Here is a 55,029-nt window from a genome sequence, read left to right as displayed (position 1 = left end):
GATGGTGAGGCGCCGGCCGGTTGACGGCGTGAATCCTGCTGCGCCGGCGCGTGAAGAAATTTCAGCCGCCGTGGCCGACACAGGGTTGGCCCGGAGGGTCCCCGTCAGGTCGACGTCAGGCGAGGGCCCGGGTCAACCACTCGACGAAGGCCGCACATTCCCAGCGCTCCAGCGTGCCCGGCTTCCAGCACAGGTAATGGTGGAAGCTCGAACCCACCGTGCGCGGCGACAGGCGCAGCAGCCGCCCCGCGTCCAGCCAGGAGGCGCCCAGCTTCATGCGCATCAGCGCGACGCCGAAGCCTGCCGCCGCGGCGTCCAGCACCAGGCCCAGGTCGTTGAACTGCGCGCCGACGCGCGGCTCGTCCAGCTGCAGGCCATGGGCCTCGAACCAGCTGCTCCAGGGCGCCAGCGGGCTGCGGATCAGGTGGGCGCGGCGGATGTCGGCCACGTTGTCGAAGCCTTCGAAGGGGCCGTGCTCGTGCAGGTAGTCGGGGCTGCAGACGGGCGTCAGCTCATCGGTCAGCACGCGCCGGCTCTCAAGTCCTGCGTATTCGCCGGTGCCGAAGCGGATTTCCAGATCGGCGTCCTCGGACTTCATGTCGGCCAGCGGGATGGCCACCTGCATGATCAACTCGACCTCCGGGTTGGCATGGCGGAACAGCGCCAGCCGCGGCAGCAGGATCTGGCGCGAGAAGGTCGGCGTGACGGCCAGGCGCAGGCGCACGCCCTGCGGCCGCACGCCGGCGGCGCCCGGGATCTTCTGCAGCGCGGCCAGGCCCTGGCGCACCGAAGGCAGGTAGGCCTGGCCCTGCTCGGCGAGCATGAAGTCGCGCCCGAACAGCTTGAAGCCCAGCTGCGACTCCAGCTGGCGGATGCGGTGGCTGACGGCGCTGGGCGTGACCGCCAGCTCCTCGGCCGCGGCGCTGACGCTGCGCAGCCGCGCGACGGCCTCGAAGGCCTGCAGGCATTGAATGGGCGGGATGCGCGGTGCGGCCATGCTCGATGCGCCTCAGCCGTCCACCAGCAGCCAGTAGCCGGCCTTGTGCAGCGGCGTCTGCGGCGGCAGCAATGGGTTGTTCAGCAGGATACGGGTGCGCTGCAGCAGGCGATGGCGGCTGATCAGGTCGCCGAAGTGCTGCTGGAACAGGCGTGCGAAGCTGCCGTCGGCCACCATGGCATCGAGGCCGCGCTGCAGGTCGGCGGCCAGCTCGGGGCGGTCGCGCCGCACGAACAGATAGGACGCCGCCGGATAGCGCAGCAGCACGTGGGGCTCGACGACCAGGCCCGCCGCCATGCCGCTGGCGATCTCGCCGTCGATCTCGAAGGCCGCGCGCGGGAAATAGTCGACGCGGCCCAGGCGCAGCATGTCGAACAGCGCCGTGTAGCGGGAGGCACCGCGCACGGTCAGGCCGTTGGCGCGCAGGATCTCGGTGTCGGGCCAGTCCAGGCCCTGGCCGGCCACATAGGGGCGCAAGTCCTCCAGCGAGCGCACGGACTGCCAGCGGTCGACATGCTCGGGCCTGACGAAGGCCAGCCGGAAGCCGATCAGCCCGCGGTCCACGGGCACGCGCACCGGCTGCAGCAAGGCCTCGCGCTCGATGCTGGTCATGGTCCAGGCCAGGTCCAGGCTGCCGGTCGCGTCGGCCAGCTCGCGCAGCACGCGGGACTGGGTCATGGGTTGCGCGGACTCGGCGATCTGATAGCTGGCGCCGCTGCGCTGCAGCGCCTGACGGATCAGGGCCTCGTGGTAGCGCCACAGCAAGACGCGGCTCTCATCATGCAGCGGATAGAGCAGCGTTGTGGGCGCCCCGCCGGCATGCCCGGCCACGGCCTCGGCCATCAGCAGCGAGAGCAAGGTGCGCCGCCTCATGACCCGGCCCGGACGGGGCGGTCAGGCCTTGCGCTTGGCGGCGGGGGCGCGCTTGCGGGCCGGGGCCGGTGGCCTGGCGCTGCCGGGCGCAACGCCGGCAAGCCCCTTGGCCACGCTGCCGACGACGGCGCCGGGCATGGTCGCGGCCTTGCGCAGCGTGTCGCTGGCGGCGTCGAAGCTCTGCTTGACCAGGCTGCCGGCGAGGTTCTTGGCGGCGTCGGTGGCGGTGTCCTTCATCGCCGACGTGGCCAGCTGCGTGAACTGCTGGCTCAGCGCCGTCCACCACTGCGTGGGGTCGATGGCGGCGGCCGGGTTGGCCGCGGCGGCCTTGGCGGCGTCACCGGCCGTCTTCACGGTCCTGGCGGCGGTCTTGGCCGCCGTCTTGGCCACGGTCTTGGCGGCGGCCTGGGCCGCGGGCGCCGCAGCGGCCAGCACCTCGGGCGGCACGCCGGGCCAGGCCGGGGCCTCGGGCAGCTTCAGGCTGTCGCGCAGCTCGGCCAGCGGCACGTTCATGGATTTCAGCGTGGACAGCGTCATGCGCTGCACCTCCAGCGCCTGGATGGTGGCGGCCAGCATGCGGGCGTTCTGCTCCAGCCAGAACTGCACGGTGCGCAGCTCCTCGATGCGCTTGGCCAGCTCCTCGGGGTTGAGCGTGGGCGCGACCCACTGGCCGATGCCGGGCAGGGCCGAGCCGGCGTTCTTGACGAGGCCCTGCAGGAATTCGAAACCGGGCACGAACTTGGTGAAGCTGTTGTCGGTCATAGCGTCTCCTTGGGGCCTGTTGTGGACGTGATGCTACTTGCTGGGCAGCAGGGCCTGCACCTCGAAACCCCGCGCCGCCAGCAGACCGGGCAGGGCCTCGGGTCCGCTCATGTGCAGCGCGCCCACGGCCACCAGCAGGCGCTGACCGGCACCATGCAGCGCATCGATGCGCGCGGCAAGCTGCGTGTTGCGATCATCGTTGACGCGCTTGAGCCAGGCCCGCTCGGCCGGGCTGTCGGCGCAGGCGCACCAGCGCGGGTAGTCGGCCAGCGCCTTGAGGTCGCCACGCGCCCAGGTCGCGGCCAGCTTGCGCAGCGGTGCGCGCAGCTCGCCGCGCTGCAGTTGGCGCAGCGTGCCGTCGATGAGTTCCGGCAGCTCGGCGGCCTCGGGCTCCAGCGCCGTCAGTTGCTCGTCCACGCTCTCCAGCGACTGCACCGGCCGGTGCTCGGCCTTGGCCCAGGCCAGCAGCATCAGGTCTTGGCCATAGGCGGCGTCGAAGCCGTCGCGGCGCGCCTCCATCAGCGTCAGCGTGCTGAGCTGCAGCATGGCCGGCAGCGCGGCCAGCGCGGTGGGCGGCAGGCAGGCCGCGCGGGCTTGCGCCTCGACGCGCCGCGCCTGGGCCGGCGGCAGCGGCCCGGCCTGCGGCGCCGCAGCCAGCGCGGGGCCGACATCGGCCGGGTCCAGCTCCACGGCCAGCACCTCGGTCTCATCCCAGGCCTTGCGCAGCGCCGGGCCGGGGTAGGCCCATTCGGCCTTGCCGACATGCAGGCTGCCGTAGAGATAGCTGCTGTGCCCGCCGCGGCTAATGCGCCACAGCAGGCCGCGGTCCGGCGCCGCGGCGGCCCAGCGCACGGCCTGCTCGGCCGTGGGCTGCACCGGCACCGGCGGGCAGGCGGCATGGGCGCCGACGGCGAACAGCGCAAGAAGAAGGGCACGGATCATGGCTGGGGTTCGATGCGGAGCTCGCCCGGTTTTTGCGTGAAGTGCAGGCGGCCGAGAACGTCCATGCCGAGCAGGGGCGCGCCCAGCGTCGGCAGCACGGTGACCGTCAGGCGCTCGGCCCGCACGCCGCCGTCCAGGCTCACGTCGGCCCGGGCGACGAAGCCCTGCACGGCGCCGGCCGCCGTCTGCGTGCGCACGGCCCCCAGCGGCTTCAGGCCGGCGCGCTCGGCCAGACTCTGCGGCAGGGCCGTGGCCGTGGCGCCGGTGTCGACGAGGAAGTCCACCTCGACGTCGCCGACGCGGCCGGGCCAGTGGAAATGGCCGTCGTCGGCGCGCGTCAGCACGACGGTCTCGCCGGCGAGCTGGAAGCGGCTGGCGACGCGCTCGCGCTCCCAGGCCTTGAAGCCGAGGAAGACGACGAGGCCGACGAGGCCGACGAGCAGCCAGATCGTCAGCAGCTTGAAGGTGTGGGGCAGTTCCTGTTGGGACACGGCGGTTGGCAACCCGGGTTTGCTGGGTGAGCAACGATAACCGCGCGGCCCAGAATCGGCGCCATGAAGCTGTGGATGGCCTTGCTGCTGGCCGGTGGCGTCGACGACGCGCAGTTGCTGAACCGCTTCGGCGACCCCTTCGAGCCGCTGTCGGCCGACATCGCCGGCTGCGCGGAGCCGGTCGGCCCGCGCATTTCGGCCGCCGAGGCGCGCGTGCAGGCCCACCACCGGGCCGAGCGCGGCACCACCTGCTGGCTCAGCGGCGAATGCAGCGAGCCCAATGCCTACCGCTACGACGCGCGCATCGCCGCCGCGCTGCGCGAGCGCCTCGCCGCCCTGCCCGTGCTGCACCCGAGCAGCCTGTGGCTGACCGTGCAGGGGCGCGTCGTCTACCTGGAGGGCTGCGTCGCGGGCGCCGACCAGGGCGCGGCGCTGGAGGCCGCGGCGCGCGCCCTGCCCGATGTGCAGCAGGCCCTGGCCGTCGTCGCCATCGGCGCCGCAGCCCGGCCGCCCTATCGCGTGATGCCGCCCCGCCCTGCTGACAAGGACTGACATCGCCGCCGCCCAGACTGCGCGGCATGGACACCACCCCCTACACCCACCTCTGGCTCTACGCCGTGCTCGTCTTCGGCATCATCGTGCTGCCCGGCATGGACATGGCCTTCGTGCTCGCCAGCGCGCTGGCCGACGGCGCCCGCGCCGGCTTCGCGGCCGTGGCCGGCATGGTCGTCGGCGGCTTCGTGCATGTGCTGGCGAGCGCGCTGGGCATCAGCCTGCTGCTGCAGGCCTGGCCCACGCTGTTCGATGTGCTGCTGACCGCCGGCGGCCTCTATGTGGCCTGGATGGGCTGGCAGCTGTGGCGCGGCGCCGGCGCGCTGGGCGCCGTGCAGGCCGGCACATCGCGGCCGCTGCCGGCCACCTTCGGCCGCGCGGTGCTGACCTGCCTGATGAACCCCAAGGCCTATCTGTTCTGCCTGGCCGTCGTGCCGCAGTTCATCCGCCCCGAGCTGGGCCGCGTCGCGCTGCAGGGCTTCGTGCTCTTCCTGATCGGCGCGGCGGCCCAGGTGCTGATCTATGGCGGCATGGCGCTGGCGGCCGGCCGCGTGCGCATCTGGCTGGCCGGCAGCGCGGCCACGCAGGTGACGGCTGGGCGTGCCGTGGGCGCCCTGCTGCTCGCCACCGCCGCCTGGACGCTGGCGAGCGGCTGGCGCTAGCCTGGGCTAACGGTTGCCAGCGTCCTTGGCCGGCAGCGTCTTCAGGAAGGCGTGCAGGCCGCGCAGGTCGACCTCGTTGAGCTGCGACAGCGACGGGAAGGGCATCACGGGGATGGCCTCTCCGCTCGGGCGTCTGCCGCTCTTCATCATTGCCATGAAGGCGTCGACGCTGGCATAGCGTTCCATCATCACGCTGTCGCTGCCGGGCGTCAGGTTGGCCGCGGCCGGCCAGTCCGGCGGACCGCCGGGGATCTTGCCGCCGGAATAGCCGGGGCCGTGGCAGCCCATGCACATCTGCGCGACGTAGCGGCCGTGCTCGGCGGTCGGCCCCTCGGGCACGGGCGCGGCGGGTGGCAGGCTGTGGTCGATCTTGGCGGCGGCGTCCTGGATCAGGCCGAGGCCGTAGAGCACGCGCACCGGCGGCGGGAACCGGATGAGGGCCGTCTCGCCGTGCGACATGGCGGGCAGCTGCTTCGCGTAGGCGACCAGCGCGCCGACGTCGGCATCGGTGAGGCGGTTGTAGTCCTCGCTGGGCATGATGAGCAGCGGCCGGCCGTCGGGCTTGACGCCGTGGCGGATGGCGCGCACCCAGTCCTCGACGCGGTAGTTGGCCGTCACCGCGCCCGGCCCCGGGCCGATGTGGGGCGCGATGACGAGCATGCCGCCGCCATCGATGACCTTGCGGCCGGCGCCGTCGGCACCATGGCATTCGGCGCAGCCGCGCGAACTGAACAGGTAGCGGCCGCGCTCCAGGGCCGCGGCCTCGGTGGGCAGGGCAATGGCTTCGGCGCGCACGTCGATGCGGCGCTCCTGCTTGCGCCCGGCCTGCAGCCAGCCCGTGAGCAGGATGGCGGCGACGATCAGCAGCAGCGCGCCGAGCGCGATCAGCAGCCGCTTGAGCAGCTTGGATTTCATGGCCCCTCCTTTTCCGGGGGCTCGCCCCGGTTCGCTCCGGTGCAGCTCCTTCAGCTGCGCAGCGCCGCCACCGGCGACAGCCGTGCGGCGCGCCGGGCCGGCACCCAGACGGCGACCTGGCCCAGCAGCCACAACGATAGGGCACCGGTGGGCAGATACACCCAGGGCAAACGCTCAAGCTCGTAGCTCTGCATCAGCAGATGGCTCAGGCCCAACGCACCGGCCAGGCCGATGGCGATGCCGGTCGTCGTCAGCAGCAGGTTCTCGAGCTGGAAGTAGCGCAGGATCTGGCCCTCCGTCGCGCCCAGCGCCCGGTGCGTGCCGATCATGCGTGTGCGCTGCTGCACCCAGAAGCTGGCCAGGCCGACGATGCCCATGGCCGTGACGAGCAGCAGCGCGACGCAGACGCCGCTCATCAGCCAGGCCATCGCGCGGTCCTGGGCGTAGAACTCCGCGCGCATGTCGAGCAGCGCCCGCGACTTCGTGACGACGCGGTTCGGATCGACGGCTTCGAGCGCCGCCGCGGCGGCCTTGATCTGCGCGTCCAGCCGCCCGGCCTCGGTGCGCACGACATAGCTGCCGCCGCCACGCAGCGGGAAGAGCATCGCGTAGCCGCCACTGTCGCGGGCCCGGTGCAGGTAGGGGTGGGTCAGTGTCTCGACGACGCCGACGACGGTGGACGGCGAGGCGCCGAACACGTAGATCACGCGGCCCAGTGCCGAGCGGCCGGGAAAGAGCTTGTCGGCCATCGCCTTGTTGATGATGACCTGGCCGACATGGGCCTCGGGCTCGCTGAAGACCTTGTTGCTGTCCAGCACCTCGTCGGCCGTGAAGTTGCGGCCCTCGACGAGCCTGAGGCCGAAGGCGGGCAGCAGTTGCTCGTCGCCCTCGTACTGGGCGGCGGCAACGCGAGGCCCCTTGCTGTCGGGCTCCAGCGCCACGCCGCTGTTGTTGCTGTTGTTGCCGTAGACGATCTGGTTGACCGACGTGGCCGCCTTCACACCGGGCAGGGCGCGCAGCCGCGCCACGTCCTCGGCGACGATGCCGGCCGAGCGCTCGGGCGGCACGGGCTTGCTGCCGCGCACCTCCAGCACCGCCATCTCGGGCTCGGCCAGGCCGCTGTCGGCGTTGAGGAAGTCGACGCGGGTCTGGATCAGGTGCAGCGCGTTCGTGACGATGGTGCAGGTCAGCGCCACCTCCAGCACGATGAGGCCGGCCGCGATGCGATGGCGGCGCAGCGTCGACAGGATGGGCCGCAGGTCCAGCAGCAGCCCATGCAGGGCCGCGGCCAGGCCGGCGGAGCGCCCCGGCGCGGCGGGGTCGAGGGGCAGCGTCGAGGAAGAAGAGGAGGCGGACATCACTGCACCTTCAGTTGGACGGCGGGGGTGACGAGGGCCGCGCGCCAGGCCGGCAGCAGGCCGGCGCACAGGCTGGCGACGAGGGACAGGCCCAGCGTCAGCGCGAGCATGGGGGCGTCGAGTTCGGCGAGGCGGGCGTAGTCGTTGGGGCTGTGGCGCACCAGCCAGAGCCCGCCCTGCGCGAACGCGAGGCCCAGCAGAGCACCGACGACGCCGAGCAGCCCGGCCTCGACGACGAACTGCGCGAAGACCGCGCGCCGCGTCGCACCCAGCGCCCGGCGCACGCCGATCTCGCCGGCGCGGCGCAGCGTCTTGGCCAGCAGCAGGCCCACCATGTTGACGATGCAGACGAGCAGGAAGCCGAAGGCCAGCCAGGTCTGCAGGCGCACGTCGGCGGGCAGCACCTTCTGCGCGCCCAGCCATTCCATGACGTTGCGCAGCCTCACGTTCGTCGGGCGCTGGAAGCGGCCGGCGGCGCGCTGGGCCTCGGAGTAGTGCACGAGGTAGTCGCGGTAGGCCTTGGCGTCGTCGGGGCTGTCGAGCTCGACCCAGTACTGGATGAAGGAACAGCTCGCGGCCGGGTCCATGGGCGAACCGCCATTGGCGCCCTTGCCCCAGCAATCCATATTCCCCCAGTGGCCGACCTTGAGCAGCATGGCCGTCGAGAAGGGCAGGAAGAAGTCCTCCGACTCGGCGAAGCCGCCCAGCGTCAGGTCGTAGAAGTGCGGCTGGAACCTCCAGGGCTTGAGCACGCCGACGACGCGCAGCGTCTGGCCGCGCACGATGAGTTCGCGGCCGACGCTGTCGGCGCCGCCGAAGAGCTTGTCGTTCAGCGCCGCCGAGATGACGGCCACGCGCGCCTCGCCTGCGTCGTCGGCCGCGCTCCAGCCGCTGCCGTACTGCCAGGGCGCGTCGAACATCGCGAAGAAGTCGCTCGTCGTGTAGCGGGTGCTGGAGAAGATCGGCTTGATGCGGCCATCGCCGACGCCGACGGCCACATTGGTCGCACTCATCATGGCCTGGCGGCGGGCCTTGCCGTCGCGCAGCAGCGCGGTCGCGTCGAAGCGGCTGAGGTCGAAGGTGGGCTCCTTGCCGGCCTCCCAGCCGATGATCTCGCCCGCGTCCAGCTGCACGTTGAAGAGCCGCGCGCTCTTGGCCGGGATGGGGTCGCCGGACAGCACGTGGTAGACGGTCAGCGTCGTCATGCAGGCGCCGATGCCGAGAGCCAGGGCCAGCACCATCAGCGCCGACAGGCCCTTGGAGGCGCGGGCGCTGCGGGCGGCGAGTTCGAGGTAGTGCAGGAACATCAGCGTGTCTCCAACAAGGCGTTGACGGCGGCGAGCTCGGCGTCGCCGAGCGAGCCGGCGGCCTGGTGCAAGGCCAGCAGGGCCAGCACATGGCGGTGGCGGACCTGGGTCTGGGCGTTCTGCGCCGCGGTCAGGGTCTGGATGGCGAGCAGCAGGTCGGTCGTGCTGCGCGTGCCCAAGGCGAGGCCGGTGCGCGTGGCGCCGAGCGCGCGCTCGGCGGCCTCGACGGCGGCCTGCGCGGCACTCAGCTGGGCCGCGCCCTGCCCCACCGCCAGATGCTCGGCGCGCACCTCGCGCAGCACTGCGCGGCGGCCGGCCTCGAGCTGCTCGCGCGCGGCATCGCGCTGGAAGCCGGCGCGGTCGGCCGCCGCGCCGGTCGCGCCACCGGCGAACAGCGGCACGGTCAGGCGCAGCGCGACCTGGGTGGGCGTGCGGCCCGCGTCGAGCAGCGGCACGCCGTCGCCGCGCTGGCGCGTCGTGTCGACGCCGAGGCTGAGCGTCGGCAGGTGACCGGCGCGGGCCGACGCGATGCGCTGCTCGCTGGCCCGCAAGTCCAGCTGCAGCGCGCGCAGCCCGGGGTTGGCGGCTTCGGCGCGCCGCGCCCAGGCCTCGGCGTCGTCGGGCAGCGGCTGGGCGACGAGGTCGCCGCGCAGCGGCTGCAGCGCGGGCGGCGCAGCGCCGGTCAGCTGGGCCAGGGCCTCGCGGGCATCGGCCAGCGCGAGCTCGGCGGCCAGCGTGTTCGAGCGCGCCAGCTCGCGGTAGGCGCGCGACTGGTCGGCCTCGACCTGGGCCGACAGGCCGGCCTTGAAGCGGCTCTCGGCCTCGTTGACCTGGCGGTCGAAGGCCTCCTCGTTGGCGCGCGCGGTGGCGAGCTGGGCTTGGGCCGACAGCAGGCCGAAATAGGCGTCGGCGACGCGGGCGCGCGCGGCCTGCTCGGCGGCAACGAGGCGCTCAGCCTGGGCCGAGGCCTGACTGCGGCTGGCATCCCATTCGCGCAGCGCGGCGAGGTCGATCAGCGGCTGGCTGAGGCTGCTCGTCGTCGTGTTCCAGCGGTTGCCGCCGCTATCGCGCAGCTCGTCGCGCTCCAGCTTCCACTGCGGCAGCAGTGCCGCGCGGGCCTCGCGCGCCGTGGCCTCCTGCGCGCCGCTGAGGGCCGCGGCCTGGCGCAGCAGCGGGTCGGCCGCGCGCGCCTGGGCCCAGACCTGCAGCAGGTCGTCGGCATGTGCCGCCGTGGCGGCCAGCAGCACGAGGGCGAGGGGCAGTCGACGCATCGCGTTCAAGCCGTCAACTCGGCGGCAAGGTCGACGACCTGGCCGTCGATGACGTGCACATTGCGCTGTGCGCGCGCGGCCAGTTGCGGGTCGTGCGTGACCATCACGATGGTGGCGCCGTCGCGGTGCAGTTCCTCCAGCAGCTCCATCACGCTGCGCGCCATCGCGCTGTCGAGGTTGCCGGTGGGCTCGTCGGCGAGCAGCAGGCGCGGCTCGCCGGCCAGGGCCCGCGCGATGGCCACACGCTGCTGCTGGCCGCCCGACAGCTCGGCCGGGTAGTGCCGGCCGCGGGCCGACAGGCCGACGCGGGCCAGCGCATCGGCGGCGCGCTTCCTGCGCTCGGCGCTGCCGTAGCCGCGGTAGCGCAGCGGCACCTCGATGTTGTCGAGCACATTGAGGTCGGGGATCAGGTTGAAGGCCTGGAAGATGAAGCCGATCTTGCGGTTGCGCACCGCCGAGCGCTCGCCATCGCCCATGCGGCTGACGTCGATGCCGTCGAGCCTGTAGCTGCCGCCGCTGAAGGCCTCGAGCAGGCCGGCGATGGTCAGGAAGGTCGTCTTGCCCGAGCCCGAAGGGCCGGTCACCGCGACGAACTCGCCCTCGTTCACCGTCAGGTTGAAGTCGCGCAGTGCATAGGTTTCGACCATCTCGGTGCGGTAGACCTTCTGCAGTTTTTCCATCTTGAGCATGGCTTGTCCCTTCCTCTTCAATCCGCGATCAGAACGCGCTCCGCGCCCTTGAAGTTGTCCGAACCCGAGATGACGACCCGGTCCCCGGCCGACAGCCCCGACAGCACCTCGACCCGCTCCAGCGAGCGCGCACCGAGCTTGATGGCGACCTTCTCGGCATAGCCGCCGCGCACCACATAGGCATAGCTGCCGCCGCCCTCGTCGACGAAGCTTCCGCGGGCCAGGCCCAGCACCTTGTCGCGGCGGTCCAGCAGCACGCGCACCGACAGGCGCTGGTTCTGGCGCAGCTGCTCGGGCTGGGCGCCGGCAAAGCGCAGCCGCGCGGCCACCTCGCCGTTGACGACCTCGGGCGACACCGAGCTGACCTGGCCGGCCCAGCGCCGGCCCTCGGCCGATCCACCGCTGATCTCCCCGGGCATGCCGGGCTGCAGCTCGCGGGCGAAGCTCTCGGCCACCTGCATCTGCACCTCCAGCGCCGACAGGTCGATGACCGACAGCAGCTTGGCGTCGCGCGCGACGTTGCTGTGATCGGCGATGAAGAGCTGGCCGACCTGGCCGTCCACCGGCGATCGCACCTGCAGTTCGGCCACCTGGCGCTCCAGGTCGGCCACCAGCAGCTGTTGGCGGGCCAGCGCGCTCTGCTTGGCCTGCACGTCGAGCTTGAGACTATCGGTCTTCAGGCCGCGCAGGTCGCGCGCCTGGTCCAGCGCCAGCCTGGCCTTGGCCAGCGCGTCCTGGGCGCGCTCGACCTGCATGCGCGCCGTCGCGCCGGCCTCGAAGGCCTGGGTCTGGCGCGCCAGGTCGTTCTGCGCGGTCTGCTGGTCGATGCGTGCGTTCTCGTAGGCGCTCTGCAGGGCGGCCGTCTGCTGCCGGGCCTCGACCTCGGCACGGGCCAGCTCGGCGCGCAGCGCGTCGACATTGCTGCGCTCCTGGGCCAGGCGGTTGGTCAGCTCGGGCGACTCCAGCTGCGCCAGCGGCTGACCCTTCTTGACCGCATCGCCGGCCTGCACGCGCAGCGTCGCGGCGCCGGCCGTCGGGGCGTAGAGGGTCGGGCTCTGCGCGGCGACGACGCGGCCCTCGCCGGCGACATCGCGGGTCAGCGGCGCGACGTCGACCGTGGCCAGCGTCAGCCGCGCGGCGCTGACGGCGGCCTGGGCCGACAGGTGCAGGCGCGGCAGGCCCCACCAGGCCAGCAGCGCCGCGGCGACCAGGCCACCGGCCAGCCATTGCGGCCAGCGGCGCCGGGAGGGGGGCAGCAGGCGGTCCTGCTCGGAGGTGTCGCGGAAACGGGTGTCCATGCCCCGTGATTCGCAAACGGCGTGCCAGGCCGGCACATCAATGGAATCAATCGGTTGCGCCGCTCCTGCCTGTCCGCGGACAGTCTGCGGACAGTCCGGGCAGCGCCCGGTCGTCCATCATTTCCCGAGCGCATTGCTCAGTTATTGCATTTATGAGACGCCAATGAGCACTCGCGACCCATTTCCTGTGCCCAAATTCGCGCTCCCCGGCCTTCGCGACGGCGTGTCATTGAGATCGATTGCCCCACTTCCTAGACTGGTCCTTTTCCTTGACCTCGCCAGGATCGCCGATGCCCCCTGCCACCACCGTCAGCCTCGCCCCGCCCGTACGAGCGGCCTACGCTGACAACGGCTTCTTCGCCCACCACGGGCTGTGGGCCCCCGGGGTGCGCCTGTTCCGCAACCTGCAGTTCACGAGCAAGGCGCTGCTGATCTCCGGGGCGCTGCTGCTGCCCCTCGTCGCGCTGCTGGCCTGGCTGATCACCAGCCAGGCAGGCGATCTACAGGGCGCGCGCAAGGCCGCGGTCCGCCAGCACGTCGAGATCGCCCACGGCATGCTGGCCTGGGCGCAGCGCCAGGAGGCCGAGGGCATGCCGCGCGAGCAGGCCCAGGCGCTGGCAAAAAGGGCCATCGCCCAGCTGCGCTACGAGGGCAAGGAATATTTCTTCATCAGCGACATGCAGGCCGGCGTGGTCATGCACCCGATCAAGCCCGAGCTGGACGGCAAGGACGGCAGCGGCATCAAGGACCCCAACGGCTTCGCGCTGTTCAAGGCCTTCGCCGACGAGGTCAGGCAGCATGGCCAGGGCTTCGTCGCCTACCAGTGGCCCAAGCCCGGCCAGGACAAGCCCGTCGACAAGATCTCCTTCGTGAAGGGCTTCGAGCCCTGGGGCTGGGTCATCGGCTCGGGCATCTATATCGACGACCTGCACGCGATGCTGCTGTCCGACATCGAGCACACCGCCGCCGTGCTGGTGCTGGTGCTGGTGATCGCCGGCTATCTGTTCCTGTGCTTCTACAAGGTCATGGACGGCGGCCTCAACGAGACGCGCCGCCACCTGCACGCGATCACCGACGGCGACCTGACCAGCTCGCCCTCGCCCTGGGGCCGCGACGAGGCCGCCGCGCTGATGCGCGACCTGGCGCAGATGCAGGACTCGCTGCGCCACATGGTGCTGCGCGTGCGCGTCACCAGCGACCAGATCGTGCACTCCAGCGACGAGATCGCCAGCGGCGCGCTGGACCTGTCGGCCCGCACCGAACAGGCCGCCGCCAACCTGGAGGAGTCCGCCGCGTCGATGGAGGAGATTTCCTCCACCGTCTCCAGCAGCGCCGAGCACACCGCCGAGGCCTCGCAGCTGGCGCGCCAGAACGCGCAGACCGCGGCCGATGGCGGCCGCGTGATGCAGGAAGTGGCGCGGACGATGGAAGGCATCCGCACCTCGTCGGCGCGCATCGCCGACATCATCGGCACCATCGACGGCATCGCCTTCCAGACCAATATCCTGGCGCTGAACGCGGCCGTCGAGGCGGCCCGCGCCGGCGAGCAGGGCCGCGGCTTCGCGGTGGTGGCCGGCGAGGTGCGCATGCTGGCCCAGCGCAGCGCCGAGGCGGCCAAGGAGATCAAGACCCTGATCTCCGGCAGCGTCGAGCAGGTCGAGACCGGCACCGCAACCGTCAACCGCGCCGGCGAGACCATCGGGCAGATCGTCACCGGCTCGCAGCGCGTCGACCAGCTGCTGGGCGAGGTCGCCACCGGCGCCCGCGAGCAGAGCCTGGGCATCGCGCAGATCGGCCAGGCCGTGCAGGAGCTGGACCGTGCGACGCAGCAGAACGCCGCCCTCGTCGAGGAGACGGCCGCGGCCTCCGCCACGATGAAGCAGCAGGCCGACAGCCTCGCCGGCGAGGTGGCGCGCTTCCGGCTGCCGGCGGACCTGCGGCTGGAGCAGGACAGCCCCGTCGTCACGGCCGGCGAATTCGACTTCGACAGCGCCATCTCCGCCCACCGCGATTGGAAGGTCAAGCTGCGCCAGGCCATCGCTGAGCATGCCCAGCTCGACGCCGACAGGATCTGCCTCGACGACCAGTGCCCGCTGGGCCGCTGGCTGCATGGCGACGGCGGGCGCCGCTGGGGCGGCCGGCCGACCTTCGTCGCGCTGGTGGCCAAGCACGCCCAGTTCCACCAGACGGCGGGCGACGTGGCCCGGCGCATCAACGGCGGCCAGTACGACCTGGCCGAGCGCCTGATCGGCTCGGGCTCCGACTTCGCCCGGGTCTCGACCGAGGTCAGCACGCTGCTGACCCAGGCCCGGCGCGGCCTCTGAGGCCGCCCGGGAACCCGCTCAGGGTTCTCAGGCGCCGGCCGCGACGAGGAAGCAGTAGGCCAGCACCGACGCGCCGAGGCACAGGCCGAACAACGGGAACGCGCTGCGGATCATGTCGCTCTCCCTCGCGGGTGATGGTTGAAGGCGTCAGCCGGCGCGCAGCAGCTCGCCGGCCTGGCGCCAACCGTGGGGGCCCTGCGGAAACACCGCGGCCAGTGCGGTCTCGTCCAGGCCCAGATGGCGCTGCAGCAGGCTGCCCAGCACCTGGCGGAAATCGGTGCTCACGGCCAGGTCGCGGCCATCGGCCAGCGCGGCCCGGTCCAGGCCCGGCCATTCGCCCAGCACCCGGCCGCCGGCCACGGGGCCGCCCAGCAGCCACATCACATTGCCGCGGCCGTGGTCGGTGCCGCCATTGCCGTTCTGGCGCAGCGTGCGGCCGAACTCGCTGGCGACGACGACGACGGTGTCCTTCAGCGCATCGCCCAGGCCCGTGGCCAGCGCATCCAGGCCCTCGCCCAGGCTGGCCAGGCGGTTGGCGAGCTGGCCCCGCGCGGCGCCCTGGTTGACGTGGGTGTCCCAGCCGCCCACGGCGGTGAAGGCGAGCTGGGTGTGAGGGTCCTTGCGGATCAGCGTGCCCAGCCGGCGCGCGTCGGCGGCGAAGCTGCGCGCCGATGGCGCCCCGGCATCGGCGCTCGGGTCCATCGCGTGGCCCGCGTCGGCGGCCATGCTGCGCGCCATTTCGCCGCGGCCCTGCGCGGTGTCGCGCAGCGTGCTGCTGAGCTGAGGATCGTTGGCATAGAGCCTGGCCAGGCCGGCCTGCAGCTGCGGGTTGTCGATGGCGCGGCGCTGCATCGCGCCCGGCCCCAGGCCCAGGCTGGCCACGCTGGCCGCGCCGGCAAAGATGCGCGGCGGCGTGCTGCCCTGGCTGATCGCGCGCGTCGGGCTGGGCTCGCCGGGCAGGGCCGTCAGCAGCCGGTTCATCCAGCCATCGGGCGTGGACTTGCGGCCCGGCGTGCCGGACTCGAAATAGTCCTGGGCGTCGAAGTGGGAGCGGGTCGGGTCCGGCGAGCCGCTGGCGTGCACGAAGGCAAGCTGGCCGCCGTCCCAGTGGCGCTTCAGCGGCGTGAGCGAGGGATGCAGGCCGAACAGGCTGTCAAGCCTGATGAGGCCGTCGTCCGCGCCCGGCGGCGCCAGCGCGATCTGCGGGCGGCTGGCGGCGTACTCGCGCTCGCCATAGGGCGCGACGACCGAGAGCCCGTCCACCGCGCCGCGCAGCAGGACGACGACGAGCTTTTTCTGTGCGCCACCCTGGGCGTGGACAAGGGACACAGGCAGGCCGCCCAGCGTGAACGCGCCGAAATGCAGGAGTTGACGACGGAGCATGGTGTTCAGCGTTTCATGAAGTCGGGGCTGGCCAGCAGCAGCGCGACCTGCTGGCCGGCAGGTTCGGTGGCCAGCGTGCGGCGCGTCGGCTCGCTGAGCGATGCGCCCAGCGTCGTGCTGAGCTGGCCGGCGCTGACGCCGCTGCGCTGGCCCAGCGTCGTCGCCAGCTGCACGCGCTGGGTCAGGGCCTCGGGGTTGCGCCAGGCGGCGGCGGTGTTCTTGTAGCCGTCGGGCGTCTGCGCGCCGTACAGCGGCTGGCCGGCCTGGGCCAGCGCGGCCAGCAGCGGGCGCGGCTCTCCGAGCGGCAGGTCCAGTGCCCGCAGGCTGGACAGCAGGTACTGGTAGGGCGTCTTGAACTTGGCCTGGTAGGTCTCGCGGCCCCAGAATTCGTCGGACCCGAGCAGGCTGCGGGGCAGCTCGCGCAGGTCGCCGCCGCTGGCCCTGAAGCTGTCGGCCAGGCGCGCCACCAGGGCGGGCGGCGGCTCATCGGCGACGAAGGCCTGGGCGAACTGCGTGGCCAGGTGGCGTGCCGTGGCCGGGTGGGCGGCCAGCACGTCGAGGGCATGCTCGCCCTCGGCCTGGCCGGCGCCACGCACGGCCTGGCCGAGCCAGGTCTTGTCGCCGCCGTCGTGCTTGTGCGGGTCGAAGGCGAACAGCTCGCCCGTGCCGCCGACCAGGGCCTTGCGGGAGTCGACGCCCCAGCCGGTCAGCATGCGCGCCAGCTCGGTCACGTCGCGCTGCGTGTAGCCGCCGTCCACGCCCAGCGTGTGCAGCTCCATCAGCTCGCGGGCGTAGTTCTCGTTCAGGCCGGTGGGCACGCGCGCCTTCAGCTCGGGCCGCTCGGCCAGGAAGCGGCGCGCCCGGCGCGGCGGCTGGTAGCCGGCGACGACGCTCTGCGCGTTGTCGAGGTAGGTCAGCATCGCCGGGTGCTTCGCGGTGGCGCCCAGCATGTCGCGGAAGCGCCCGAGCACGAAGGGACGGATGGCGCGCTGTTCGTAGTCGGCCACCAGCACGCTGACCGGCCCCTTGCCGGCGAACACATTGAAATGGTTGAACCAGAACTCGACGAGCACCTCCTCGAGCTGGGCCGGGCTCTGCAGCGCGCGCGCCAGCCGCGCGGTGGCGGCCTCGGCCACCAGCGGCCGCACCTGCTCGCGCATCGCGTTCAGCGCATCGGCCTCGGGCTTCATGCCCTTGGCCTGCTCGCGCCGGGCCTCGCGGGTGGCCTTGAGCGCGTCGCGGTAGCGGCCGACCAATTCGGCCTGGCCCAGGCTGAGCACCTGCATCCCGCTCAGTCGTTGCGTCAGCGCCTCGGGCTGCGGCAGGCGGCGCGGCTCCAGCTGCTCGGCGAGGAAGCGCTCCAGCCAGCGCTCGGCGCCCTGGCCCGCAATGGCCGCGGCATCGGCCGGCCGCGGGCCATAGCCCAGGCGGTTCAGCGCATGCAGCGCGCGCTCGTCGGCGCTCAGCGGTGCGCCCGGGGGCAATGCGGAAGGCAGGGCCGGCACGCGGCGGGCCAGCATCATGGCCCCGGCGAGCGCGGCGCCCGTGCTGAGCACGAAGCGGCGGTTCTTCATCGGCGGTCTCCGGTGTCTTGGGCCGGAGAATCGCCCGGGCGGCGCAAGGCCTTGTGGCCGAGGCGCAAAGATTTGTGTCAGCGCCCCGCCAGCCAGCGCTCCAGGCTGTCCAGCGTCGCCGCGACGTCCAGCGGCTTGGTCCAGCAGCCGTCGAAGCCGCCGCGCCGCGCGAACTCGGCGGCCTCGGCCTCGGACTCCGCCGTGACGAGCAGCGCCGGCACGCGGGCCGGCAGGCCGGTGGCACGCAGCTGGGCCAGCAGCTCGTCGCCGGCGGCGTCGGGCAGGTGCAGGTCGCACAGCAGCAGGTCCACGCCGCCGGCGGCGACGGCAGCGCGGGCCTCGGCCCCGCTGCGCGCGACCTGCAGCCGGCAGCCCGGGCGCAGCTCGACGATGCCCTGCATCAGCATCGCGTTGACGGGGTCGTCCTCGACATAGAGCACCGTCCTCAACGTCATGCCGCGGCCCCCGAGGGCTGGGTGGGCTGGCGGTGGCGGCGTGGGCGTGGCATGGCGGTGGAAGGGCGGCTGGTTGCGGCGATTATCAAATTATTGATAAACATGGGCCTGCGATTCGACCCCGGAACGGGTGGGGTCCGCGCCGGACCTGCCAAATATTGCAGCTCAGCGCAGCGCCGCGAGGCCGGCGGCGAGCGCCGGCCAGCCCTCGGGCAGCGGCGCGCCAGGGGCCCAGGCCGCGGCCGCATCCTCGAGGGTGCGGGCCTGGGCCGACAGCGCGGGCTGGCCGATCAGCTCCAGCACCGCCTTCAGGCCATGGGCCACGCGGCGCAGCCCGGCCACGTCGGCAGCGGCCAGCGCGGCCTGGCCCTGGGCGATGTCGTCGGCGAAGCGCTCCAGGCAGCCGGCGCGAAAGCTCTCGAAGAGCAGGCGGTCGCCGCCGAAATGCTGCTGCACGGGGTCGGCCGCTGCCGGGGTCGCGACCACCGGCGCCGGCGCCGGCGCCACGCCGGGCCGCAGCAGGCCGGCCACGGTGTCGAGCAGTTCCAGCAGCGACACCGGCTTGCGCAGCGTCTGCGCGACGCCGGCCGCCAGCAGCGCCTGCCGGCGCTCGGCCTGCAGGCCGGCGCTGAAGATGAGCCAGGGCGGCGCGCCGGGGCTCCGGGCATGCCCCTCGGCCAGCAGGTCCTCGGCCGAGCCGTCGGGCAGCATCAGGTCGCTGATGACGAGCTGCCAGCCGCCGCCGGCCAGCGCGGCGCGGGCGGCGGCCAGGTCGGGCACGACGTGCAGCTCGACGGCCGCCACGGCCGCGTCGTGGTGGGGCAGTTCCTCGAGCGCGAGCTCGACGAAGCGGGCGATCGAGGGATCGTCCTCGATCAGCAGCAGCCGCGCGGCCATGGCCGGGCTCAGGCCGGAGTGGCGAGGTTGGCCGTCGCCCGCGCCAGCAGTGCCGGCAGCTCGGCGACCAGGGCCGTCTTGTGCACGACGGGCACGCCCTCCAGCGCGAAGGCATAGGGTGCGCGCTGGGCCTCGTCGAGGGCCGTGACGACGATGAGCTGGCTGCGTGCGAACTGCGGGTGTGAGCGCAGGCTGGTGATCAGCGCGGCGCCGTCGATGCCGGGCAGCAGGATGTCGATGAGCAGCACGTCGGGCTCGAGCCGGCCGGCCATCGCGAGGCCGGCGATGCCGTCGGAGGCGACGTGCAGCTCGGCGCCCGGCAGCTCGCGCTTGACGACGAGGCTGATCAGGTTCTGGAAATGCACCGAGTCCTCGATCAGCAGCAGCGTCAGCGGGCGGCGGGTGGGCACCGGCGCGGGCGGCTCGGCGTCGCCGGCGTTCGCGGCCAACCAGGCCTCGAGCGAGCTGAGCAGGATGCGGCGGTGGCCGCCGGGAGTCTTCCAGGCCTGCAGCTCGCCACGGTCGACCATGAGCTGGACGGAACGGACGGCCATGCCAAGGCGGCCGGCGGCCTCGGTCGTCGAGCAGGTTTCCGGCATTGATGCGTTGCGGTTCACACGCGACATTTTGCCGAATTCATCAGCCCCCGCGAAGAGCTTTCATTTGATCAAATTGATATTGATTTGATAATGCATCCGTACTGCAGCAGGAGTCGCCATGCATCTCGCCACCGCAACCCGTCCCCCGGACGCCGATCTCGCCTTCGAATCCAGCGCCTCGGCCCAGATGGAGCGCCTGCTCTCCGACCTCGGCCGCATGTACCGCGAGCGCAATGTCGCGCTGCAGGCGCTGGAGAACGCCCACCACGAGGCGCTGATCCGCCTGGCCGTCGCCGCCGAGATGCGCGACGACGACACCGGTGCCCACATCGTGCGCCTGGGCTATCTGGCCGAGGCGCTGGCGCGGCTGATGGGCGTGGCCCCCGAGCGCGCCCAGATGCTGCGCCTGGCCGCGCCGATGCACGACATCGGCAAGATCGGCATCCCCGACCATGTGCTGAAGAAGCCGGGCCTGCTGACGAGCGAGGAGCGCTCGCTGATGCAGACCCATCCGCGCCTGGGCGCCGAGATCCTCGGTAGCTCGCGCATCCCGCTGTTCTCGCTGGCCGCCGAGGTGGCCATGCACCACCACGAGCGCTGGGACGGCACGGGTTATCCACGGGGGCTGGCCGGCGACGACATCCCGCTGTCGGGGCGTATCGTTGCCGTCGTGGACTATTTCGACGCATTGACCATGGACCGCTGCTACCGCCCGGCGTTCGCGGACGACCGCGCACTGGCGATGCTGACCGACCAGTCGGGCATCGCCTTCGACCCGGCCGTCGTCGCGGCCTTCCTGACCCACGCGCCCGAGCTGATCAAGCTGCGCGAGTGGGTCAACACCACGCGGCCCGGCTTTGGCGGGCTGGGCGTGAAGCAGACCTCCGAGCTGGATCGATCGCCGGGTTCGACCGACCTGCTGCTGGCCTCCGAGGAGGCCTGGGCATGAAGCGCCTGGGCCTGGGCCTGGCCGCGCTGCTGCTGGCCGTCCCGGCCCTGGCCGCGCCCTCCGTCGGCCAGCGCGTGCGCGACAGCGGCGAGCTGCGCGTGTGCATCTGGCCCGACTACTACGGCATCTCGCTGCGCAACCCGCGCACCGGCCAGCTGTCGGGCATCGACATCGACCTGTCCGCCGCGTTCGCGGCCGACCTGAAGGTCACGCCGCGCTATGTCGACTCGTCCTTCGCGACGCTGATCGACGACCTGCTGCAGGAGCGCTGCGACGTGGCGATGTTCGCCGTCGGCATGACGGCCCAGCGCCAGCAGGCCCTGCGCTTCAGCCGCCCCTATCTGCAGAGCGACATCTACGCGGTGACGACGCGCAGCAGCCGCGTCGTGCAGCGCTGGGAGGACCTGGACAAGCCGGGCGTGCGCATCGCCGTGCAGGCGGGCACCTTCATGGAGCCCGTGATGGCCGCCGCGTTGAAACAGGCGACGATGGTGGTCGTGCGCCCGCCCGACACCCGCGAACGCGAGCTGGAGGCCGGCCGCGTCGACGCCTTCATGACCGACTACCCCTACAGCCGCCGCCTGCTGGACAACGCCGACTGGGCCCGCCTTGTCGCGCCGCCGCAGCCCTTCTCGGTGCTGCCCTATGCCTATGCCGTCAAGCCCGGCGACGCGGCCTGGCTGGCCCGCGTCGACGATTTCGTCGCCCGCATCCAGCGCGATGGCCGGCTGGCCGCCGCGGCCAAGCGCCATGGCCTGAGCGCCATCCTGCGTACGCCCTGAGGGCCGGCGCGCCCTGCCCATGCCGCATAGCAGCCGCTGGCGCCCCAGCATCATCACGGCCGGCGCCGGCGTGCTGCTCGCCGCCCTGCTGCTGGCGGCCACCGGCTACAGCCTGTGGCGCGACCGCCGCGACCTGAACGCCGAAGCCGCCGACCGCCAGGCCCTGCTCGCCCGCGTGCTCGAGGACCACGCCAGCCGCAGCCTCGATGCGGCGCAGATCGCGCTGACCGGCCTGGCCGACGTGGCAAGCCGGGGCAGCCCGCCCGAAGTGCTGCAGGCCCTGCTCGGCCAGACCCAGGCCAGCCTGGGCTTCCTGCGCGGCGTCGCGCTGCTGGACGCCGGCGGCCATGTGCTCGCCGCGGCGGACCCGGCCGACCGCGGCGTGCAGATCGCGCCGGCCGCGCTGGGCCCCTGGCCGGCGCCGGGGCACGACGCGATCGGCGGCTTCGTCGCCGGGCGCAGCCTCGCCACGCTGAGCCGCCGGGCCGGCGCCGCCGTCGTGCCGCCCGGCGTCGGCTTCATCCCGGTGACGCGGGCGCTGCAGCTGCCCGACGGCCGCGTGCTGCTGCTCGCGGCGCTGGTCAATCCCGACGCGCTGGCCAACTTCCAGCAACTCACGCTCAACGACGAGCACAGCGCCGCGGCCCTGGTGGCGCTGAACGGCCAGCTGCTCGCGGCGACGGACCGCGCCGAGCACCTCGCTGGCGAGCGCGTCGCGGCGCTGCTCGGCGCAAGCGCGCCGCTCGCGCGCGTGCAGGCCGGCGACGAGCACGGCCGCTGGGATGGCCCCGGCCTGCGGCCCGAGCCTCAGCTGGGCAGCTTCCGTGCGCTGCGCACGCGTCCGCTCGTCGTCCTCGTCGAGCTGCCCCAGGCCGAGCTGCGCAGCCAGTGGCTGACCAATGTGCGCGACATGAGCCTGCCCGCGCTGGCCCTGGCGGCGGCCCTGCTGGTGCTGTCCAACGTGGGCGCGGCGGCGCTGCGCGGGCGCGAACGCTCGCTGCTCGCGTTGAGCCGCGCCCAGCGCAAGGCCGCCGACCGCGAAAGCGAGCTCAGCGCCATCTTCGGCAGCGTGCAGGACCTGCTCTTTCGCACCGACGCGGGCGGCCACGTCACCTTCATCAACGAGCGCTATGCCCAGCTCAGCGGCTTCGCCGTCAGCCACGCCCTCGGCCGGCCGCTGCAGGAGTTCTTCGGCGGCTCACGGGCCGTGGCCGCGGCGTTCGAGCAGGCGCCCAGCCTCGACGACCAGCTGCCGCGCCATGCGCGCGCGAACTGGACCGCGCCCAACGGCGAGGCGCGCAGCTTCGAGATCACGCTGGTGCCGCTGCGCCGGGGCCCCGATGCGCTCGAATGGGTCGGCAGCGCCACCGACGTGAGTGGCCTGATGCGCGCGCAGTCGGAGCTGCGTGCCCAGCTCGGCCTCGCGCGCTCGCTGCTGGCCAGCAGCCCGCTGCCGATCTCCGTGCAGGACCGCGACGGCCGCTACCTCGACGTCAACCGCGCCTGGGAGCAGCTCACCGGCCGCAAGCGTGCCGACCTGCTCGGCCGCCGCGCGCTGAGCGACGTGGACCCCGGCGAGGCCCAGCAGCTGCTGGCCAGCGACGCTGAGCTGCTCGCCCGCGGCGGCGAGACCAGCCTCGAGACCGTCTGGACCGACCCCAACGGCCGGCGCCGCGACCTCTTCATCAGCAAGTCCACCTTTCCCGGCACCGACGGCCGGCCGATGGGCCTGGTCGTCTGCCTGATGGACATCAGCGAGTTCCGCGATGCCGAACGGGCCACGCGCGCCGCGCGCGACGCCGCGCTGGAGGCGTCGAACGCCAAGTCCGAATTCATCGCCAACGTCAGCCACGAACTGCGCACGCCGCTGCAGTCCATCCTCGGCTTCTCCGAGCTCGGCGAGATGCGCGCCCGCCAGGACCCGCGCCTGGCCGGCATGTTCGCCGACGTGCACCGCGCCGGCCAGCGCATGCTGGCGCTGGTGAACGACCTGCTCGACCTGAGCAAGATCGAGCAGTCCAACGAACCGCTGAACCTGCAGCGCCACGACCTGCGCCCCCTCGTGAACGAGGTTGCCGCCGAGCTGCAGCCCCTGCTGCAGGGGCGCCGCCTCGCGCTGGGCTGCACGCTGGGCAGCCTGCCGCTGGTGGCCATGGTCGACGCGCCGCGCTTCCAGCAGGTCGTGCGCAATGTGCTGGCCAACGCGATCAAGTTCTCGCCCGAAGGCGCGCGCATCGACGTGCAGGGCCGCCGCTCGCCCGACGACCAGGTGCTGATCGACGTCGCAGACCGCGGCCCCGGCATCCCGCCGGCCGAGCTGGAGAGCGTGTTCGAGGCCTTCGTGCAGTCCAGCGCCACCAAGGACGGCGCCGGCGGCACGGGCCTGGGCCTGGCCATCTGCCGCCGCATCATGCAGGCCCACGACGGCCGCATCTGGGCCGCCAACCGCGACGGCGGCGGCACCGTGCTGCACCTGAGCCTGCCCGGCGCTCGCTTCGGCGACACCTCTCCCGCGACGCTCTGATCGCCTTCCGCAGGCTGTCTCCCGGCGCCAAGTGTGACACTTGCCACAGCCGATAAAATTGATTATCGATATCATTTTTATCAAAGGAGACAGTCATGCACAGCACCCTCGCTGAAATCCTGGAGAACCAGAAGACGGGCCTGCTCTGGGTCAGCCAGGACGGCGTGGTCCGTTACGCCAATGGCGACGCCTGCAGCCGCACGGGCCTGGCCCCCGGCGGCAAGCTCTACGACCCCGACCTCGCCCGCGCCGTGATGCAGGCCGTGCTGCACCGGGCCAGCGCCGCGGTGACCGCCGCCGGCCGGCCGGCCCAGCCCGGCGAGCCCATTCCCGAGCTGAGCTGCCGCGTCGTGCCGGGCCTGTCCAAGGACGACGCCTTCGTCTTCATCCGCGACGCGGTGGCCGTCGACCCCGGCATCGCCTTCGAGAACCTGATGCAGATCATCCAGAGCGACCTGGCCGCGCCGCTGCACGACGCCCAACGCGCCCTCGGCGTGCTGGAGCCCGAGTTCGCCCAGCAGGCCGAGCCGCTGCTCGCCGGCATCACCGAGGTGTTGCAGGTGCTGGACAAGCTCGTCGACCTGGCCGGCCTTTGGAGCAGCTCGGCGCTGCTGGCCAACGACCGCATCGAGCTGTGGCCGCTGCTGCAGAGCGTCTGGGCCGAACTGCAGCCCCAGGCCATGGCGCGCCAGGTGCAGGTGCGCTTCCAGGCCCGGGACGAGATCGCCAACCTGGCCACGCTGTACGGCAGCGAGCCGTGGATGCGCCGCGTCTTCCTCGAGTGCCTGGAGGCCGCCATCCGCGCCGCGCCCTCGGGCAGCACGCTGATGATCGAGCATCGCCAGTTCGGCCCGCGCGCGCTGCTCGTGTTCCGCAACAGCGGCGTGTTCGCCCAGATCCAGGCCGGCATCGAGCTCAGGCAGGCGCCGCGCGGCCGCGCCGGCACCGCCGCGGCGCGCGAGCGCATCGGCTTCCACCTGTGCCGGCAGATCCTGGCCCTGCACGGCGGCCAGCTGCGCGACGAGATCGAGGACGGCGAGCGCCACCTGCTCATCGACCTGCCCACCGGCGCCCCGCACCGGCCCACCGACACCCAGATCGACATCGCGCAGGCACAGCGCTATGCCAGCGACCTGGCCGCCCTGATGGCACGCTCGCGCCGCCGCCAGGCTTCCCACTGACCGCCCCCCCCCCGAGGAACCCACCATGAAGCGCGTTCTCATCGTCGAAGACCAGGCCGACATCCGCAAGCTCATCCACATGACGCTGGAGTTCGAGGCCTACGAGATCCACGAGGCCGCCGACGGCGCCACCGGCCTGCGCCTGGCCCAGGCCCTGCGGCCCGACCTGATGCTGCTGGACGTGATGATGCCCGGCGAGCTCGACGGCCTGCAGGTCTGCCAGCGCATCAAGTCCGACCCCGAGCTGGCCCACATCAAGATCGTGCTGCTGACCGCCCGCGGCCAGGCCCGTGACCGCGAGGCCGGCGCCAAGGCCGGCGCCGAGGAATACCTGGTCAAGCCCTTCAGCCCGCTGCAGCTCATCGACACGATCGAACGCCTGACCGCGACGGCCTGACGCCCGCCGCAGGAGCCCGCCATGTCCCGCCCCGCCCTCACCCGGCTGCCGACACCGACGCGCTGGCGGCTGCGTCACCAGGTGCTGTGGCTGCTCGTCGGCGTGACGACGCTGGCCATGTTGCTGCAGTCGCAGATCTCCAGCCTGCATCTCTCCCGCGTCGCCAGCGACAGCGCCCAGCGCTGGGCCGAAGCCCTGGTGCACACGGTGGCGGCCGGCGCGGCGGCGCGGCTGGCCGCGCACGACGACGCCGGCCTGGAAAGCGGGCTGCGCGAGCTGGCCACGCTGCCCGGCGTCGTGCGCATCGAGGCCCGGGACGGCCAGGGCGGCCTGCTCGTCGGCCTGTCGGTGACGCCGGACCGCCGCGTGCTGTCCACCGCCCAGCCGCAGCCGGAGCAGGCCGGCCTGGACATGAGCTGGGCGCCGATCGGCCCCGGCGGGCGGGAAGGCAGCGTCGGCGTCGCCGTGACGCCGCAGCAGGAGCTGTTCAATCTCGACGCGTTGCGCTTCGACACCGTGCTGGCCATCGGCCTGAGCGGCCTGCTCAACATCATGGGTGCCTCGCTGCTGCTGGGCTGGACGCTGGCGCCACTGCAGCGCGTGGCGGCCTTCTCGCGCCGCCTGGTGCGCGAGCCCGGCGCCCGGCTGAGCGAGCGCGCCGGCAGCCGCGAGGTCAGCGATCTGTCCCACGCCCTCAACGAAGCCGCGCGGACGCTGGAGGAGCAGCATGCAGCGCTCGACTCGGGCGACCGCCACACCCAGGGCATCCTCGGCGCCGTGCCCGACGCACTGCTGGGCGTGGACGCCCGGGGCCGCATCCTCAGCGCCTCGCCGGCCGTCGCCAGCATCTTCGGCCGCGAACCGCATGACCTGATCGGCCGCCCGTTGACCGAGCTGCTGCCCGGCCTGGACGGCGAGGAGATGGCGCGGAGCACCCGCGAGGGCCTCTACATCCGCGCCAGCGCCACCCATCTGGCGCGCTTCTCCTGCGACGCGCTGCGCCATGGCGGCACGCCCTTCCCGGCCGAGGTGTCGCTGGCCCTGCTGGACCCGCTGCCGGGCGACACGGCCGAGGGGCTGCGCTATGTCTGCGCCGCGCGCGACCTGACCGACCAGCGCATGCTGGACGCGATGCTCAACCTCTATGTGCGCGCCCTGGAGTGCAGCGCCAATGGCGTCGTCATCTCCGACCTCGGCCTGCCCGGTCGGCCCGTCATCTACGCCAATGCCGCCTTCAGCCGCATCACCGGCTACGACCGCCACCGCATCATCGGCCGCAGCTGCGACATGCTGGAGGGCGACGACGGCGGCCAGGCCGAGAGCCAGGCGCTGCGCGAGGCCATCGCGGCCGGCCACAGCATCACCGTCGTGCTGCGCCACTACCGCGCCGACGGCAGCCTGTTCTTCGACGAAGTCTCCGTCGCCCCCGTGTTCGACGACCAGGGCGTGCCGCACCACTATGTGTGGATCCTCAATGACGTGACCGAACGCGAGCGCACGCGCCTGGCCGTCGCCGAGCGCAATGCGCGGCTCAACGCGGTGTTCGACCTCAGCCCCGACGGCTTCGTCGTGTTCGACCGCGAGGGCCAGCTCGTCTACGGCAACCAGGCCTTCCTGGCGATGACGGGCTGGAGCGGCCAGGCCCTGGCCGAGGGCCTGAGCCTGGCCGAGTTCGACCAGCGCATGGCCGCGCTGTGCGCCGCCGACTCACCCTACCCGCCCACCCTGCTCGCCGCGGACGCCAGCGAGAGCGTGCAACTGCTGCAGCTCTTGCGGCCGCGCCCGCGCGCGCTGACCCGGCTGACCCGCCACAACGCCGGCGGCCAGAGCGAGTCCATCCTCTACTTCCGCGACGTGACCTACGAGACCGAGGTGGACCGCATGAAGAGCGAGTTCCTGACCACGGCCGCCCACGAGCTGCGCACGCCCATGGTCAGCGTGTTCGGCTTCACCGAGCTGCTGCTGCAGCGCCCCGTTCCAGAAGGGCGCCGGCGCGACGTGCTGGAGACCATCCACCGCCAGGCCTCGCTGCTGATCACGATGATCAACGACCTGCTGGACCTGGCGCGCATCGAATCCCGCCAGGGCCGCGACCTGCACCGCGAGCATGTGCCGCTGGGCGAGCTGGTGAGCGACACGGCGGCGCGCATGACCGGCGCGCTGAGCGGCCACGAACTGCGCATCGCGCTCGAGCCCGCCCATGCCGCCACGGCGCTGTGGGCCGACGCCGCCAAGACCTCGCAGGCCCTGACCAATGTGCTGTCCAACGCGATCAAGTACTCGCGGCCCGGCAGCGTCGTGCGCGTCTCCAGCCGCACCCGCGACGGCCGCATCGGCATCGCCGTCAGCGACCAGGGCATCGGCATGACGCCGGCCCAGCTGGCGCGGGTCTTCGAGCGCTTCTACCGCGCCGACCCGAGCGGCAACATCCCGGGCACCGGCCTGGGCATGAGCCTCGTCAAGGAGATCGTGGAGCAGCAGGACGGCGAGGTCGAGATCCGCAGCGAGGCCGGCATCGGCACGGTCGTGACGCTGTGGCTGCCCTGCGTCGGCGATGGGGCCGACGCCGCGGCGCAGAATCGGCAGCCATCGACCCCGGAGCCGCCATGACCGCACGCGCCCGCTTCACCCGCATGGACGAGAGTAGCCAGGAGGACTGGCGCCGCATCGTGCCCGAGGCGATGAAGATGGCCCGCCACCTGCCCGACCGCGTGCTCGAGCACCTGCGCCTGCTGGACGGCGACTTCGGCGGCTTTCCCGTCGACCGGCTGACCCACTGCCTGCAGACCGCCACCCTCGCCCACCACGACGGCCGCGACGAGGAATATGTCTGCTGCGCGCTGCTGCACGACATCGGCGACACGCTGGGCAGCTACAACCACGCCGACATCGCGGCCGCCATCCTCAAGCCCTTCGTCAGCGAGGAGAACCTCTGGATGGTGCAGCAGCACGCCATCTTCCAGGGCTACAACTTCTTCCACCACATCGGCCTGGACCGCAACCTGCGCGAGCAGTTCCGCGGCCACCCGCATTTCGAGCGCACCGCCGAGTTCGTCGAGCGCTACGACAACCCGGCCTTCGACCCGCAGGCCAAGGCCCTGCCGCTGGCCTTCTTCGAGCCCATGCTCAGAAGGCTGATGGCCCAGCCGCGGCAGTCGATCTACAAGGCCGCGATGGCGGCGCCCTGACGCCTATTTTCCGGCCGCCTGGTTCAGCGCCACGGCGGCGCGGAACAGCGCCTTCAGCGCGGCCTCGTCCAGCCTGTCGCCCTCGCGGAAGTCGATGGCTCGGCGCACATTGCCGTCCAGGCTGGAATTGAAGAGCCCGGCCGGGTCGGCCAGCGCAGCACCCCTGGGGAAGGTCATCTTCACGACGCTCTTGTAGGCCTCGCCGGTGCAGACGATGCCGTCGCACGACCAGACCGGGTTGCTCCACTTCCACTCCTCGACGATGCCGGGGTCAGCCTCGAGGACGAGGGCGCGCAGTGCCGCGAGCATCTGGCCGCGCCAGCCGCCCAGGCTCGCGATGCGTTCGTCGATCAGGGCCGAGGCCGGCGGGGTGTTGGCGGAGGGGCTCTTGCTCATGGGTGACCTGCAGTGGCGCAGCCGGGGAGTCCGCAGCCTAACGCAGCGGCGCGCCGGTGAGCTGGCGGATCAGCGCGCTGTGGCTGGGCAGGTCGACGAGGGCGCGCTCGGTGAAGCGCTGGATCTTGGCGAACAGCCGGTTCGCCTCCTCGACCTGAGTGAAGTCCGCGCGGCCCGCGCCGAGGTCGGTCGAGAAGCCCATGCCGTACAAGATGTACTGGTAGTTGAAGAAGGCGAAGGTCTCGGTATCCAGCCCGAAGTCGAAGCGCCCCGGCGGGCGCAGCCGCCACTGCTCCAGCAGCTCGGCCAGGCGCTCCGGGATGGTGGCCGGAGCGGCGTTGTCGCGCCAGAACGGCTCCCGCCGGCCACTCAGGCAATAGTGCAGCTTCAGGAAGTTGATGATGTTCTCGAAGCGCGCCGTCATCAGCTCGTTGAAGCGCCGCGCCGGCGCCTCCATCGGGCCGCTGTGCGGCACCATCTCGGCGATCATGCCGACGGCTGCCTCGATGAGCACGAGGCCGGTCGACTCCAGCGGCTCCAGGAAGCCGGCCGACAGGCCGACGGCGACGCAGTTCTTCACCCACTGGCGCTCGCGGTAGCCGGGCGCAAAGGGAATGCTGCGCAGCGCGACCTCGCCCGCGCCTGCGCCGGCATGGCGGCGCAGGATCTCGGCCGCGCGGTCGTCGCCGAGGTGGTCGCTCGAATAGACGCAGCCCAGGCCGCGCGCACCGTTCAGGCCGATGTCCCAGATCCAGCCCGCCTCGTGGGCGGTGGCGATGGTGCAGCTCTCCATCACCGCGTCGTCGGCATTGACGGGGAGCTTGCAGGCCAGCGCGCGGTCGGCGAACAGGATGCCGCGCGCGGACTTCAGCTGGGCGCCCAGCGCGCGGCCGATCAGCTCGGCCCGGAAGCCCGTGCAGTCGATGTAGAGGTCGGCCTGCAGGCGGCCCAGCTCGGGCGTGTCGACATGGGCGATGGCGCCCGTGGCGTCCAGGCCCGCCTGGGTCACGGTGCCCTGCAGATGGCGCACGCCGAGCTGGCGGGCATGCTCGGCCAGCAGCCGCGCCAGCTTCAGCGCGTCGAAGTGGTAGGCGTAGTTCAGCGGCGCCGTGTAAGGCGCCTCGTGGGCCCGCCGCGGCGCCCGCTGCGCCTCGGCCACGCGCTGCTGGATGGTCAGCGCCTGCGCGAAGGGCAGCCGCGTGGCCTCGTCCTGCAGCAGCCAGTAGGGCACGAGGTTGAGCCCTTCGGCATAGAACGGCGCCTCGAAGGGATGGAAGAAGTGGCGGGACTCGCCGCCTACGGGCGTGCGCGCCCAGTCGACGAAGCGTATGCCCTGCTTCAGCGTCGCCGCGGTCTCGCGGATGAAGCGCGCCTCGTCGATGCCGAGGAACTGCAGCGTCGTGCGTATCGTCGGGAAGGTGCCCTCGCCGACGCCGATGACGCCGATGTCGGGCGACTCCAGCACCGTCACTTCGAGATGGCTGCGCTCGCCCAGGCGCAGGGCCTTGGCGAGGTAGGCGGCCGTCAGCCAGCCGGCCGTGCCGCCGCCGACGATGAGGATGCGTCGCTGCGTCGTCGACATGCCTAGATTCGTACGTAGAGGTTCTTCAGCCAGACATGGCCGGCCTGGGTCGCCTGGCCCCAGTCCTCGTCCTCGTCGCCGGCCGGCACGGCGCTCTGCCCCGAGGGGTTGAGCAGCTTCACGCGGCCGGCGCGGAACGAGGTGACGCGGCGCGTCACCAGCGTGAGCCCGTGCTCCAGCGCGGTGGCGGCGAGCAGGCCGTCGCGCGTGTTGGCATAGGGCAGCTGGGCGCGGCGGCGCACGACGGCGGCATCCACGGGCAGCACGCGCCCGTCGAAGGCCGGCACCACATGGCCGTCAATCCATTCACGCACCACGAGGCCCGCGGTGCGGTCCTTGCGGCCCAGGCGCGCGGCCGCGTTCTCGATCTCCAGCAGGTTCAGCGCGGAGATGAAGAGCTTCTGCCGCGCGATGCCGGCGGCCCAGGCCGCGAGGCCGGCGTCGGCCTGGCCGGCCTTGGCCTTGCGCAGCTCCAGCACGATGCCGGTGTCGAGCAGGTACATCAGTCGACCTTCTCGCGGTGGTCCCAGGCGCCGTCGGAGGCGTCGCCCGCATCCAGCTCGACGAGCTGCGGCATGGCCAGCACCTCGAGGATGCTTTCGCCCTCGCCCGTCAGGCGGCGGTAGTCCGCGATGCTCATCAGCACATGGGTGGGCCGGCCCCGGTCGGTGATCAGCACCGGCTCGACGTTGGCCGCGCGCTTGGCGAGGCTGACATCGCGGTTGAACTCACGGCTGCTGAGGAGCTTCATCGTGGTCGAGAATGTACATATGTACCTACAAGACCACAACCTCGACGCAGGTACATAGGCCCGCCGCGGCTCACCCGTATGGACAGCCGGAAAGCCGCTGGCACAGTGGGCGGCGGCAGGTCGGCAATCGGACCGGCCGACGAGAGACAACGCTGACATCGCCGCCGGCCGGAGCGCCGGCGCGACAGCGGCCACGACGCAAAAGACCCGGAACCCATGGACAACTTCAACCTGCTGGAGCTGCTCGGCGATGTCTTCGCCAAGCACGGCCCCGCGGCCCCGGCGGCCGCCCAGACCTATTCGCCCGCCGACTTCAGCGTGCACTTCTTCCTGCAGCTGGCGCTGATCCTGCTGAGCTGCCGCGTCGTCGGCTGGGCAGGCCGGCGCTTCCTCGGTCAGCCGCAGGTGGTGGGCGAGATGATTGCCGGCGTCCTCCTGGGCCCGTCGCTGCTGGGCCTGCTGCTGCCCGGGCTGCAGGCCACGGTCTTTCCCAGGGAAATGAAGAACGTGCTCTATGCCGGCTCGCAGCTGGGCGTGGGCCTGTACATGTTCCTGGTGGGCACGACGCTGCGGCTGGACCATTTCCAGACCAAGGCCGGGAGCGCGCTGGGCGTGTCCATGGCCGGCATCGCGGCGCCCTTCTTCATCGCCTTCCTGATCACGCCGGTGCTGCTCGGCGTCCCGGGCCTGTTCGCGCCTGGCATCTCGCCGGCCAATGCCACGCTGTTCATGGGCGCCTGCATCGCGCTGACGGCCTTCCCGATGCTGGCCCGCATCATCAACGAGCGCGGCCTGGCTGACACGTCGCTGGGCACGCTGTCGCTGACGGCGGGCGCCTTCGACGACGCGGTGTCCTGGTGCGTGCTGGCCCTGGTGCTGGCCGCCTTCGGCGCCGGCCCCGGCGTGGCCGTGCTGGCCATCGGCGGCGGCGTGCTCTATGCCGCCTTCATCCTGCTGTTCGGCCGCCGGCTGCTGGCGCCGCTGGGTCGCATCGTCGAGCGCGAGGGCGGCATGAGCACGACGGTGCTGGGCATCACGATGGCGCTGTTCTGCCTGTCGGCCTTCGTGATGGACGCGGTCGGCATCCACTCCATCTTCGGCGGCTTCATCCTCGGCGCCGTCATGCCGCGCGACCTGTTCGCGGCCGAGCTGAAGAAGAAGGTCGAGCCGCTGGCCGTCGTGCTGCTGCTGCCGATGTTCTTCACCTACTCGGGCCTGAACACGCGGCTGGACATGATCAATTCCATGCAGCTGCTGCTGATCGCGCTGGGCGTGCTGGCGGCCTCGGTGCTGGCCAAGTTCGGTGCCTGCTACCTGGCCGCGCGCATGGCGGGCGAGGACCAGCGCACCGCCTTGGGCATCGGCGCGCTGATGAACTCGCGCGGCCTGATGGAGCTCATCATCATCAACATCGGCCTGCAGAAGGGCATCATCGGCCCGGCCCTGTTCTCGATGCTGGTGCTGATGGCCGTCATCACGACGATGATGGCCAGCCCGCTGTTCGAGCTCGTCTACGGCCGCAGGGCGCGCGCCAGCGGCGAGCTCGAAGCCGTCGGCGGCAGAGCGGCCGGCAGCACGGCCTGAGCCCTTGCGGGCGCGCCGTCAGCCGGCGTGGCCGCCCCAGTGCGCCGCGATGACGGCCGCCAGCGCCACCAGGGCCGCAGCGGTCGGCACGAGCAGATGGAAGCCGAGGCCCAGCCTGGCGAGGAGGCGGTAGCGGCGGGCCGTGCGGTTGATCTTGTCGACCCGCACGACCAGGCCGCCAAGATTCTTGCCCTCGTCACTCGCGGCCTCGCCGGCCTGCTCCCTGAACCTTTCGACGTGCTGCGCCAGCGCGGCCATGGCGGCGTCCCGCTCGCCGTGCAGTTGCCTGACGTGCTGGTCGGCCACATCGATCGCCGCGTCCTGGGCAAAAGCGACACCGCCACCCGTCCCGTGCACCAACACGCAGGCCTGCCGGGCCGCAAAGGCCTCGCGCTCGGCCACTGCCAGGTCCACCGCCCGCCCGGCCGCGGGCGTCCAGAGGTGATCGGGATACCACGCCGCCAAGCCCCGGCTGAGCAAAGCCTGCCGGCGGCGCAGGATCAGCTGCCCGGCCTCGACGCGCAGCTGTTCCGGCTCCACCGAAAAGACCCTGAGACAGCCCTGCTCGTCCTCGCCCTCCAGCAGTTCCGACACGTCGAACAGCCCGGCGAGATAGGGCAACCGGGCCTGCTCCACGATGGTCTCCAGCGCGTCTTCGACCAGGCGCCGGTGGCTCATCATGCGGTCCACCAACATGGCGCGCAGCTGGATCAGGGCGTCCACCACCTCCTCGAACCTCGTCTGGATCGCGTCTTTGGACAGGCTGTACAGCGCCCAGCCCTGCACCAGCCGGAACAACAGCGCAGCGGCCAGGACGCCCAGGAACAGGATCCTGTGCTCGCCTTCGATGTCGATCTTGACGCCCAGGACTTCCATCTCCTTCGGCGCGTTGGCGGCCACCGCCAGCAGGAAGAAGCCGGCCGCCATCATGACGGTCTCGATCCATTCGCTCGATCGCTCGACCATCTCCTGCAATTTCTCGCAGACCTCGCCGAGGGCGCGCTCACCGGCCTTGAATGCCGCGCGGTCCTTCCTGCTGGCTGACTTCTCCATGCTCATCGATGCTCCCCTTGCCTCGAATGGATCGTTGATCGGCAGCACGGCGGTCGCCGCAGCCGCGGCGCATGCTAGGCCGCCCGCACCCGCTGCCGACGTGCACATTCACATGGGCCGGCGCAGGCGCTGCCAGAATCGCCGTCGCCATGCCCCTGCCCGCCGACGATGCGCCTCCTCCTCGTTGAAGACGACCCCATGATCGGCGAGAGCCTGCGCGAAGCGCTGCGCCGCCAGGGCTTTGCGGCCGACTGGGTGCGCGACGGCCTGGCGGCCGACGGCGTGCTGGCCAGCGGCGAGCGCTTCGACGCCGTGCTGCTGGACCTCGGCCTGCCCAGGCGCAGCGGCGTGGACGTGCTGCGCACGCTGCGCGCGCGCGGCGACGCGACGCCCGTCATCGTGCTGACCGCGCGCGACGCCCTCGCCGACAAGGTCGCCGGCCTGGACGCCGGTGCCGACGACTACCTCGTCAAGCCCTTCGAGCTGGACGAACTGCTCGCGCGGCTGCGCGCCGTCACGCGCCGCCACGGCGGGCGCACCGACACTGCGCTGCAGGTGGCCGACCTGCGCCTGGACCCGGCCACGCGCGAGGTCACTCGAGCCGGCCGCCCCATCCTGCTGTCGGCGCGCGAGTTCGCGCTGCTGGAGGCGCTGCTGGAACGCCCCGGCGCCATCGTCTCGCGCGCCCAGCTCGAGGACCGCCTCTACGGCTGGGGCGAGGAGCTGGAGAGCAACGCGATCAGCGTCTACATGCACCAGCTGCGCAAGAAGCTGGGGGCCGATCTGCTGCACACGGTGCGCGGCCTGGGCTACTACGCCGGGCCTGAAAAGTCATGACATTGCTCGGCACCCTGCGCGGCCGGCTCTTCGCGCTGCTCGCGGCCCTCGGCGCCGTGACGGCCCTGGCCGTAGGCGGCGCCACCTACGTCAGCGTGCGCGCCGAGGCCGACGAGCTGTTCGACTATCAGCTGCGCCAGACCGCGCTATCGCTGCGCGACCAGGGCCGCGTCGCCCGCGACGAGGCCGCCGCGCTGGCCGACCCCAACTTCGACTACGTCGTGCAGATCTGGTCGCTGCAGGGCCTGGAGCTGTATTCCAGCCGGCCCCAGGGCATGACCGAGCCGCTGCCGGCGCGCGCGGTGCTGGGCTACTCCAACCTGCACCTGGCCGGCCAGGACTGGCGCGTGTTCGGCGCGGCCACGCCGCTGCGCGTCGTGCAGGTGGCCCAGCCCATCGCCGTGCGCCAGCGCCTGGCGGCCGTCGCAGCGCTGCGCAGCATCGTGCCCGTCGCCATCGCGCTGCCCTTCGTGGCGGCCCTGGTGTGGTGGCTGATCGGCGTATCGCTGGCGCCGCTGGCGCGCGTGGCCAGTGCGGCCGGCACACGCGGCGCCAATGCCCTCGACGCCCTGCCCACCGCCGGCCTGCCCGGCGAGGTCGGGCCGCTGGTGGACGCCTTCAACAGCCTGCTGGCCCGACTGGCCACGGCCTTCGACGCGCAGCGCAGCTTCGTCGCCGACGCCGCCCACGAACTGCGCACGCCGCTGACCGCGCTGAAGCTGCAGCTCGGCCTGCTGCGCGACTCCGCCCCCGGGCCCGAGCAGGACGCGGCCATCGCGCGGCTGCGCGGCGGCATCGACCGCGCGGTGCGCCTCGTCGAGCAACTGCTCGCGCTGGCCCGCGCCGAGCCCGGCGCCGCCGCACCCGTCGAAGGCCTGGACCTCGCCGACATCGCCCGCCAGGCCGTGGCCGACCTGCAGCCGCTGGCCGACAAGGCCGGCATCGCGCTGACCCTCGACGCGCCCGCGCCCCTGCCGCTGGAAGGCGACCCGCAGGCCCTGCGCAGCGCGCTGCGCAACCTCATCGACAACGCGGTGAAGTACGGCGCCCGCCACGTGCAGGTCGCGGCCCTGCGCGCGGCCGGCGCGCCGCTGCTGCGCGTGGACGACGACGGCCCTGGCATCCCGCTCGAAGCCCGCGAGCGCGTCTTCGACCGCTTCCAGCGCGGCGAGAGCGCCGGCACCGAAGGCAGCGGCCTGGGCCTGGCCATCGTGCAGGCAGCTGCGCGGCAGCAGGGGGCGAGCGTGAGGCTCGACACCTCGCCGCTGGGCGGGCTGAGGGCGGAGATCCGCTGGGCCCGGCACCGCCCCGAGCTTGCCGCAGCCCAAAGCCCCCCCACGCCGCCATGACGCGTTTTCTCGCCCGCGCCCGCACGGCCGCGCTGTGCCTGATGACCGCACTGGCCACCCAGGGCCATGCCGAGCGCGCCGCGTACCGGACGCAGGGCCGCTGCGACGACCTGCCGGCCATCACCTCGCTGACCGTTGCGCCGGGCTTCTGCCTGGCGCTGGCGGCCAAGGACCTGGGCCGGCCGCGCGGCGTCCTCGCCCTGGACGGCGCGCGGCTGCTGGTGACCGACATGGGCGGCTGGGACGCCGGCCACGGGCGGCTGCTGGCGCTCACGCGCAAGCCCGGCCAGCCGTTTCAGGTGGACGTGCTGCTCACGGGGCTGAACCGCCCGCATGCCATCCGGCGCGATGCCCAGGGGCGCATCCTGCTCGCCGAGGCCCACCAGATCAGCCGCGTCGAGCTGCCCGCAGCAGGCCGGCCGGCCCGGCTGCATCCCCTCATCACCGGCCTGCCGCAACAGGGTCGCCACCCGCTCAAGACCTTCGTCATCGATGCCGACGGCACGCTTTGGCTCAACCAGGGCGCCCCGTCCGACCATTGCGAGGCCTTCGATGGCGTGGCCGCGGGCGATGCCCAGGGCTGCGGCCAGACCGGCGGCACTGCGCCCTGGGCCGCGGTGTGGCGCTACAGCCCCAGGGCCGGCACGGCCGACGCCTGGGAAGGCCACGCCTACGCCTGGGGCCTGCGCAACTCCATGGGGCTGGCTGTCCACCCCGACAGCGGCCAGCTCTGGCAGGCCGAGAACAGTCGCGACGCCCTGGCGGACGGCAGCTACGCGCCGGACACACCCCCCGACGAACTCAACCGTGTCGAGGCCGGGCGCCATTACGGCTGGCCGCACTGCACCGGCACCGATGTGCTGGACACCAGTTTTGGCGCACGCAGCTGCGCGGACTATGCAGCCCCTGCAAAGCTGATCCCGCCGCATGCAGCGCCGCTCGGCATGCTGTTCTACGGGCCAGCTGCGCCGGCCGCATGGCGCGGTGCGCTGGTCATGGCCTGGCATGGCTACCAGCCCGGCGGGCACCGGCTGATGGCCTGGCATTTCGACGCCCGGCACCAACCCACGGGCGAAGCCCAGCCGCTGATCAGCGGCTGGGCGGCTCAGCCTGGCCGCCATCCCATGGGCGCGCCGGTCGACCTGGACCAGGACGCGCAAGGCCGCCTCTGGATCACCGAGGACCGCAACGGCACGCTGCTGGTGCTGGTGCCGCGCTGAGAACCTTGGCTTTCAAGCTCTCAGCCCGGCCGCACCACGTCGCCCACACGCAGCAGGCCGCCTTCGAGGATGCGCGCCGTCATGCCGCCATGGCCGCGCATCGCCGCGTAGCCGCCGGGGCCGACGACCTCCTCCATGCGCGAGCAGGGCGCGCAGGGCCCGACGATCTGCAATAGCGCCTCGCCCACACGCAGCGTCTGGTTCTTCAGCGACAGCAGGTTGATGCCCGACACGACGAGGTTGCGCCGCAGCCCGACCGGGTCGACGGGCGCGCTACGCGCGAACGCCGCGATCAGCGGCAGATGCTCCTGCTGGATCAGCGTGACCTGCCGCGTCGACAGCTCCGCCTCGCCCCGCCGCCCCAGCCGGTCATCCGCCAGGCCGATGCCGGCCAGGGCCTGGGTCTGCTCGACACGACGCGCCGGCTCGCGCGGCGCGCCGCGGACGATGATGGCTTCGAGCCGGCCCTGGATGTGCGCGGGCGGGGTGTTGAGGTCGCGGATGGTTTTCATGGGCGGGACGCTAGCTCAGCCCGCCTGCGCACGCCCACGGCGCCGCGAAGCACTCCTCTGTTTGAGCATGTATATCAACTGCTATACGATGACGCCATGAGCCGCTCCGCGACCTTGCCCCCCATCCGTGTCGAGCCCGAGACCAAGGCCAGCCTGGAGGCCGTGCTGCGCGAAGGCGAATCGCTCACGCAGTTCATCGAGGCGGCCGTCTGCAGGGAGGTCGAGTTCCGCGCCGAGCAGAACGCGGCGATTGCCCGAGCCAGGAAGGCCCTGCGCCAGGTCGACAAGGGTGCCGGCCTGATGACGGCCGACGACTTCCTGGCCGGCATGCAGCAGCGCGCCAAGGCTGCACAGGGTCGCATCCGCGCGGCGGTGGTGGCCAAGAACAGGCAGGCCGCCGGTTGAGCGCCGGGTATCGGCTCATCCCCACCGTCACGTTCCAGCAGGACGTCGAGCGCCTCGAGGAACACATCATCCAGCGCGAGCTGGCCAGCGACACGCCGGACGAGACCTGCATCTTTCGGTTCCACGACGCGCTGGCGCGCGCCATGGGCATCCTCTCGTTCGCGCCCCACACCTGTCGCCGATGTGAAGCGCACAGGGAATTCCGGGAATTGATCGTTCCCTTCGGCCACGGCGGCTGCGTCGTGCTCTTCGCGATTCGCGAGCTGCAGGTCTTGCTGCTTGCAGCCAGGGACCAGCACGAGAACGACTACCGTTGAACGAGGCCGGCGCGACCGCCTCAAATCGGCCAGGTACGGCCGGTCGCCAATGGCCGCCTTCGGATAGGCTATTAACAAACAAGCCAGGGAGGGACGAGATGAAGTATTTGATCGCGCTAATGGTGGGTGTTGCGGCGCTGTTTGCCGGTGCCGCTCACGGCGAGGGCGCGCCGCCGAAGGTTTCCGAAGAGGACAAGGTCGTCCAACCCCTCTTTGACAGCGCGGTGCCGCTCGTGCGCAGCCGGCGCTACGCCGAAGCCGTCGCGGTTCTGGACCAGGTGATCGGCATCTACGAGCAGCGGTACAACGCAGACAAGACCCGGTATTTCTGCGCCCGCACCAAGGAAGAGACGCTTCTCTATCTGTTCGAAGCGGCGGCTGCCAAGGACGGGAATTCGGCGGTGGTGGTGTCCATGAACTGGGCCAGCGCGCACTACATCAAGGCCTATTCGCTGATCGAGTTGGGGCGCCTCCAGGAAGCCAAGGCGAGCCTGCAGAAGGCGGTTCAACTGTCGCCCCAGAACTCGCGATTCCTGTCCGAGCTGGCCCACGTCTATCAATCCGAAAAGGACTGGTCCCAAGCGCTCAAGACATTCGAACTGGCCGCGGCGGCCAAGGACTTCTCTCCTCCGGATCAAAAGGACGCCGATCTGGCGCGCGCGTGGCGAGGCATGGGTTTTGCGTACGTGGAACTGGATCGCCTCGATGACGCTGAGAAGACTTACCTGAAGTGCCTGGAGCTGAACAAGAACGACTCGGCCGCGGCAAACGAACTGCAGTACGTGCGCGCGCAGAAGGGCAAGCGGCCCGCGGCGATTTCCGGGGCCGCTGGCGTGGCGGTGCCGCAGACGGCAGCGAGGTAGCGAAGCGAAACGCCTGGCATCGGGCCCTTTCACTCGGAAGGATGCTCCATGACCCTGCACAAATCCGATGAGCGTTGGTACTTCCCATCGTGGCATCTCCTTCTGCCTGAGCAGTGGTTAGTGTGTTGCGTCGACCGGTTGAATCCGCCGTCGATAGCCGCCCCAAACACCCTCAGCCTCCTAACTTTCACCTCACCTTCCCCTCACCCAGCCCTCACCCACCCTTCCTAGAGTCCTCCTCATCGGCTGCACCGCAGCCTCAGCCCCAAGGAGCACTCGATGACCCAGACCACCAAATTCGCGCTGACCGCCACTGCGGCGGCCCTGCTGGGCGCGGGCATGACGCTGACCACCACCGCCTCCGGCTGGACGCTGCCGGCCTGGCTGCAGAACAAGGCGCCCCTTGCCGCGCCGCTGGCCGGCGACGCCAGCCCCGGCAGCACCGCCACCACTGCCCCCGCCGCCGTGGCGGCGCCGGCCGCCGCGTTGCCACCCGCCCAGCTGCCCAACTACCGCGCCATCGTGCAGACCCAGGGCCAGGCCGTCGTCGGCATCACGGTGGCCGGCCTGCACAAGGTGGACGGCCCGGCCGTCGCCGACGGGCAGGGCGGCATGGACGAGGACCCCTTCTTCCGCTTCTTCCGCGGCATCCCGGGGCTGCGCATGCCGCAGCAGATGAACCCGGGCGCCCAGCCCTTCCGCGGCCAGGGCTCGGGCTTCATCATCAGCAGCGACGGCCTGATCCTGACCAATGCCCACGTCGTGCGCGACGCCAAGCAGGTCACCGTCAAGCTCAGCGACCGGCGCGAGTTCTCGGCCCAGGTGCTGGGCAGCGACCCGGCCACCGACATCGCCGTGCTGCGAGTGGATGCCAAGGGCCTGCCCACGGTGCAACTCGGCGATTCGCGCCAGGTGCAGGTGGGCGACTATGTGCTGGCCATCGGCGCGCCCTATGGCTTCGAGCAGACGGCCACGCAGGGCATCGTCAGCGCCAAGGGCCGCTCGCTGCCGGGCGAGAGCGTCGTGCCCTTCATCCAGACCGATGCGGCCGTGAACCCCGGCAACTCGGGCGGCCCGCTGTTCGACGCGGCCGGCCGCGTGGTGGGCGTCAACGCGCAGATCTTTTCGCAGAGCGGCGGCTTCCAGGGCTTGGCCTTCTCCATCCCGGTGGACGTGGCACTGAAGGTGAAGGACCAGATCGTCGCCCACGGCAAGGTCGAGCATGCGCGCCTGGGCGTGACGCTGCAGGACCTGAGTGCGCCGCTGGCCGCCTCCTTCGGCCTGGGTTCGCCCAACGGCGCGCTGGTGTCCAGCGTCGTGCCCGACAGCGCCGCGGCCAAGGCCGGGCTGAAGGCGGGTGACGTCATCACCGGCGTGGACGGCGAGGCCGTGCATGTGGCGGGCGACGTGTCCAGCCGCGTGGGCCTGGCCCGCCCGGGCGACAAGCTCAAGCTCGACATCTGGCGCGACAAGGCCGCGCACAGCGAGACGGTGTCGCTGGGCCATGCCGAGCGCGACGCCCAGGAGGCCAACGCGGCGCCGCAGGGCGGCTCGCTGGGCCTGGCGATGCGGCCACTGGAGCGCGCCGAGCTGAACCAGGCCGGCCTGGACCACGGCCTGCTGATCGAGCGCGTGGCCGGCCCGGCCCAGCTGGCCGGCGTGCAGCCCGGCGACGTGCTGCTGGCGCTGAACGGCCGGCCGGTGCAGAACGTCGAACAGGTGCGCGAGGTGCTGAAGGGCAAACCCGCCCAGGTCGCCCTGCTCGTGGCCCGCGACGGCCAGCAGATCTTCGTGCCGGTGCGGCTCGGCTGACGCCGCGCGCCAGCCAGTCCGGCCCGACCCGGGGCCGCTTCAGCCCCGCGGCCCTGCGCTTCGTCGCATGCGCATGGCGCCGCGGGCGGGTGCTGGCGAGGATGCCCGCTCCAATCCCCACCGGAGCGACATCCTTGAACCCGTCTTCACGCCTTCTCGCGCTGGCCCTGGCCGGCCTCACCGGTCTGGCCGGCCAGGCCGCCCGCGCCGACGTTCAGGCCAGCGCCTCGCACGAGGCCCTGCTGGCCAGCCCCGATGCCCGCCTCGCCGCCAACAAGCGCCTGGTCTACGACTTCTGGCGCGAGGTGCTGGAGGGCGGCCATCTGGAGCTGGCCGACCGCTACCTCGCTGAGAGCTACATCCAGCACAACCCCAATGTGCCGACCGGGCGCGCCGGCTTCGTCGCCTTCTTCTCGCAGTTCGCCAAGCCGCACGACATCGCCCCGCGCGTGAGCGCGCCGTTGGTGTCCATCACGGCCGAGGGCGACCTCGTGACGCTGAGCTTCGTGGCCCGCCTGCCCGACCCCTCTGTGCCCGGTGCGAGCTACACCACGACGGCCTTCGACATGTTCCGCGTCGAGAACGGCCGCATCGCCGAGCACTGGGATGCCGCGCGCAAGCAGGGCGAGGCCGCAGCGCCGCGGGCCGAGGCTCGACCCGCCGCCCCAGCAGCGCCCGCGATGCAGGCCTACGCCGGCCACTACCTGATCGCGGCACCGGCGGCCAGCGACCAGCCGGCGCTGCCTGCCGGCACGCGGATCGACGTCATCGCCGAGGGTGACCACCTGCTGGTGGGCTTCGGCGGTCCCAAGGTCAGGGCCAGCCCGCCCGAGGCCTTCGAGCCCGGGGCAGCGGATGAGTTCGCGCAGGCCGGCTCCGAGGCCCGCGTGCGTTTCACGCGGGATGCGCAGGGCAGGGTCCAGCAGCTCCAGCTGACGGGCGGTGGCCTGAGCTTCACGGCGACGCGCTGACGGCGGTGGGCAAGGTGGCGGGAATGCGAAAGAATCCCGCCACCTCGGCCCCGGAGACCGCCATGCCCGACCACCCCGATCCCAGCCGGCTGAGCCGGCGCAGCCTCCTCGGCGCCACCGGCCTCGCGGGCCTGGCCGCACATCTGCCCGCCTGGGCCCAGGCCGGCGCGCCTCAAACCTTCACCCACCCCTTCGCCAACGGTGAGCGCCGCCTCGTCGCCTATCCCGAGAAGCGCCCGCTGATCGTGCTGAGCTCGCGGCCGCCGCAGCTGGAGACGCCCTTCGAGGTCTTCAACGACGGGCCGATCACGCCCAACGACGCCTTCTTCGTGCGTTATCACAACGCCGGCATCCCGACTTCCATCGATGCCGACACGCACCAGATCAAGATCTTCGGCAACGCCGTTGCCAAGCCCTTCGCGCTGTCGATGGCCGAGCTGAAGACCGGTTTCAGGCCGGTCGAGATCACGGCCGTCAACCAGTGCTCGGGCAATGGCCGGGGCCTGTTCAACCCGCGCGTCACCGGCGGCCAGCTGGCCAACGGCGCGATGGGCAATGCGCGCTGGCTGGGCGTGCCGCTGAAGGACGTGCTGGCCCGCGCCGAGCTGAAGAACACGGCCCGCCAGGTCACCTTCAACGGCCTGGACGAAGCGCTGTTCGGCGGCGGCGACTTCGTCAAGGCGCTAGACATCGCCCACGCGATGGACGGCGAGGTCATGCTGGCCTGGCAGATGAACGGCGCCGACATCCCCTTCCTGAACGGCTACCCGGTCAAGCTCATCGTGCCGGGCTATTACGGCACCTACTGGGTCAAGCACCTGAGCGAGATCGAGGTCATCGACTCGGTCTTTGACGGCTTCTGGATGAAGCCGGCCTACCGCGTGCCCGACAACGACTGCGCCTGCATCGAGCCCGGCACCACGCCGGCCGCCACACGGCCCATAGCCCGCTTCAACGTGCGCAGCTTCATCACCTCGGTGGCCGACGGCGCACGCCTGCCGGCCGGCGCGCCGCTGGCCGTGAAGGGCATCGCCTTCGACGGCGGCCAGGGCATCCGTGAGGTGGCCTTCTCCACCGACGGCGGCGCCAGCTGGCGCGCGGCAACGCTGGGCGCGGACCTGGGTCGCTACTCCTTCCGCGAGTTCCGCTTCGGCTTCACGCCTGCGCCGGGCCAGCACGACCTGCGCGTGCGTGCCTGGAACCGCTCGGGCCAGAGCCAGCCGATGGAGGCCCTGTGGCAGCCGGCCGGCTATATGCGCAACGTCGTCGAGTCCGTGCGCATCAGCGCCGTCTGAAGGGAGGCAAGACCATGAAGCTGCACCATCTCGCGCTCGCCGCCCTGCTCGTGCTGCCGGCCCTGCCCGCCGGCTCCGCGCCCAAGACCATCACGCTGCCGCCCGACGGCATCCAGCTCAAGGCCAGCGCCCTGCCCGGCTATGCCAAGGCCCAGGCCAACTGCGTGGCCTGCCACTCGGCCGAGTACATGGCCTACCAGCCACCCACCGCCGCGCGGCCCTACTGGGACGCGATGGTCAAGCGCATGAAGGGCGTGTTCAAGGCCCCCATCGCCGACGAGGACATGCCGGTCATCGTGGACTATCTGGTGAAGACTTACGGCAACGAGCAGCCGAAATAGCCGGGCTTCGGGCTTAGGCTGCGGGGCTTCATGAACCCGCGGCGGAGGCCGATCTGGAAGTCCTGCTTGAACTGCTGCTCGAACTGGTCTTCCAGGTCGTTGGCGAGGTGCTGGTGGAGCTCGGCCTGCACGCGCTGGCTGCACCGTTTCGCCGCCAGCCCAACGTCTGGTTCGCCGTCCTCGGCTATCTGGTGCTCGGAGCGCTGTTCGGCGCGCTGAGCCTGTGGCTGCTACCCCACCACCTGACGCGCGACGGCTGGCCCCGGCTAGTCAACCTCGTCTTCACACCGGTCGCCGCGGGGCTGGCCATGACGCTGCTGGGCCACTGGCGCGCACGCCGCGGCGACCCGGTGCTGCGCATCGACCGCTTCGCCTGTGGCTATCTTTTCGCGCTGGCCATGGCGGTGGTGCGGTTCAACTTCGCCCACTGAACCTCAACGCATTCGACTCATGACCACATCCCGCTGGGCCTTGGCAGCACTCGCCGCACTGGCCGGCGTCGTCGGCGTTTTCTTCTACGCGACGCGCACGCCAGACGACAAACCCGCTGCGCCGCCTGCCGCAGTCGCGGCATTGCCGCTGATGCTGCCCGCCGCTCCGGCCCAACCTGCTGCCGCATCGGCGGCTCTGCCCGCGGTCCAGAGCACGGCTCCGGCCCCGGCCGCAGTGCAGCGCGTGGGCTCCGAAGGCTATGGCCCGCACATCGAGCGCGCCTTCGTCGGCACCGATGCCGCCGACGCCTGGGAGGCCGTGAAATGGCTGCGGCTGTGTGCGTCGAACGAGGCACGCCGCAGCAGCTACGAGCAGGCGCGCGCCGTGGGCGTCGTGCCCGAGGTGATGACGCAGCTGATGCGCGAGGCCGACGACGAGTCGCGACGCTGCCAGACCGTCACCGCCCAGCACCAGGCCATGCTGGCCGGGCTGGCCTCGCGGGCCATGCGCGCACGCATCCCCGGCGCCGCCACGACCTATGCCGGTGCGGTGGTACCCGGCGAGCTGACGGCGGAGCAGCGGCGCGAAGTGGCGGATGCCATGCGCCAGGAGGCCAATGCCGGCGCGCCGAGCCTGCTGGACGCGGCGCTGTCGAACCGGGCCTGGGGCCTGACAGACGAGGAGCGGCTGAGTTATCTCTACGCCTTCACGCGGCTGTACGACAGCCACGCCGGCGCAGGCGCCACGGTGGAGGCCCTGATCAAGCAGGGGGCCGTGCCGTTCACCGCACCGCCCACGCCGGCGCAGATCGCCGCCGCCAAGCTGGCCGGGCAGCAAATCATTGATCTCGTCCGCCCGGACACCAAGCCTTAGGAAGCGCCTTCAGGGCATGCCGTTGCCGACGAACTCGGCAAAGCCGGACTTGCCACTCAGCCGCTGCAACCAGGCCTCCACGGCCGGCAGCGCAGCGCGCTCGATGGGCGCGTTCTTCCAGCGTTGCGCGGACAGGCCCAGCACGATGTCGGCCAGCGTGAACGCGTCGCCGGTGACGAAGGCGCCGGTACGGGCAAGTTGCGCGTCCAGCATGCCCATGTGGCGGTTCCAGCTCGCGACGCCGGCCTGAACGGCCTCGGGCGTGGCGGGCTGGCCGCGCACCAGGGCCATGAAGGCCACGCGCCAGCTGTTGTTGAGCTCGCCGGCCTGCCAGTCCATCCACTGCTCGACCCGGGCGCGGGCCTGCGGTTCGGCGGGCAGCAGCGCGGTCGCGCCGGCCTTGGCGGCGAGGAAGCGGCAGATGCTGTTGCTCTCCCACAGCGCGAAGTCGCCGTCGATCAGCACGGGGATCAGGCCATTGGGGTTGAGCGCCAGATAGCCCGGCTCCTGTGGCGAGCGAAAGCCCGCACCCCAGTCCTCGCGATCGAGGTCCAGGCCAAGCTGGGCGGCGGTCCACATGACCTTGCGGACGTTGATGGAGGTGAGGCGGCCGAGGAGCTTCATCGTTCGGTAGAGAGTGGGCGGTTGAGGCGCCGTGATGATGCCGGTAGCCCGACCCGCCCGCCGGCCTGGGGTCATCACGGCCGGTGCGCAGCGGCCAGCCGCGCGACGACGGCCTGCACGAGCGGCGCGATGGCGGAGTCCGGGAAGGGGGCGACGCTGCTGACGTTGATCTCGCAGAGCACCCAGTCACCCGCGCCCGCACCGCGCAGGAAGTCGCAGTCCCACAGCATCGGCAGTTCGTGGCGCGCGAGGCCGAAGCGGCCCAGCAGCGCGGGCAGCCATTTGTCCTCGAGGCGGCGCCTGAGGGGCTGGCCCTCGGCAAGGTCGGCCGGGTGGTAGACGCGCGGCGTCGGCTCGGCGCTCGGGTGCAGCGCGACGACGCCCTGCACGCCGAAGCCGACGACGCTGTCCTGCACGAGATAGGCGCGCAGCATGCCTTCGGGCAGGCGCGCCTGCCAGGCCTGGTCGACCATATGGCCGCCGGCATCGAAATACGGCGCCATGCGCGCGACGGCCTCGGCCAGACCCACGACCTCCTCGGTACAGCCACGCTGGGCATGGCGCAGCCTCACGCGCCCGCCGCCGAGCGACTCGATGCGCCAGATGCCGATGCCGCTGTGGCCGCGCCATTGCTTCAGCACGCGGGCGCCACCGGCCAGCCGCGCCGGCAGCCCGGCGGCGAGCTGGGCCAGGCTGTCGACGCGATGGCAGTCGCTGCCCCAGCCGAGGTCGCGGGTGTCGACGAGGACGTCCTTGGTGCCCAGCTTCAGGATCACGTCCGGGTGGGTACTGACCAACACGCCCGCGGCCGCGACCTCGCGCAGCAGCGCGTCCAGCACGGCGCGCGAGCGGCCGGCCTCGATGGGGTTGACCCAGACGAGGACGGCGTCCATCGAGGCCAGGAGCGCGCGCAGCTCGGCGGCCCAGTCGTCCGCGTAGACAACGGGCTCGGCCTGCAGGCCCTGCGCCGCAAAGGCCTCGAACAGCGCGGCGAAACGGTTGTTCTGCGGCGTGGCGGCCAGGCGCTGCTCGGCGCTGCCGGGATAGACGATGGCGACTCGGTGGGCCATCGCGCAAGACTAGCAGCCTCGGGCAGGCGAGCCCGGTGCGCGCTATAAAGCCCGCTTGCAAAGCCCTTGCTGGCGCCCAAGACGATGAGCGACGTGTTTCACGACAGGCAGGCCCGCGGCTGGGCCAAGACGGGGTGGCTCCAGGCCCACTACACCTTCTCCTTCGGCTCGTTCAACGACCCGACGCGCATGGGTTTTCGCGCGCTGCGCGTGATCAACGAGGACATCGTTGCCGGTGGCTCGGGTTTTGCCGAGCATGCCCACGACCACTTCGAGATCCTGACCTTCATGTTGTCCGGGGAGCTCGAACACAAGGACTCGGCCGGCCATCACGGGCGTCTGCGCGCGGGGGATGTCCAGCTCATCAGCGCCGGCACCGGCGTCAGGCATTCGGAGCGGAACCCGGCGGCCCAGACGCCGACGCATCTGTTCCAGATCTGGCTGCACGGCAACGCGGACGACCTCCCGCCGCGATACCAGCTTCTGCAGGGAGCGCTGCTCGCCACCCATGGCCCGCGCCTGGTTGCCAGCGCGCAGGAGCAGCCTGGCGCGCTGCAGCTCCGCGCGCCGGTGAGCATCTGGGCCGTGGCCGGACAGCCGGGCGAACGCTGCAGCCACGACATCCCCAGCGACCGCTACGGCTGGCTCCAGGTGCTTGAAGGCGTCGTCCAGGTCGAGACCCCTGACGAGTCGCAGCCGCTGGAATTGCGCGGCGGCGACGGCTTGCAGTTGTCGACGGTCAAGCAGATTGCCGTCGCGCCACTCACCGAAGCACGGTGGGTGTGGTTCGATTTGGCTTAGGTCGGCTTCGGGCTGGGTGCCGCCAGTCGCAGCAGGCCTGACCGCCGGCAGCTATCGACCCGGAGCAGCCCTCGGCGCCGAACAACTGGGCGCCGCAAATCATCCACTCAACAGTTTAGTTAGGCGTCACTCGTGCCTGGTACGTCAGGATCGGAGACATAGTGGCCGGATTGATCTTTACCACGAGTCCCGACAATGAGGTACGAGCAAGGGGCGTTCGAGCGATTGGAGACCGTATGTCCGTTGGCGACGCCCGCTGGCCAGCAGGCAGAGTCCCCTGGCATCAGTGTGTGAGGGCCATCGTTTTCAGTCACGGTGACTTCGCCGCTGACAACAAAGAGAAACTCGTCGACATGTTCGTGCCAGTGCCGGATCGAGGCCTTCGCGCCCGGAAGGAGGACCTGCACTGAAGCGCCGAACTGCGTGAGAGCTCCCGCGTCCGATACGCGCGCAGTTTCTACTCGGCCCCAACCGGGCTTGGAGTTGACCTCCGTTGGGACTTGATGGCGTCTGACGATCATGATTCTTCGATTGAATTGCGAGACTGACGGCTTGGCATTGCAATTGATGCCTACCTATTGGTTTATCCGGCACGGCGTGCTGCAGAACTCCGCGTCATGCCGGTTACCTGCACTACAGCCGCAGCGCCGAGGACAGCCTGCCCGGTACCGGTAGCTAGCGGCCGGCCGCTCCTGGCCGGGCACGGTCAATCACTGGACCGTCAAGTGTGCGAGATGAAGGCGGTTATGAACAGGCCGAACATCGGCAGGAGGACGAGCACAAGAGCCGCTTTCGCACGAATGCGTTCGAAGCAAATTCCGGACAGCCATACCGAGCTCACAAGCGCTGTGACACCGGAAAACATGAAGAGTAGCGACGCTTCACGTGCCGCTTCCAGCTCAGCTCGCGAGACAAGTGGGCTTGGGTCACCGAGTTGACGCAAGACGCCCCACGCCAACAGAAACCATCCGATGAGAACCAGCACAAGCGCCAAGTTAGCCCAGCGACTGGACGTTAGTGGTGAGCTCATTAAGGTAGCCTAGCCGAAACCGGCCATTGGCGAACGGCCGGAAGTGGCCGGGAATGGCCCCTGCGAACTGTCGTCTCGGCACACGGATCCCGCTGCAAAGCGAGCATCGCCTCCACCCGGCTCGCAACGACCGCCCTCAGCCCATCGGACCGCCACCCAGGTGGCGCCGCCCAGCCTCGGTCAGGCGCGCGGTCCAGCGGCCGCCCTCGTCGACGTCCAGCACCAGCCAGCCCGGGCCGGCCGTGCCGCCCACGACGGCGTCGCTCAGCGCCGTGCAGCGCCGCAGCAGCACGCTGACACGTTCGTCCAGGCGCTTGGCCAGCCGCGTCAGCGCGACACCAACGCCCGCACCCGTGTCGAGTTCGAGCAGCAGGCGCAGCAGCGCGTCTTCATCAGCCTCCATGCCGCGCCAGCGTGACGGGGATGGACTTGGACGTCGGCGTGCGCGCGGTGACGGAGAAGCTCTGCAGCGGCACGAGAGGGTTGGTCTCGGGGTAGTAGCTGGCGAGGCAGCCGCGCGGGATGTCGTACTCGACGAGCAGGAAGCGCTCGGCGCGGCGTTGCTCCACGTCGGCACCGGTCTCGCCGACGTAGAGGCTGGTGATGTCCACCCAGTCGCCGGCCTTCAGGCCGATGTCCTTCAGGTCGGCCGCGTTGATGAAGACGACGCGGCGATGGCCGTAGACGCCGCGGTAGCGGTCGTCGTGGCCGTAGATGGTGGTGTTGTACTGGTCGTGGGAGCGCAGCGTGGTCAGCGTGAACACACGCACGTCGCGGTGGCGCTCGGCCACGCGCTCGACGGCCAGGTCGGTGGGCATGGCATGCGTGCTGAACTCGGCGCGGCCCGAGGGCGTGGCCCAGGCGCGCTCGCTGGCCGTGTTGCGCAGCCGGAAGCCCCCGGGCGCCTTGATCTTTTCGTTGAAGCCGGCGAAGTCGGGCAGCACGGCTTCAATCTTGTCGCGGATGGCGGCGTAGTCACCGGCCAGGGCCAGCCAGGGCGTGCAGCTGTTCGTCAGCGTCGCGGCGGCCATGCGGGCGACCAGCATGGGCTCGGACAGCAGGTGCTCCGAGGCCGGCGCGTTCATGCCGGCCGAGAGGTGGACCATGCTCATCGAGTCCTCCACCGTGACGCCCTGCGGGCCGGTGGCCTGCATGTCGATCTCTGTGCGGCCCAGCACCGGCAGCACCAGCGCCTTGCGGCCATGCACGACATGGCTGCGGTTGAACTTGGTCGTGATGTGCACGGTCAGCTCGCACTGGCGCAGCGCGCGCCAGGTGGCGGCCGTGTCGGGCGTGGCGGCGGCGAAGTTGCCGCCCATCGCGATGAAGACCTTGGCCGCACCGTCCAGCATGGCCTGGATGGCGCCGACGGTGTCGACCCCATGCGCACGCGGCGGCGCGAAGCCGAAGACTTCGCCCAGCTTGTCGAGGAAGGCCGGCGCGGGCTTCTCGTAGATGCCCATCGTGCGGTCGCCCTGCACATTGCTGTGGCCCCGCACCGGGCAGGCACCGGCACCCTCGCGGCCCAGGTTGCCGCGCAGCAGCAGCAGGTTGACGATCATCTGGATGGTCGCCACCGAATGCCGGTGCTGGGTGATGCCCATGCCCCAGCAAGCGATGACACGCTCGCTGCCGGCGTAGAGGTCGGCGGCCTGCTCGATCTGCTCGCGGCTCAGGCCCGAGGCGGCCACCAGCGGCTCCCAGGACTGTTCGCGCAGTTCGGCCAGGAAGCTATCGAAGCCATTGGCGTGCTCGGCGATGAAGTCCACGTCCAGCACGCGCGGCAGACCCATCGCCAAGGCCACGTCGTCCAGCTCGACGACGCGCTTGCACATGCCCTTGAGCAGCGCGAAGTCGCCGCCGACCTGCAGCTGGAAGTAGTGGCTGCTAATGGGCGCGGAGCCGAGGGTCAGCATCTCCAGCTTGTCCTGCGGGTCGGCGAAGCGCTCCAGGCCGCGTTCCTTCAGCGGGTTGAAGCTGATGATCTTCGCGCCGCGCTTGCGGGCCGCGCGCAGCTCGCCCAGCATGCGCGGGTGGTTGGTGCCGGGGTTCTGGCCGAACACGAGGATGCAGTCGGCCTGCTCGAAGTCGTGCAGCGTGACGGTGCCCTTGCCGACGCCGATGGTCGGCCGCAGGCCCGAGCCGCTGGGCTCGTGGCACATGTTCGAGCAGTCGGGGAAGTTGTTGGTGCCGTACTCGCGCACGAAGAGCTGGTACAGGAAGGCGGCCTCGTTGCTGGTGCGGCCCGAGGTGTAGAAGATGGCCTCGTTGGGGTCGGGCAGCGCGCGCAGCTGCTGCGCGATCAACGCGAAGGCGGCGTCCCAGCTGGTGCGTTGGTAGCGGTCGGTCTGCGGGTCGTAGACCAGGGGTTCGGTCAGGCGGCCGGTGGCTTCCAGCTCGTAGTCCGAGGCCTCGGCCCATTCCGCCAACGTCTTCGCGGCTATGACCTCCGGCGTCGCGCGCCGCGCAGTGGCCTCGGCGGCGACGGCCTTGGCGCCGTTCTCGCAGAACTCGAAGGTGGAGCGGTGGTCACGGTCGGGCCAGGCGCAGCCCGGGCAGTCGAAGCCGTCCGGCTGGTTGGCGTGCAGCAGGGTCTTGGCCCCCTTCACGGCCACGCCCTGCTCGTTGAGGTGGTGGGCCACGCTCTTCAACGCGCCCCAGCCGCCGGCCGGGCCGTCGTACAGCTCGATCTTCTGTTCGCTCATCGTTCGCACTTCAGTTATCCATAACGCTGCGCGCCACCCGCGGCTAATGAAACCGTGGGTATTGCGGGCCGAGCGCCGGGCCGCTCCCAAGCCGGCCCGCGTCGGCGATGCGTTCGCGGCTCAATGCCGCGAACATCGCCGCCCCCTCGGGGGGCGGACCAGGCCTGCGCGCGTTCCGCGCCGCCAGAGTGGGCCGGGGGCTTCATCTCTGGAAAAAGACCCCGCGCCCGATGAAGGCGACGGGGCCGTCAGCCTAGCAGGCCGGGGTCAGTGGAAGAACTTGCCCACGTTGATCAGGGTCTTGTAGACGCCCCAGGCCAGCGGCAGGCCGACGGCGGCCCAGGCCAGCACCAGGGTCAGCGTGGACGTGGCGGAGGCCTGGCCGCTGCCGCTGCCCACCTCGGCCGCGGCGGCGCGCTCGTGCGCCAGCCTCTTCTCGTGCGCCAGTTCCTCCTCGCTCATGAAGTGCCTGGCGTCCACCGGCCGCACCATCAGGTTGGCGACCAGGCCGACGGCCAGCATGCCGACGAGGATGTACATGGTCTGGTTGTAGACCTGTTCGCGCGGCAGACCCAGGCCGAGCTGGTAGTCGCGCATGTAGTTCACGACGACGGGGCCGAGGATGCCGGCCGTGGCCCAGGCGGTCAGCAGCCGGCCGTGGATGGCGCCCACCATCTGCGTGCCGAACAGGTCGGCGAGATAGGCCGGCACCGTCGAGAAGCCGCCGCCGTACATGCTCAGGATGATGCAGACCGCGCCGACGAAGGCCAGCTTGGAGCCCGCCGCGGCGCTGCTCGGCATGCTGGCGTAGAGCAGGCCGCCGAGCACGAAGAAGACCACATAGGTCGCCTTGCGCCCGAGCCTGTCGGACAGGCTGGCCCAGAAGAAGCGGCCGCCGATGTTGAACAGGCTCAGCAGGGCCGCGAAGCCGGCGGCGACGCCGGCGATCGCCGCGAGCTGAGCCTTGTCCAGATCGATGAAGCGGGCGGGCACGCCGATCAGCGAGCCGCCGAAGATCTCCTGCAGCATCGGGCTGGCCATGCCGATGACGCCGATGCCGGCCGACACGTTCATGCACAGCGCGATCCACACCAGCCAGAACTGCGGGATGCCCCAGACCTTCTTCACGTGCACATGGTGCTGGGTGATCATCGCGTTGGCGGCCTGCGCGGCGGGCGCGGTCCAGCCGGCGGGCTTCCAGCCGGTGGGCGGCACGCGGTAGCCGAGGGCGCCGCCCATCATGAAGACGAAATAGACGAGGGCCATCACGACGAAGGTCTGCGTGACGCCGACGCCTTCGGGCGTGGCGAACAGCTTCATCAGCTCGGCCGCCAGCGGCGAGCCGATCATCGCGCCGCCGCCGAAGCCCATGATGGCCATGCCGGTGGCCATGCCGCGCTTGTCCGGGAACCACTTGATCAGCGTGCTGACCGGGCTGATATAGCCCAGGCCCAGGCCGATGCCGCCGATGACGCCGCTGCCGAGGATCATCAGCCAGAACTGGTGCATCTGGATGCCCAGGGCCGAGACCAGCATGCCGCCGCACCAGCACAGCGCCGACACGACGCCGGCCTTGCGCGGGCCGGCGCGTTCCAGCCAGCCGCCCCAGATCGCCGCGGCGCAGCCGAGGAAGACGAAGAACAGCGTGTACATCCAGCCCAGCGTCGCGACGTTCCAGTTGCAGTCGCTCAGCGTGAACTCGGCGATGCCGGCGGCCAGGCCGCCGAGAAAGCCCGTGCCCTTGGAGCAGGCCGCGGCGCCGGGCAGCACCTTGGACAGCGGCAGCCAGAACACCGAGAAGCCATAGGCCATGCCGATGCACAGGTGGATGGCCAGCGCGGCCGGTGGCACCAGCCAGCGGTTGAAGCCCACGCCGGCGATGGTGCGTTCCTTGTCGAGCCAGCCGGCGCCGCGGCCCGGCCCGGGTACGGCGTCAATTCCCACAGACGACATTGCAAGATTCCCTTCGACGTTGTTGGCCGCGTTCGCGGCTTGGAGGCTCGCGCGCCTTCGGTCTTCGCGCGCAAGGCGGCGCAGGATACGGGTGGGCCTGTGGCGCTGCCGTCCAAAGCCGCCCAGGTAAACACCTAGAGTCGTGTGTCAGAGGTAACAGGGCGTTAAACCGCCACCGCGAACCGCGGGCCCGAACCGCCCTATCCTCCGCGGCCATGCGACGAGTTCTGATCATTGACGACCATCCCGGCGTGGGCCAGGCGCTGGAGCTGCTGCTGTCCTTGCACGACATCGGGGCCCGCGTCGCGGCCAGCCCCGCCGAGGGCCTGGCCCTGCTGGACGGGCAGGCCTTCGGCCTCGTCATCCAGGACATGAACTTCACGGCCGACACGACCTCGGGTGAGGAAGGCGAACAGCTGTTCCGCGCGATCCGCGCACGCCGCCCCGACCTGCCGGTCATCCTGCTGACGGCCTGGACGCGGCTGGACGCGGCCGTGGCCCTGGTCAAGGCCGGCGCGGCCGACTACCTTGCCAAGCCCTGGGACGACGCCAAGCTGCTGGCCACCGTGGAAAACCTGCTGGAGCTGGGCGAAGCCAACCGCGAGATCGCGCGGCTGCGCGAGGCCAGGCGCGAGCGGCGCGCGGCGCTGGCGCGGCGCCACGAACTCGCCGGCCTGGTGTTCGGCTCGGACGCGATGCTGTCGCTGCTGGAGCTGGCCGGCCAGATCGCCGCGGCGCCGGTGCCGGTGCTGATCACCGGCCCCAACGGCGCCGGCAAGGAGCGCGTCGCGGCCTTCGTGCACGCCAACTCGGCGGCCCGCACCGGCCCCTTCGTCGCGCTGAACTGCGGCGCGCTGCCGGCCGACCTGATCGAGGCCGAGCTCTTCGGCAGCGACAGCGGCGCCTACACCGGCGCGGCCAAGGCGCGCCTGGGCCGCTTCGAGGCGGCGGACGGTGGCACGCTGTTCCTCGACGAGATCGGCAACCTGCCGCTGGCCGGCCAGGTCAAGCTGCTGCGCGTGCTGGAGACCGGCCAGTTCGAGCGCCTGGGCTCGAGCAGGACGCGCCAGGTGAGCGTGCGCGTGCTCAGCGCAACGAATGCCGACCTGCGCTCGATGGTGAAGTCGGGCGCCTTCCGCGAGGACCTGTTCTACCGCCTCAACCTGATCGAGCTGAAGCTGCCCGCGCTGGCCGAGCGCCGCGACGACGTGCTGCCGCTGGCCGAGCATTTCCTGGCCGGCCGTGCGCGCCTGGGCGAGGCCGCGCGCGACGCGCTGCTGGCCCACCGCTGGCCCGGCAATGTGCGCGAGCTGAAGAACGCCGTCGAACGCGCGGCCCTGCTCGGCCAGGGCGGCGAGATCACGCCGGCCCTGCTGGGGCTGGACGAGGCCGGCGGCGGCGGCTGGCGCAACCTCGACGAGCCCAGCCGCGAGGCCGTCGTTGCGGCCCTCGATGCGGCGGGCGGCGTCGTCAGCCGCGCGGCGACCCTGCTCGGGCTGTCGCGCCAGGCGCTGTACCGGCGGCTGGAGCGTTACGGGATCGCACCGTGACGGGGCTGCCGCTGTCACTGCGCGCCCGCGCGCTGCTGGCGCTCGCGCTGGCCGCCGCCGTGCCGCCGCTGGTCGTGCTCGGCGTGCGCCGCGCGGGGCTGGAGGCCGGCACGGCCCTGGCGGCCGCCGTGCTGGTGATGCTGCCGCTGCTGGCCTGGCTGTCGGCGCTGTGGCTGGCGCCGCTGCTGCGCCTGAGCCGCGCGCTGGAGGGCGCGGTGCTGAGCTACCGCGACGGCGACTTCAGCCTCAACCTGGCCCCGGACGGACCGCGCGAGCTGGCCGTGCTGACCCGCCTGCACGCCGAGCTCGGCCTGGCCCTGCGCGAGCAGCGCC

The 55,029-nt window shown here is 71.5% G+C and carries 54 protein-coding genes (1 of these 54 only partly in view); 26 read left to right on the top strand and 28 right to left on the bottom strand.

Annotation, left to right across the window (positions count from 1 at the left end; translation table 11 throughout):
- Positions 1-115: 115 nt before the first annotated feature.
- The 5 genes from EV671_RS13670 to EV671_RS13650 are packed head-to-tail and all read right to left on the bottom strand — an operon-like array spanning position 116 to position 4,065.
- Complete coding sequence (locus EV671_RS13670; RefSeq protein ID WP_132572336.1) at positions 116-997, bottom strand: LysR substrate-binding domain-containing protein; 882 nt, start codon at positions 995-997, stop codon at positions 116-118.
- Positions 998-1,009: 12 nt separating this feature from the next.
- Positions 1,010-1,870, bottom strand: coding sequence for a substrate-binding periplasmic protein (locus tag EV671_RS13665; RefSeq protein WP_132572333.1), 861 nt, complete (start codon positions 1,868-1,870; stop codon positions 1,010-1,012).
- 21 nt (positions 1,871-1,891) lie between these two features.
- Complete coding sequence (locus EV671_RS13660; RefSeq protein ID WP_132572330.1) at positions 1,892-2,632, bottom strand: PhaM family polyhydroxyalkanoate granule multifunctional regulatory protein; 741 nt, start codon at positions 2,630-2,632, stop codon at positions 1,892-1,894.
- Between the two features lie 33 nt (positions 2,633-2,665).
- Positions 2,666-3,574, bottom strand: coding sequence for a TraB/GumN family protein (locus tag EV671_RS13655; RefSeq protein ID WP_132572327.1), 909 nt, complete (start codon positions 3,572-3,574; stop codon positions 2,666-2,668).
- Entirely contained in the window at positions 3,571-4,065 is a 495-nt protein-coding gene (locus tag EV671_RS13650) for a retropepsin-like aspartic protease family protein (protein ID WP_165917563.1), read from the bottom strand. The genes EV671_RS13655 and EV671_RS13650 overlap by 4 nt, the downstream gene beginning before the upstream one ends.
- Before the next feature lie 63 nt (positions 4,066-4,128).
- Here EV671_RS13650 and EV671_RS13645 point away from each other — a divergent pair, with 63 nt between their 5' ends.
- Together EV671_RS13645 and EV671_RS13640 are read left to right on the top strand one after the other, a co-directional pair.
- A complete protein-coding gene (locus tag EV671_RS13645; protein WP_132572321.1) occupies positions 4,129-4,617 on the top strand; it encodes a BON domain-containing protein in 489 nt (162 codons plus the stop codon).
- A 26-nt stretch (positions 4,618-4,643) separates the two neighbouring features.
- Positions 4,644-5,279 (top strand): LysE family translocator, encoded by a 636-nt coding sequence (locus tag EV671_RS13640; RefSeq protein ID WP_132572318.1) that lies wholly within the window; start codon positions 4,644-4,646, stop codon positions 5,277-5,279.
- 6 nt (positions 5,280-5,285) lie between these two features.
- On the opposite strand, the gene EV671_RS13635 is transcribed toward EV671_RS13640, so the two are convergent.
- From EV671_RS13635 to EV671_RS13610, 6 genes are read right to left on the bottom strand one after another with little or no spacing between them, the layout of a single operon-like run.
- Entirely contained in the window at positions 5,286-6,194 is a 909-nt protein-coding gene (locus EV671_RS13635) for a c-type cytochrome (protein WP_132572315.1), read from the bottom strand.
- A 50-nt stretch (positions 6,195-6,244) separates the two neighbouring features.
- Positions 6,245-7,552, bottom strand: coding sequence for an ABC transporter permease (locus tag EV671_RS13630; RefSeq protein WP_207911153.1), 1,308 nt, complete (start codon positions 7,550-7,552; stop codon positions 6,245-6,247).
- Positions 7,552-8,859 (bottom strand): ABC transporter permease, encoded by a 1,308-nt coding sequence (locus EV671_RS13625; RefSeq protein ID WP_132572312.1) that lies wholly within the window; start codon positions 8,857-8,859, stop codon positions 7,552-7,554. Before EV671_RS13625 ends, EV671_RS13630 begins: the two co-directional genes overlap by 1 nt.
- Positions 8,859-10,130: a TolC family outer membrane protein gene (locus tag EV671_RS13620; protein WP_132572309.1), complete on the bottom strand. Its 1,272-nt coding sequence runs from the start codon at positions 10,128-10,130 to the stop codon at positions 8,859-8,861. Before EV671_RS13620 ends, EV671_RS13625 begins: the two co-directional genes overlap by 1 nt.
- A gap of 5 nt (positions 10,131-10,135) precedes the next feature.
- On the bottom strand, positions 10,136-10,819 hold the full coding sequence (locus EV671_RS13615; protein WP_132572306.1) for an ABC transporter ATP-binding protein: 684 nt from the start codon (positions 10,817-10,819) through the stop codon (positions 10,136-10,138).
- 17 nt (positions 10,820-10,836) lie between these two features.
- On the bottom strand, positions 10,837-12,117 hold the full coding sequence (locus EV671_RS13610; protein ID WP_132572303.1) for an efflux RND transporter periplasmic adaptor subunit: 1,281 nt from the start codon (positions 12,115-12,117) through the stop codon (positions 10,837-10,839).
- A gap of 290 nt (positions 12,118-12,407) precedes the next feature.
- Between EV671_RS13610 and EV671_RS13605 the strand changes: the two genes are divergently transcribed.
- Positions 12,408-14,441 carry a methyl-accepting chemotaxis protein gene (locus tag EV671_RS13605; protein ID WP_132572300.1) on the top strand — a complete coding sequence of 678 codons (2,034 nt, stop codon included), beginning with the start codon at positions 12,408-12,410 and terminating at the stop codon, positions 14,439-14,441.
- Between the two features lie 147 nt (positions 14,442-14,588).
- Here EV671_RS13605 and EV671_RS13600 read toward each other — a convergent pair whose 3' ends face one another.
- The 5 genes from EV671_RS13600 to EV671_RS13580 form a co-directional block, all read right to left on the bottom strand.
- On the bottom strand, positions 14,589-15,824 hold the full coding sequence (locus EV671_RS13600; RefSeq protein ID WP_132572297.1) for a DUF1501 domain-containing protein: 1,236 nt from the start codon (positions 15,822-15,824) through the stop codon (positions 14,589-14,591).
- A gap of 5 nt (positions 15,825-15,829) precedes the next feature.
- A complete protein-coding gene (locus EV671_RS13595) occupies positions 15,830-17,398 on the bottom strand; it encodes a DUF1800 domain-containing protein (protein ID WP_243655716.1) in 1,569 nt (522 codons plus the stop codon).
- Between the two features lie 77 nt (positions 17,399-17,475).
- Positions 17,476-17,853 carry a response regulator gene (locus tag EV671_RS13590; RefSeq protein ID WP_132572294.1) on the bottom strand — a complete coding sequence of 126 codons (378 nt, stop codon included), beginning with the start codon at positions 17,851-17,853 and terminating at the stop codon, positions 17,476-17,478.
- A gap of 165 nt (positions 17,854-18,018) precedes the next feature.
- Positions 18,019-18,750 (bottom strand): response regulator, encoded by a 732-nt coding sequence (locus EV671_RS13585; protein ID WP_132572291.1) that lies wholly within the window; start codon positions 18,748-18,750, stop codon positions 18,019-18,021.
- 8 nt (positions 18,751-18,758) lie between these two features.
- Positions 18,759-19,349 carry a response regulator gene (locus EV671_RS13580; protein ID WP_243655715.1) on the bottom strand — a complete coding sequence of 197 codons (591 nt, stop codon included), beginning with the start codon at positions 19,347-19,349 and terminating at the stop codon, positions 18,759-18,761.
- A 118-nt stretch (positions 19,350-19,467) separates the two neighbouring features.
- Here EV671_RS13580 and EV671_RS13575 point away from each other — a divergent pair, with 118 nt between their 5' ends.
- The 7 genes from EV671_RS13575 to EV671_RS13545 all read left to right on the top strand — a co-directional run bounded on the left by EV671_RS13575 (position 19,468) and on the right by EV671_RS13545 (position 28,370).
- Positions 19,468-20,298 (top strand): HD-GYP domain-containing protein, encoded by an 831-nt coding sequence (locus EV671_RS13575; RefSeq protein WP_243655714.1) that lies wholly within the window; start codon positions 19,468-19,470, stop codon positions 20,296-20,298.
- A complete protein-coding gene (locus EV671_RS13570; RefSeq protein ID WP_132572285.1) occupies positions 20,295-21,080 on the top strand; it encodes an ABC transporter substrate-binding protein in 786 nt (261 codons plus the stop codon). Before EV671_RS13575 ends, EV671_RS13570 begins: the two co-directional genes overlap by 4 nt.
- Before the next feature lie 19 nt (positions 21,081-21,099).
- Positions 21,100-23,604, top strand: a complete 2,505-nt coding sequence (locus EV671_RS13565; RefSeq protein ID WP_132572282.1) for a PAS domain-containing sensor histidine kinase — start codon at positions 21,100-21,102, stop codon at positions 23,602-23,604.
- Positions 23,605-23,699: 95 nt separating this feature from the next.
- Positions 23,700-24,785 carry a sensor histidine kinase gene (locus EV671_RS13560; protein WP_132572279.1) on the top strand — a complete coding sequence of 362 codons (1,086 nt, stop codon included), beginning with the start codon at positions 23,700-23,702 and terminating at the stop codon, positions 24,783-24,785.
- Between the two features lie 25 nt (positions 24,786-24,810).
- Positions 24,811-25,182, top strand: coding sequence for a response regulator transcription factor (locus tag EV671_RS13555; RefSeq protein WP_132572276.1), 372 nt, complete (start codon positions 24,811-24,813; stop codon positions 25,180-25,182).
- Between the two features lie 21 nt (positions 25,183-25,203).
- Entirely contained in the window at positions 25,204-27,792 is a 2,589-nt protein-coding gene (locus EV671_RS13550; protein WP_243655713.1) for a PAS domain S-box protein, read from the top strand.
- On the top strand, positions 27,789-28,370 hold the full coding sequence (locus EV671_RS13545; protein ID WP_132572273.1) for an HD domain-containing protein: 582 nt from the start codon (positions 27,789-27,791) through the stop codon (positions 28,368-28,370). Before EV671_RS13550 ends, EV671_RS13545 begins: the two co-directional genes overlap by 4 nt.
- 3 nt (positions 28,371-28,373) lie before the next feature.
- Here the strand turns inward: EV671_RS13545 and EV671_RS13540 are convergent, their stop codons facing one another.
- Genes EV671_RS13540 through EV671_RS13525 form a run of 4 tightly spaced genes read right to left on the bottom strand, consistent with a single transcriptional unit; the run spans position 28,374 to position 31,099 of the window.
- Entirely contained in the window at positions 28,374-28,766 is a 393-nt protein-coding gene (locus EV671_RS13540) for a DUF1801 domain-containing protein (RefSeq protein ID WP_132572270.1), read from the bottom strand.
- A 37-nt stretch (positions 28,767-28,803) separates the two neighbouring features.
- Positions 28,804-30,348 (bottom strand): tryptophan halogenase family protein, encoded by a 1,545-nt coding sequence (locus tag EV671_RS13535; RefSeq protein ID WP_132572267.1) that lies wholly within the window; start codon positions 30,346-30,348, stop codon positions 28,804-28,806.
- 2 nt (positions 30,349-30,350) lie between these two features.
- Positions 30,351-30,851: a PIN domain-containing protein gene (locus tag EV671_RS13530; protein WP_132572264.1), complete on the bottom strand. Its 501-nt coding sequence runs from the start codon at positions 30,849-30,851 to the stop codon at positions 30,351-30,353.
- Positions 30,851-31,099 (bottom strand): type II toxin-antitoxin system Phd/YefM family antitoxin, encoded by a 249-nt coding sequence (locus EV671_RS13525; RefSeq protein ID WP_132572261.1) that lies wholly within the window; start codon positions 31,097-31,099, stop codon positions 30,851-30,853. Before EV671_RS13525 ends, EV671_RS13530 begins: the two co-directional genes overlap by 1 nt.
- A 216-nt stretch (positions 31,100-31,315) precedes the next feature.
- On the opposite strand from EV671_RS13525, the gene EV671_RS13520 reads away from it, so the two are divergent.
- Positions 31,316-32,683, top strand: a complete 1,368-nt coding sequence (locus EV671_RS13520; RefSeq protein ID WP_132572258.1) for a cation:proton antiporter — start codon at positions 31,316-31,318, stop codon at positions 32,681-32,683.
- 18 nt (positions 32,684-32,701) lie between these two features.
- Here EV671_RS13520 and EV671_RS13515 read toward each other — a convergent pair whose 3' ends face one another.
- A complete protein-coding gene (locus EV671_RS13515; RefSeq protein WP_132572255.1) occupies positions 32,702-33,784 on the bottom strand; it encodes a hypothetical protein in 1,083 nt (360 codons plus the stop codon).
- A 120-nt stretch (positions 33,785-33,904) separates the two neighbouring features.
- Here EV671_RS13515 and EV671_RS13510 point away from each other — a divergent pair, with 120 nt between their 5' ends.
- The 3 genes from EV671_RS13510 to EV671_RS13500 are packed head-to-tail and all read left to right on the top strand — an operon-like array spanning position 33,905 to position 37,142.
- Positions 33,905-34,573, top strand: a complete 669-nt coding sequence (locus tag EV671_RS13510; RefSeq protein ID WP_132572252.1) for a response regulator transcription factor — start codon at positions 33,905-33,907, stop codon at positions 34,571-34,573.
- A complete protein-coding gene (locus EV671_RS13505; protein WP_132572249.1) occupies positions 34,570-35,922 on the top strand; it encodes an ATP-binding protein in 1,353 nt (450 codons plus the stop codon). Before EV671_RS13510 ends, EV671_RS13505 begins: the two co-directional genes overlap by 4 nt.
- Complete coding sequence (locus EV671_RS13500; RefSeq protein ID WP_132572246.1) at positions 35,919-37,142, top strand: PQQ-dependent sugar dehydrogenase; 1,224 nt, start codon at positions 35,919-35,921, stop codon at positions 37,140-37,142. The genes EV671_RS13505 and EV671_RS13500 overlap by 4 nt, the downstream gene beginning before the upstream one ends.
- A gap of 20 nt (positions 37,143-37,162) precedes the next feature.
- Here EV671_RS13500 and EV671_RS13495 read toward each other — a convergent pair whose 3' ends face one another.
- Positions 37,163-37,654, bottom strand: a complete 492-nt coding sequence (locus tag EV671_RS13495; RefSeq protein ID WP_132572243.1) for an MOSC domain-containing protein — start codon at positions 37,652-37,654, stop codon at positions 37,163-37,165.
- Positions 37,655-37,750: 96 nt separating this feature from the next.
- Between EV671_RS13495 and EV671_RS13490 the strand changes: the two genes are divergently transcribed.
- The 9 genes from EV671_RS13490 to EV671_RS13450 all read left to right on the top strand — a co-directional run bounded on the left by EV671_RS13490 (position 37,751) and on the right by EV671_RS13450 (position 44,963).
- On the top strand, positions 37,751-38,059 hold the full coding sequence (locus EV671_RS13490) for a YlcI/YnfO family protein (RefSeq protein WP_132572240.1): 309 nt from the start codon (positions 37,751-37,753) through the stop codon (positions 38,057-38,059).
- Positions 38,056-38,376: a type II toxin-antitoxin system RelE/ParE family toxin gene (locus tag EV671_RS13485; protein WP_132572237.1), complete on the top strand. Its 321-nt coding sequence runs from the start codon at positions 38,056-38,058 to the stop codon at positions 38,374-38,376. Before EV671_RS13490 ends, EV671_RS13485 begins: the two co-directional genes overlap by 4 nt.
- A 98-nt stretch (positions 38,377-38,474) precedes the next feature.
- Positions 38,475-39,239 (top strand): tetratricopeptide repeat protein, encoded by a 765-nt coding sequence (locus tag EV671_RS13480; protein WP_132572234.1) that lies wholly within the window; start codon positions 38,475-38,477, stop codon positions 39,237-39,239.
- Positions 39,240-39,518: 279 nt separating this feature from the next.
- Positions 39,519-41,051, top strand: coding sequence for a Do family serine endopeptidase (locus EV671_RS13475; protein ID WP_132572231.1), 1,533 nt, complete (start codon positions 39,519-39,521; stop codon positions 41,049-41,051).
- 134 nt (positions 41,052-41,185) lie between these two features.
- Positions 41,186-42,022, top strand: coding sequence for a nuclear transport factor 2 family protein (locus tag EV671_RS13470; protein ID WP_243655712.1), 837 nt, complete (start codon positions 41,186-41,188; stop codon positions 42,020-42,022).
- A 62-nt stretch (positions 42,023-42,084) separates the two neighbouring features.
- Complete coding sequence (sorA, locus tag EV671_RS13465; protein ID WP_132572225.1) at positions 42,085-43,317, top strand: SorA family sulfite dehydrogenase catalytic subunit; 1,233 nt, start codon at positions 42,085-42,087, stop codon at positions 43,315-43,317.
- A gap of 14 nt (positions 43,318-43,331) precedes the next feature.
- Positions 43,332-43,658, top strand: coding sequence for a SorB family sulfite dehydrogenase c-type cytochrome subunit (gene sorB, locus EV671_RS13460; protein ID WP_132572222.1), 327 nt, complete (start codon positions 43,332-43,334; stop codon positions 43,656-43,658).
- 113 nt (positions 43,659-43,771) lie between these two features.
- Positions 43,772-44,089: a hypothetical protein gene (locus EV671_RS13455; RefSeq protein WP_243655711.1), complete on the top strand. Its 318-nt coding sequence runs from the start codon at positions 43,772-43,774 to the stop codon at positions 44,087-44,089.
- 19 nt (positions 44,090-44,108) lie between these two features.
- Positions 44,109-44,963, top strand: coding sequence for a hypothetical protein (locus EV671_RS13450; protein WP_132572216.1), 855 nt, complete (start codon positions 44,109-44,111; stop codon positions 44,961-44,963).
- Positions 44,964-44,972: 9 nt separating this feature from the next.
- Here EV671_RS13450 and EV671_RS13445 read toward each other — a convergent pair whose 3' ends face one another.
- Both EV671_RS13445 and EV671_RS13440 read right to left on the bottom strand, forming a co-directional pair.
- Positions 44,973-45,587, bottom strand: a complete 615-nt coding sequence (locus EV671_RS13445) for a glutathione S-transferase family protein (protein ID WP_132572213.1) — start codon at positions 45,585-45,587, stop codon at positions 44,973-44,975.
- 74 nt (positions 45,588-45,661) lie between these two features.
- Positions 45,662-46,657 (bottom strand): Cj0069 family protein, encoded by a 996-nt coding sequence (locus tag EV671_RS13440; protein ID WP_132572210.1) that lies wholly within the window; start codon positions 46,655-46,657, stop codon positions 45,662-45,664.
- An 84-nt stretch (positions 46,658-46,741) separates the two neighbouring features.
- Between EV671_RS13440 and EV671_RS13435 the strand changes: the two genes are divergently transcribed.
- Positions 46,742-47,458, top strand: coding sequence for a pirin family protein (locus EV671_RS13435; RefSeq protein ID WP_132572207.1), 717 nt, complete (start codon positions 46,742-46,744; stop codon positions 47,456-47,458).
- A 119-nt stretch (positions 47,459-47,577) separates the two neighbouring features.
- Here the strand turns inward: EV671_RS13435 and EV671_RS27965 are convergent, their stop codons facing one another.
- From EV671_RS27965 to EV671_RS13415, 4 genes are all read right to left on the bottom strand, one after another.
- Complete coding sequence (locus EV671_RS27965) at positions 47,578-47,979, bottom strand: cupin domain-containing protein (protein ID WP_132572204.1); 402 nt, start codon at positions 47,977-47,979, stop codon at positions 47,578-47,580.
- A 645-nt stretch (positions 47,980-48,624) separates the two neighbouring features.
- Positions 48,625-48,891: a hypothetical protein gene (locus EV671_RS13425; protein ID WP_243655710.1), complete on the bottom strand. Its 267-nt coding sequence runs from the start codon at positions 48,889-48,891 to the stop codon at positions 48,625-48,627.
- Positions 48,881-51,193 carry an FdhF/YdeP family oxidoreductase gene (locus EV671_RS13420; protein WP_132572201.1) on the bottom strand — a complete coding sequence of 771 codons (2,313 nt, stop codon included), beginning with the start codon at positions 51,191-51,193 and terminating at the stop codon, positions 48,881-48,883. The genes EV671_RS13425 and EV671_RS13420 overlap by 11 nt, the downstream gene beginning before the upstream one ends.
- A 267-nt stretch (positions 51,194-51,460) precedes the next feature.
- Complete coding sequence (locus EV671_RS13415; RefSeq protein WP_132572198.1) at positions 51,461-53,146, bottom strand: OFA family MFS transporter; 1,686 nt, start codon at positions 53,144-53,146, stop codon at positions 51,461-51,463.
- A gap of 215 nt (positions 53,147-53,361) precedes the next feature.
- Here EV671_RS13415 and EV671_RS13410 point away from each other — a divergent pair, with 215 nt between their 5' ends.
- Together EV671_RS13410 and EV671_RS13405 are read left to right on the top strand one after the other, a co-directional pair.
- Positions 53,362-54,696 carry a sigma-54-dependent transcriptional regulator gene (locus EV671_RS13410; protein WP_132572195.1) on the top strand — a complete coding sequence of 445 codons (1,335 nt, stop codon included), beginning with the start codon at positions 53,362-53,364 and terminating at the stop codon, positions 54,694-54,696.
- On the top strand, positions 54,693-55,029 hold the 5' portion of the coding sequence (locus tag EV671_RS13405) for a sensor histidine kinase (RefSeq protein ID WP_243655709.1). The gene runs 1,031 nt beyond the window's last position; 337 of the gene's 1,368 nt are visible here — the first part of the coding sequence; the start codon lies at positions 54,693-54,695; the stop codon falls past the right edge of the window. Before EV671_RS13410 ends, EV671_RS13405 begins: the two co-directional genes overlap by 4 nt.

It is taken from the genome of Roseateles saccharophilus (assembly GCF_004342485.1).
In the GTDB taxonomy this organism is placed as follows: domain Bacteria; phylum Pseudomonadota; class Gammaproteobacteria; order Burkholderiales; family Burkholderiaceae_C; genus Pelomonas; species Pelomonas saccharophila.
This window is presented reverse-complemented; position numbering and strand designations above follow the sequence as displayed.

Coding starts and splice junctions, on each gene's coding strand:
- EV671_RS13435 (WP_132572207.1), top strand. CDS start 46,742: ATGAGCGACGTGTTTCACGACAGGCAGGCCCGCGGCTGGGCCAAGACG.
- EV671_RS13530 (WP_132572264.1), bottom strand. CDS start 30,851: ATGTACCTGCTCGACACCGGCATCGTGCTGGAGCTGCGCAAGGCCAAG.
- EV671_RS13525 (WP_132572261.1), bottom strand. CDS start 31,099: ATGAAGCTCCTCAGCAGCCGTGAGTTCAACCGCGATGTCAGCCTCGCC.
- EV671_RS13600 (WP_132572297.1), bottom strand. CDS start 15,824: ATGCTCCGTCGTCAACTCCTGCATTTCGGCGCGTTCACGCTGGGCGGC.
- EV671_RS13665 (WP_132572333.1), bottom strand. CDS start 1,870: ATGAGGCGGCGCACCTTGCTCTCGCTGCTGATGGCCGAGGCCGTGGCC.
- EV671_RS13445 (WP_132572213.1), bottom strand. CDS start 45,587: ATGAAGCTCCTCGGCCGCCTCACCTCCATCAACGTCCGCAAGGTCATG.
- EV671_RS13615 (WP_132572306.1), bottom strand. CDS start 10,819: ATGCTCAAGATGGAAAAACTGCAGAAGGTCTACCGCACCGAGATGGTC.
- EV671_RS13415 (WP_132572198.1), bottom strand. CDS start 53,146: ATGTCGTCTGTGGGAATTGACGCCGTACCCGGGCCGGGCCGCGGCGCC.
- EV671_RS13670 (WP_132572336.1), bottom strand. CDS start 997: ATGGCCGCACCGCGCATCCCGCCCATTCAATGCCTGCAGGCCTTCGAG.
- EV671_RS13645 (WP_132572321.1), top strand. CDS start 4,129: ATGAAGCTGTGGATGGCCTTGCTGCTGGCCGGTGGCGTCGACGACGCG.
- EV671_RS13595 (WP_243655716.1), bottom strand. CDS start 17,398: ATGAAGAACCGCCGCTTCGTGCTCAGCACGGGCGCCGCGCTCGCCGGG.
- EV671_RS13540 (WP_132572270.1), bottom strand. CDS start 28,766: ATGAGCAAGAGCCCCTCCGCCAACACCCCGCCGGCCTCGGCCCTGATC.
- EV671_RS13630 (WP_207911153.1), bottom strand. CDS start 7,552: ATGTCCGCCTCCTCTTCTTCCTCGACGCTGCCCCTCGACCCCGCCGCG.
- EV671_RS13440 (WP_132572210.1), bottom strand. CDS start 46,657: ATGGCCCACCGAGTCGCCATCGTCTATCCCGGCAGCGCCGAGCAGCGC.
- EV671_RS13605 (WP_132572300.1), top strand. CDS start 12,408: ATGCCCCCTGCCACCACCGTCAGCCTCGCCCCGCCCGTACGAGCGGCC.
- EV671_RS13425 (WP_243655710.1), bottom strand. CDS start 48,891: ATGGAGGCTGATGAAGACGCGCTGCTGCGCCTGCTGCTCGAACTCGAC.
- EV671_RS13625 (WP_132572312.1), bottom strand. CDS start 8,859: ATGTTCCTGCACTACCTCGAACTCGCCGCCCGCAGCGCCCGCGCCTCC.
- EV671_RS13490 (WP_132572240.1), top strand. CDS start 37,751: ATGAGCCGCTCCGCGACCTTGCCCCCCATCCGTGTCGAGCCCGAGACC.
- sorB (WP_132572222.1), top strand. CDS start 43,332: ATGAAGCTGCACCATCTCGCGCTCGCCGCCCTGCTCGTGCTGCCGGCC.
- EV671_RS13550 (WP_243655713.1), top strand. CDS start 25,204: ATGTCCCGCCCCGCCCTCACCCGGCTGCCGACACCGACGCGCTGGCGG.
- EV671_RS13655 (WP_132572327.1), bottom strand. CDS start 3,574: ATGATCCGTGCCCTTCTTCTTGCGCTGTTCGCCGTCGGCGCCCATGCC.
- EV671_RS13620 (WP_132572309.1), bottom strand. CDS start 10,130: ATGCGTCGACTGCCCCTCGCCCTCGTGCTGCTGGCCGCCACGGCGGCA.
- EV671_RS13580 (WP_243655715.1), bottom strand. CDS start 19,349: ATGCCGGAAACCTGCTCGACGACCGAGGCCGCCGGCCGCCTTGGCATG.
- EV671_RS13590 (WP_132572294.1), bottom strand. CDS start 17,853: ATGACGTTGAGGACGGTGCTCTATGTCGAGGACGACCCCGTCAACGCG.
- EV671_RS13585 (WP_132572291.1), bottom strand. CDS start 18,750: ATGGCCGCGCGGCTGCTGCTGATCGAGGACGATCCCTCGATCGCCCGC.
- sorA (WP_132572225.1), top strand. CDS start 42,085: ATGCCCGACCACCCCGATCCCAGCCGGCTGAGCCGGCGCAGCCTCCTC.
- EV671_RS13480 (WP_132572234.1), top strand. CDS start 38,475: ATGAAGTATTTGATCGCGCTAATGGTGGGTGTTGCGGCGCTGTTTGCC.
- EV671_RS13420 (WP_132572201.1), bottom strand. CDS start 51,193: ATGAGCGAACAGAAGATCGAGCTGTACGACGGCCCGGCCGGCGGCTGG.
- EV671_RS13635 (WP_132572315.1), bottom strand. CDS start 6,194: ATGAAATCCAAGCTGCTCAAGCGGCTGCTGATCGCGCTCGGCGCGCTG.
- EV671_RS13520 (WP_132572258.1), top strand. CDS start 31,316: ATGGACAACTTCAACCTGCTGGAGCTGCTCGGCGATGTCTTCGCCAAG.
- EV671_RS13565 (WP_132572282.1), top strand. CDS start 21,100: ATGCCGCATAGCAGCCGCTGGCGCCCCAGCATCATCACGGCCGGCGCC.
- EV671_RS13610 (WP_132572303.1), bottom strand. CDS start 12,117: ATGGACACCCGTTTCCGCGACACCTCCGAGCAGGACCGCCTGCTGCCC.
- EV671_RS13555 (WP_132572276.1), top strand. CDS start 24,811: ATGAAGCGCGTTCTCATCGTCGAAGACCAGGCCGACATCCGCAAGCTC.
- EV671_RS13535 (WP_132572267.1), bottom strand. CDS start 30,348: ATGTCGACGACGCAGCGACGCATCCTCATCGTCGGCGGCGGCACGGCC.
- EV671_RS13570 (WP_132572285.1), top strand. CDS start 20,295: ATGAAGCGCCTGGGCCTGGGCCTGGCCGCGCTGCTGCTGGCCGTCCCG.
- EV671_RS13495 (WP_132572243.1), bottom strand. CDS start 37,654: ATGAAAACCATCCGCGACCTCAACACCCCGCCCGCGCACATCCAGGGC.
- EV671_RS13505 (WP_132572249.1), top strand. CDS start 34,570: ATGACATTGCTCGGCACCCTGCGCGGCCGGCTCTTCGCGCTGCTCGCG.
- EV671_RS13500 (WP_132572246.1), top strand. CDS start 35,919: ATGACGCGTTTTCTCGCCCGCGCCCGCACGGCCGCGCTGTGCCTGATG.
- EV671_RS13450 (WP_132572216.1), top strand. CDS start 44,109: ATGACCACATCCCGCTGGGCCTTGGCAGCACTCGCCGCACTGGCCGGC.
- EV671_RS13560 (WP_132572279.1), top strand. CDS start 23,700: ATGCACAGCACCCTCGCTGAAATCCTGGAGAACCAGAAGACGGGCCTG.
- EV671_RS13475 (WP_132572231.1), top strand. CDS start 39,519: ATGACCCAGACCACCAAATTCGCGCTGACCGCCACTGCGGCGGCCCTG.
- EV671_RS13545 (WP_132572273.1), top strand. CDS start 27,789: ATGACCGCACGCGCCCGCTTCACCCGCATGGACGAGAGTAGCCAGGAG.
- EV671_RS13660 (WP_132572330.1), bottom strand. CDS start 2,632: ATGACCGACAACAGCTTCACCAAGTTCGTGCCCGGTTTCGAATTCCTG.
- EV671_RS13640 (WP_132572318.1), top strand. CDS start 4,644: ATGGACACCACCCCCTACACCCACCTCTGGCTCTACGCCGTGCTCGTC.
- EV671_RS27965 (WP_132572204.1), bottom strand. CDS start 47,979: ATGATCGTCAGACGCCATCAAGTCCCAACGGAGGTCAACTCCAAGCCC.
- EV671_RS13510 (WP_132572252.1), top strand. CDS start 33,905: ATGCGCCTCCTCCTCGTTGAAGACGACCCCATGATCGGCGAGAGCCTG.
- EV671_RS13410 (WP_132572195.1), top strand. CDS start 53,362: ATGCGACGAGTTCTGATCATTGACGACCATCCCGGCGTGGGCCAGGCG.
- EV671_RS13575 (WP_243655714.1), top strand. CDS start 19,468: ATGCATCTCGCCACCGCAACCCGTCCCCCGGACGCCGATCTCGCCTTC.